Source organism: Brevundimonas sp. CEF1, assembly GCF_051353055.1.
Lineage (GTDB): Bacteria > Pseudomonadota > Alphaproteobacteria > Caulobacterales > Caulobacteraceae > Brevundimonas.
Map to the genome: position 1 here is coordinate 2,383,229 of NZ_CP195593.1, position 46,772 is coordinate 2,430,000.

The window sequence follows — 46,772 nt, forward strand, 5'->3', positions numbered from 1 at the left end:
TCGGACGACACGGTCGGCAAGGTGCTGGCCAAAGGCCGCAAGGCCGTCTCCATCCAGGCCGACCTGACCTCGATCGAACCGGTCGAGCGCGTCCTGGACGAGGCGACCGCCGCCCTCGGCCCCGTCGACATCCTGGTGAACAACGCCGGCATCATCCGCCGCGCCGACGCCGTGGACTTCTCGGAGCAGGACTGGGACGACGTCATGAACGTCAACCTCAAGGTCCTCTTCTTCCTCAGCCAGGCCACGGCCAAGCGGATGATCGCCGACCAACGCGGCGGAAAGATCATCAACACCGCCTCCATGCTGTCCTATCAGGGCGGCATCCGCGTGCCGTCCTACACCGCGTCGAAATCCGGCGTGGCGGGCCTGACCAAGCTGATGGCCAACGAGTGGGCCAAGCATGGCATCAACGCCAACGCCATCGCCCCCGGCTACTTCGCCACGGACAACACCCAGGCCCTGCAGGACGACCCGGTGCGCTCCAAGGAGATCCTGGGCCGCATCCCCGCTGGCCGCTGGGGCGACCCGTCGGACATCGGCGGCGCCGCCGTCTTCCTGGCCAGCCGCGCCAGCGACTATGTGCAGGGCATCACCCTGCCGGTCGACGGCGGCTGGCTGGCGCGCTGATCCCGCGCTAGCGTTCAAACCATGAGCCAAGACCAGCAAGCAGCAACCGGGCCTCAAGCCGCGAGCGACCGCGTCGCGAGCATAGGCCCCCAGAATGGCGGCAAGATTCTCTGCTTCGGCGAGATGCTGCTGCGGTTCAGTCCGAACCAGAACGAACTGCTGCTGCAGTCCCCTGCCCTGACCGCGCGTCCGGGCGGGGCAGAGGCCAATGTCGCTGTCGCCCTGGCCCGCTTCGGCGCGCCGGCGGCGATGGCCACGGTCCTGTCCGACAACGCCCTGGGTCAGGCCGCGCGCGACGAGGTGCGGCGCTACGGCGTGGACACCACGCCCATCGTCTTCGCCCCTGGCCGCATGGGTCTCTATTTCCTGACGCCGGGCGCGGTGCGCCGCCCCTCCGAAGTCCTCTACGACCGCACCGGTTCGGCCTTTGTCGAGCGCGTCGCCGACGCCTTCGACTGGGACGCCCTGCTCGACGGCTATGAGTGGCTGCACGTCTCGGGCGTCACCCCCGCCACCGGCCCCAACGGCTCGCGCGCCGCGGTGGAACTGGTCGAGGCCGCGGTCCGCAAGGGCGTCCGCATCAGCTACGACGGCAACTTCCGCGGCAAGCTGTGGGAACAATGGGCCGGCGATCCGCCCGCCACCCTCGGCAGGATGCTGGCCGGGGCCGAGGTCGCCTTCGCCGACGACCGCGACTTCGCCCTGGTGCTGAAGACCAGGTTCGACCACGCCGATCCCCATGTGCGACGCCGTCTGGCCGCCGCCGCCGCCTTTGACGCCTTCCCCCGCCTGCAACGCATCGCCTGCACCCTGCGCGTGCAGGAAAGCGTGGCGGATCAGGCCCTGTCGGCGGTCATGCTGACACGCGGCCCGAATGGCGAAGTGGTCGAAACCTGCGCCGAGGCCATCCATATGACCGGCGTGGTGGACCGGGTCGGCGGCGGCGACGCGTTTGCGTCCGGCGTCCTGTTCGGTCTGTGGAGCGGCTGGTCCGATCAGGAATCGCTCGACTTCGGACTGGCGGCGGCAGGCCTGAAACACTCGGTCCCCGGAGACTTCAACCTGTTCACCGCCGCCGAGGTGCGCGCGGCCATGGGCGACGGCGGGTTCGACATCCGCCGCTGACGGATTCGTGAAAACCGACGTCTTCCTGGTCGCAAACCGGCACTAGGAAACCGGTGTCAATCGTGATTAGCTTCGCTGAACTCAAGCAGCCGTCAGAGCTGCGAGGCGACGCATCCGAGGAAGACACCATGACGCTCATGAACCGCCGCGCCCTGCTGGCCGCCGGCGCCGCCGCGACCTTCACGGCCGCCTCCGCCCCAGCCCTGGCCAAGACGGTCATGCAGGCGGCGCCAGACCGCGCCGCCGTTCTGGCCGCGATGAAACGCGCCGCCCGGTTCATGACCGACGAGGCCGCGGTCGAGGGCGGCTATGTCTGGAACGTCCTGCCCGACTTCTCGCGCCGCTGGGGCGAACTGGAAGCCTCGCCGACCATGATCTGGGTCCAGCCGCCCGGCACGGCCACCGTCGGCCACCTCTATCTGGACGCCTACCACGCCACCGGCGACGAGCAGTTCTACGAGGCCGCCAAGTCCGCCACCGACGCCCTGGTGCGCGGCCAGCATCCGGCGGGCGGCTGGAACTACGTCATCGACACGGCGGGCGAAGAGGCGCTCAAGCGCTGGTACGCCACCTATGGCAAGAACGCCTGGCGGATGGAGGAATTCCACCGCTACTACGGCAATGCCACCTTCGACGACGCAGGCACGGCCGAGGCCTCGCAACTGCTGCTGCGGGTCTATCTGGAGAAGCGCGAGCGCCAGTATCGCGCCCCGCTGGACAAGGCGATCCAGTTCGTCCTCGACGCCCAGTACGCCAACGGCGGCTGGCCCCAGCGCTATCCCTTCGTCCAGAACGGCGGCGTCCACGGCCACGCGGACTACACCCCCTACATCACCTTCAACGACGATGTGGCCGGCGAGAACCTGGAGTTCCTGCTCTACGCCTATCAGGGTCTGGCGGTGAACGGTCGTGGCGACCCACGCCTGCTCGACGCCATCCATCGTGGCATGGACATCTATGTGAAGACCCAGCAGCCCATGCCGCAGCCGGCCTGGGGCCTACAGCACTTCCCGGACACGCTGAAGCCCGCCGGCGCCCGCACCATCGAGCCCCAGGCCTTCGCCACCCACACCACGGGCGCCAATATCAAGTCAATGTTGGGCTTCTATCGCCTGACCGGCGACCGCAAATACCTGGCCCGCCTGCCCGAGGCCCTGGACTGGCTGGATCAGGTCAAGACGCCGCAGAACCTGATCGCGCCGGGCCGCACCCATCCGACCTTCATCCTCGAAGGTTCGAACACCCCAGTCTATATCCACCGCAAGGGGTCCAACATCACCAACGGCCAGTATTACGCCGACACGAACCCCAACAATCTGATCGTCCACTACGGCTCGTTCCGCAACGTCGACACCGCCGCCCTGCGCCGCGAGTACGAGGAACTGGCCGCCCAGTCGCCCGAAGAGGTCAGCCGCAACTCGCCGCTGAAGGCCCGCGCGGGCACGCTGAAGCTGCCGAAGTATTTCACCCTTCAGGACGTGGACGTCTGGGACATGTCATCGGACGCGCGGCGGCTGGCCAGGCCCGCGCCGGGCCGCGCCGCCGAACTGGTCGCGGGGCTCAACGCGCGCGGCTATTGGCCCTCGCCCATGACCACGACGTCGAACCCCTATATCGGCGAGGCCCCGGCGGCGGTGACGGGCGGCGAGTATCAGACCACCCGCGTCGGCGACCTGTGGGACACCTCGCCCTACAACACCGACTATCCGGTCGAGTGCGTCTCGACCCAGGTCTTCATCCGCAACATGGGTGAACTGATCGAGACTCTGGAGGGCTGACGCCCGCCAAGCCTTCGAGGTCGGCGCCTAGAGATAGGCGCCGACCTGCCAGGGCACGAACTCGTTGTCGCCTATACCGAGCGCTTCGGATTTGGACCGCTCGCCCGACGCCACGGCCAGCATCCGCTCAAAGATGGCCTGCCCCACATCCTGCATCGACGTGCCGGTCAGCACCGGCGAGGCGTCGATGTCCATGTCCTCGTCCATCCAGCTGGCCAGTTTGGCGTTGGAGGCGACCTTGATCGACGGCGCGGGCTTGGCCCCGAAGACCGAGCCCCGCCCCGTGGTGAAGACGATCAGATTGGCGCCCGAAGCGATCTGGCCCGTCGCCGAGCAGGGGTCGTAGCCCGGGCTATCCATGAAGCTCAGCCCCTGGGTCTTCAGCGGCTCGGCATAGCCGATCACGTCGTTCAGCGGGGTCGAACCGGACTTGGCCACCGCGCCCAGAGACTTCTCAAGGATGGTGGTCAGGCCGCCCTTCAGATTGCCCGGCGATGGGTTGTTGTTCAGCTCCATGCCGTGCTTGTCGGCATAGGCCCGCCACCACTCCAGACGCGCGTTCAGCCGATCCGCCACCTCCGGCGACGCCGCACGGCGCAGCAGCAGGTGTTCCGCCCCCCAGATCTCGGGCGTCTCCGACAGCATGGCCGAGCCGCCGTGGGCGACCAGCAGGTCCACCGCCGCCCCCAGCGCCGGATTGGCCGTCACGCCCGACCACCCGTCCGACCCGCCGCATTGCAGACCCACCGTCAGGTGCGAGGCCGACACCGGCTGACGCTCAACCTTGGCGGCCTCGGCCACCAGCTCGCGCACCACCTCGATCCCCGCCTCGATGGCGCGGGCGGTGCCGCCGGCCTCCTGAATGGTCAGGGCGCGCAAGGTCGGCCCCGCTTCCAGCCCCTCATTAGCCAGCCAGGCCGGGATCTGATTGGCCTCGCAGCCCAGACCGACGATCAGGATGGAATGGAAGTTCGGATGCCGGGCGTATCCCGCCAGCGTTCGTTGCAGCAGGGTCGTGTCGCTGCTCAACGAAGACCCGCCGCAACCGCCCTGATGGGTAAAGGCCACCACCCCGTCCACGCCCTTGGGCAGACCGGCGTCGGGGAAGGCGTCGGCGATGCGCCGCGCCACCGTGGCCGAGCAGTTCACGCTGGTCAGGACGCCGATATAGTTCCGCGTGCCCACCCGACCGTCCGCGCGGACGATGCCGTTGAAGGTCGCGCCGGACAGGGCTTCGGGCGGGTGAACGTCCGCCCCCACCTCGGCCTCGCGCCCATCCTCGGCCATGGCCAGGTTGTGGACATGGACATGATCGCCGACCGCGATAGCCGCCTTGGCCCGGCCGATGACCTGGCCATAGCGGCGCACCAGCCCGCCCGCCTCCACCGCGCGCCGAGCGATCTTGTGCCCGGTGGCGATGTCGGCGCGCGCGGGCGCGTCCAGACCTTCCGGCGCCTCGCCGACGGCGATTTCGTCCAGGGCGATGGCCACATCGTCTGCGGGGTTCAGGGTCAGAACGCGGCTCATGATCTACTCCGTCACCCGGCGAGCGGCCTCGACCGCGCCGTTCTCTCTCAAGGACAGGAAAGCGCCGGTGACCGCCTCGACGAAGCGCCGGTCGTTCGCCAGCGACGCCGGGAAGACCGCCGACAGGGTCAGCAGGGCGCGGACCTCGGCCTCGTCATTCTCCGACGCCGCGATCAGCTCGGCTGTGCGCGTCGCCAGAGGGTCGTCGACCACCACGGTCTCACCGCTCTCGGTCACGCCCTCCTGCCAGCGCATCCAGGCGGCGACGCCCAGGGCCATGGCCTCGACCCCCTGCCCGGCCGCCAGCCGCTCCGCCATCCCGGCCAGCAGCCGCTGCGGCAGCTTCTGCGACCCGTCCATGGCGATCTGACGCGTTCGGTGCATCAGGGCCGAGTTGGAGAAGCGGGCCATCAGCTCGTCGCGATAGGCCGCCACATCCAGCCCCGGCGGCGGATTAAGCGTCGCCTGCGCCTCGTCCCACAGGGCCTCGATAAAGGCCCTGAACGCGGGCACAGCCACAGCCTCGTGCACATGCTCATAACCCGACAGAGCGCCCAGATAGGCTACCGCCGAATGGGCCCCGTTCAGCAGGCGCAGCTTGGCGTCCTCCCAAGGCTCCACCGCATCGGTCAACTGAACCCCGAAGGCCGCGAAGTCGGGCCGCTCGCCCGCGAACCAGTCCTGGATCACCCACTGGGTAAAGGGCTCGGCCTTGACCATGCCCTGATCCTCGACGCCGAGACGCGCGGTCAGGCGGGTGATGTCGTCAGGAATGGTCGCCGGCACGATCCGGTCGATCATGGTCTGGGGGAAGGCGCCCTCGGCCTCGATCCACTCGGCCAGGGACGGATCGATGCGGCGCGCCATGGCCAGCACCCCAGCCCGGATGCGCTGGCCGTTGAGCGGAAGGTTGTCGCAACTGATGACGGTAAAGGGCTTCTGCCCCGCCGCCTTCCTCGCCTGCAAGGCCGCCACAATATAGCCCGGCGCCGTGCGGGGCGCTGCGATGTCGGCCAGATCAGCGGCCACGTCAGGGTCGTCGAGCAAGAGGTCGCCCGTCGCCGGGTCGAGGCGATAGCCCTTCTCGGTGACCGTCAGGGTGACGATGTGGACCTCGGCCCCGGCCATGGCCGCCACCAGGGCGGCGGGGTCTTCCGGCCCCACCAGCACGCCACGACCCGCGCCGATCACCCGCAGATGCTCATTCGCCCCGTCGCGAACGACCAGGGTGTAGAGCCCGTCCTGCGGGTTCAGCTGGGCGCGCACGCCGGGCGACCTCAGCGAGGCCCCCAACACGCCCCAGCGCAGATCCCCGCTGGCCAGGGCGTCGTCGAACACCACCGCCTGGTGGGCGCGATGGAAGGCGCCGATGCCCAAATGAACCACGCCGGTCTTCACCTGAGCGCGGTCATAAGCTGGGCGGGCGACTTCGGCAGGCAGGCCCTTCAGGGCCGCATCATTGAGGCGGCTCACAGCTTGTAGGCCGCCTTGACCAGGCCATAGGTCAGGGCGTGGGCCAGTTCGTGGGCCTCGTCCTCTTCCATCCGGTGCTCGACCACCAGCTTGGCCAGGAAGCCGCAGTCCATCCGCCGCGCCACGTCGTGCCGCGCCGGGATCGACAGGAAGGCCCGCGTGTCGTCGTTGAAGCCCACGGTATTGTAGAAGCCCGCCGTCTCGGTCGCCTGTTCGCGGAAGCGACGCATGCCCTCGGGGCTGTCGTGGAACCACCAGCTCGGCCCCAGCTTCAGCGCCGGATAGTGGCCGGCCAGCGGGGCCAGTTCGCGGCTGTAGGAGGTCTCGTCCAGGGTAAACAGGATCAGGGTCAGGCGGGTGTCCGAACCGAAGCGGTCCAGCAGCGGCTTCAGCGCCCGGACATAGTCCGTCTGGGTCGGGATATCGCAGCCCTTGTCCCGACCGAAGCGGTTGAACACCGTGGCCGAGTGGTTGCGGAATGAACCCGGGTGCAACTGCATCACCAGGCCATCCTCGACCGACATGGCGGCCATCTCGGTCAGCATCTGGCCACGGAACAGCTCGGCGTCGACGGCGCTGGCCGGGGCGGTCGACACCCGCTTGAACAGGGCCTCGGCGTCGGACTTCGACAGGTCGGCGGTGAAGGCGGTCGGGTGGCCGTGGTCGGTCGAGGTGGCGCCCATTTCGATGAAGAAGGCCCGGCGGTCGCGCAGCGCCTGCAGATAGCCCTCCCACGACATCGTATCGCGGCCGGTCTGTTCGGCCAGAACCTTCAGATTGTCGCGGAAGCCTTCATAGTCCGGGTCCAGCACCGGGTCGGGACGATAGGCGGTCAGCACCCTGCCCTTCCAGCCCGAAGCCTTGATGACCTTGTGATGCTCCAGCGTATTGAGCGGGCTTTCGGTCGTGGTCAGCACCTCGATGTTGTAACGGTCGAACAGGGCGCGCGGCTTGAAGGCCTCGGTCTTCAGCGCCGCGTCGATGACGTCGTAGTAGTGGTCCGCCGTCTCGGCCGACAGACGGACATCGATGCCGAAGGCCTCGGCATAGACCCAGTCGTGCCACATGCGCGACGGCGTGCCCCGGAACAGGTGATAGTTCTCGGCGAAGCGGCGCCAGATCTTGCGCGGATCGGTTTCGACCGGCCCGCCGTCGGCGCGCGGCACCCCCAGGTCCTCCATCGCCATCCCCTGCGAATGCAGCATGCGGAAGACGTAGTGATCAGGCGTGATCAGCAACTCGGCCGGGTTGGCGAAGTTCTCATTGCCGGCGAACCAGCTGGGGTCCGTGTGGCCGTGCGGGCTGATGATCGGCAGCGCCTTCACCTCGGCATAGAGGCGACGCGCCACCGCTCGGGTATCGGCATCTGCCGGAAACAGGCGATCAGGATTCAGGCGAAGCGGCTGGGTCATGCAGGAACTCGAAGCAAGGAATCAGGCGGTCGGAAACAACAGTCGGACGCACGGCGATTCGACCGATGTAGCGGTCGCGGCTGTCAGCAGCGGCATGGTCGTCTCCCTGTTCGCCGACCATCTGCTGCGGTCGATCAGTTGGTTTTTCGCTGGCGCAGCCTCGGCCTGCGACATTGACGGAAACGGCGTTCGCCATTGTCTTGCCACACGCTGAAAACTGTGCGTAGCTTTATATGACACCGGTGGCACAGGCTGACAAACGCCAAATGACACCGGTTCCCGCGATCGCGGCGGCTGGAACGGGGACGCACGATCCCCGAAAGGCCTAACTGGGAGGAGGACACAGATGACCCAACACGCTACCCGTGCGCGTTATGCGCTGACCCTTGGCGCCTCGCTGGGCGCCCTCACCCTCGCCCTGGCGGCCGGCGCCGCCCAGGCTCAGGACGCCGAAGCCGCCTCCGAGCAGGAAGCCACCACCGTCGATGAGATTGTCGTCACCGGCTTCCGCGCCAGCCTGCAGAACGCCCTGAACATCAAGCGCCGCGAAGCCGGCGTGGTCGACGCCATCTCGGCCGAGGACATCGCCGACTTCCCCGACACCAACCTGGCCGAATCCATTCAGCGCATCCCCGGCGTGTCTATCGACCGCGACGCTGGCGAGGGTCGCTCGATCACCGTGCGCGGCCTGAGCTCGGAGTTCACCCGCACCCGCATCAACGGCATCGAGGCCCAGGCCACGACCGGCGCGACCGACTCCTCCGGCGGCGTGAACCGTGGGCGCGGCTTCGACTTCAACGTCTTCGCCTCAGAGCTGTTCAACAACATCACCGTTCGCAAGACCGCCTCGGCCGAGGTCGAGGAAGGTTCGCTGGGCGCGACGGTCGATCTGCGCACCGCGCGTCCATTCGACTATCCCGGCTTCACCGCCGTCGCCTCGGCGCAGGGCGGCTATAACGATCTGTCGGAGCAATGGAGCCCGCGCTTCGCCGGCCTGATCTCCAACACCTGGATGGACGGCAAGTTCGGCGCCCTGCTGTCGCTGGCCTACAGCGACAAGAGCTCGATCGAAGAAGGCTTCAGCTCCGTCCGCTGGGGCCCCGCCAGCGGCGACAACGGCTTCCAGAATCCCGACGCCCTGCCCGGCGGCAAGGATGCCGCCGGCGGCCTGTTCCACCCGCGCATCCCTCGCTATGGCCGACTGAGCCATGAACAGGAGCGCATCGGCGCGACCCTGTCGCTGCAATGGCGCCCGTCGGACGCGACCACGATCAGCCTGGACGGTCTCTATTCCAAGCTCGACTCTACCCGGAAAGAGAACTTCCTCGAAGCCTGGTCGCTGAGCCGCAACGCCAGCCAGGGCGGCAAGCCCCAGGTCGACATCGTCGAAGCCATCGCCGACCCCAACACCGGCGAACTGGTCTATCTGCGCCTCGACGACATGGACATGCGCACCGAGGAACGCTTCGACATCCTCAAGAGCGAGTTCACGCAATACACCCTGGAGGTCGAACACGACTTCTCGGACACCGTGCGCTTCCGCGGCGTGGCCGGTCGCTCCAAGTCCGAGTTCGGCAACCCGCTGCAGGTCAACGCCATCATCGACCACCAGAACGGCGACGGCTGGTCGATCGACTTCCGCGAAAACCGCGACCTGCCCAAGATCATCTATGGCTTCGACGTCACCGACGCGAACCAGTGGACCATTACAGGTCCGGCTCCCGGCGGCGTGGCCCCGCAGTCAGAACTGCGCATCCTGTCGAGCGAGCAATCCAACACCTACACCACCTTCGAGGGCGGTTTCGAATTCGACATCGACGACCGCATGACCTTCAAGGTCGGCGCCAGCTACAAGGAATATCAGTCCGAAGGCTCCGGCTACGCGCGCCAGACCAACGCCGCCCCCGCCATGCCGGCCGGGACGTCCATCGGCGACCTGACCTACCTGCTGGAAGGCTTCGGCAAGAACCTGGACCTGCCCTCGGGGTCGGCCACGGCCTGGATCTCGCCCAACCTCGACGCGATCATGAAGGCCTATGGCGCGGATTGCCTGTGCGACACGGGCGTGGCCGGCGGCGACTTCCGCCTGCTGGGCCTCGAGAACGGCTCGACCGCCCTGGGCAACTGGCGCGACGTGACCGAGAAGGACACGGGCCTGTGGGCGCAATTGGACTGGAACACCGAATGGGCCGGCATGCCGGTGCGCGGCAACTTCGGCGCGCGCTGGGTCAACACCGAGGTCGAGGCCGCGGGCTATTCCGCCCTGAACGGCGTGACCACGCGCGTCACCGGCGCCAACAACTATGACGACATCCTGCCCTCGCTGAACATCTCGGTCGAGCCGATCGAGAACGTCATGGTCCGCTTCGGCGCGGCCCGCGTCATGTCCCGCCCGCCGGTGACCAGCCTGGTGCCGACCCTGTCGCTGAGCGCGCCAAACGCCGCCAACCGCACGGCGTCGCTGGGCAACGTCAACCTGGACCCGTATCGCGCGGACACCTTCGATCTCTCGCTGGAATGGTATTTCGCCCCTGAGTCCCTGCTGTCCTTCGCCGTCTTCTACAAGGACATCTCGACCTATGTGCAGACGACCCAGCAAAAGATGACCTACGCCGAACTGACGGCGATGAACCCCGAAGCCTTCCCCGCCGCGCCCGACCGCCCGGCCGGCGACGAATATACCTTCAGCACGCCCACCAACACGCCGGGCGGCCCGTTAACGGGCTTCGAGATCAGCTACCAGCAGCCCTTCACCTTCCTTCCGGGCGCCTTCTCGAACCTGGGCGTGCAAGCCAACTTCACCCACGTCGAGTCCGAGATCGACTACTGCACGACGGCGGCCTGCAACGCCTATGTCACGGCCAATCTGGTGAACCTGTCGCCGGACGCCTGGAACGCCACGCTCTATTATGACGATGGTCGCTTCAACGCTCGCGTCTCGGCCGCCTATCGCGACACCTATTATCAGCAGGTTCCGGCGGCCAACGGCGGCACGCGCGGCATCGCCGTCACCGGCAAGACCGAGACGCTCAGCATCGACGCCTCGGCCTCATTCAACGTCACGGAAAAGCTGGCCCTGTCGATCGAAGGCATCAACCTGACCGACGAGGCCAATCGCCAGAACCACAGCGAACTCGATGGCGTGCGCGACAGCACCTACGTCTATCACCACACCGGCCGCCAGGTCTTCGTGGGCGCCCGCTACAAGTTCTGACACCCGACACATCGCGCTCCTGAGCGATGACTTCGGCGCCGGCGATCTGATCGCCGGCGCCTTTTTTTATGGAGCAAAGGAGATGCGGGGGCCTTAGCCGCCGTAGCCGCGTCCGCCGCCGCCGAAACCGCCGCGCGAGACGACCGTGGTGCGGCTCTGCACCCGACTGGGAGCCTGACGCGCCACGTCACCGTGTTCGCGGCCGTTGGTCAGGGTCTTGCCCGTGCGATAGTCGCGATAGGTGTAGCCGCCGCCGTAGCCGTTGGAATAGCGGCCGTCCCGGTCGCGATACAGCGGTCCGCCGCCGCGATAGCCGCCGCCGTTCAGCATCTGGCCGACGATGAAGCCCGTCAGCAACGGGGTGAAGAAGGAGCCGCCGCCGCTCTGATTGGGCTGGCACTGAGACGGCCCCCACTGGCCCTCGCATTCAGACTGGGTGGCGTAGCGCGGCGCCGTTTCAGCGGCGGCCTTCTGGGCGGCGGCCTGGGCCGCATCGCACTCGGCGTCCGAGATGTCGTTGGCGACGCGGCATTCCTCCAGCGAAGTATAGGCCTGAACCGGCTCGGGCTCGGGCGCGGCGACCTGAGGCGCGCCGCAGGCGGCCAGCGAGAAGCTGGCGGTGGCCATCAGGCTGCTGACATGCAGGACGCGCGAGCGCTTCAGCTTGCGCATGGTCTTGGTTTCGGGCGGCGTTTCCTTGGTCATCGCGGTCACGCCGTCATGCAGGCGGCGTTCAGCAGCCCGACGCAGATGGAGATGGCGGCCAGATAGACCGCCGCCGCGATCTCGCCCGCCTCGATGCGGACCACCAGGTTGCGAAACGCCAGGCGGCTGATGGTGACGAAGACCAGGATCTGGATGACACCGGCCAGCAGGGCCCAGGCGGCGAACTCCATCAGGCTGACGGTGTGCGACAGAGCCGAGGCCAGGGGTAGGACATAGCCGATCAGGGCGCCCCCCAGCGCAATGGCGGCGGCGGTGTTGCCTTCCCGGATCAGCGTATGCTCATGATAAGGCGTAACCCACTGGTAGATCAGCTTGAACGCCAGGGTGAAAACCCCGGCCATGGCGAAGGCGATCAGGAAGGCGATCGCCCCTTGCTGAAATCCGAACCAGTCAAACATCGTGCTTCTCCCCTGGCGCCGTCAGGCGCGGAACTCGGCCATTTCCAGCGGAATGCCGATCATGATTTCGTGCGTCGTCTCGCCGCCCTCAGGCTGCTGCTCCAGGGCGATCATCAGTTCGCGGCCGCCCGCCAGATCGCGGCCGTACAGCATGCAGGTCTGAAAGATCCTAGCATAGGGCGTGGTCGCCGCACGGTCGTCCCAGATGGTCTCCCACAGGGTCACGGGCGGCTGGATGGCGTCGCTTTCCGAGAACCAGAAGCGCGGATAGTCGGGCAGGTCCTCGGCCGCGCCATGAAACACCGGCGCCGACAGGCGGTCGCGCCAGATGCGGCGTTCGCGCTCATTCGGCGGATAGGCCGAGGTCCAGGGGATGAACAGGCTGAAGTCGTAGCTTTCCGACCCCGCCGCGTCATCGCTCATGGCCTGAAGCATGACATGGTCGTCAGTGTAGAAACGGTGGACGTATTGCCCGCCGTCCAGCGACACCAACCCTTGCGCGGTGATGTCCAGAACGTCGCGGTCCAGCGTGAAATGCGTCTCGTCGCCCAGCCGCCGCCAGGCCAGCGGGTCCAGCGCCACCGTGCGACCCACGGTGATGTTGCGCACCATCGCCAGTTGCGAGGCGGGCGCGGTCTTGTCCGACTGTCCGAAAAGCTTCTTGAACATGGGCGACTATCTAGGCCTGCCGCAGGCCGACTGCGAGCGAACAGAGGCGGTGCGACCGAATGATGCGGGTCATGGTCTGAAATTCAGTCCTGCATTGCCCGATGTCAAGCGTTCATGTTACGCGTTACATGAAACATGACCAAGCCCCCCGCCCCTCCCTCCGCCGCGACCGAACGCATCCGTGCGTGGCGACAGGCGCGCCGCGAGGCGGGCCTGGTCAAGCTGGAGCTCTGGGTGCCCGAGGCCGCACGTGATGACGTGAAGGCCGCCGTCCGCGCCATCCTCACCGATTCCACGCGCGGCCCCCATCTTGCCGGCCGTCACCTTGCCGGCGGAGCGCGCCGCCCCACTTCTGATCCCATCACTTCTGGAGACGACCACCACATGGACGCCGTGATCGAAACCCCCTGGACCGTGCCGGCCATCAAGACGGCGCTGGACGGCTCGCCTCTGGTCCGCGACGGCGAGATGACCCTGCGCGTACTGGAAGGCGCCGACCCGGTGCTGCTGGCGACCATGCACGAATACGGCGACCTGCCGGTCTATCTCAGCGTCGGCGGCGCCCAGATCGTCTGTTCGGTGCTGCTGTGGCCGGTGGCCGAACAGGCCGACCGCCACGCCTTCAACGAGTTCCTGCTGAAGGCCCAGCGCGTGGTGCCCCTGTCGAACTTCGCCATCACCAATGTCGGCGGCGAAGACGTCTATGAGCTGATGGGCGAGCTGTCGTGCAAGACGACGCTGCAAACCATCCTGATCGAGTTGCGCACCCTGGCGGAAAACGCCATCGACGCCACCGAACTGCGTGAAACCTTCGGCGCCGACGCCGCCTGATCCGGAAACCCGACCATGTCCATGCTCAGAAAACTCTCCGCCCTGTTCCGCGGCACAGCCCATGACGCGGCGCAAGGCGTCGTCGACGCCAATGCCCTGAAGATCCTCGATCAGGAAATCCGCGACGCCGACAACGCCCAGGGCAAGGCGCGCGACGACCTGGCCGGCCTGGTGGCGCGCCGCCGCATGGCCGAGAACGAAATGGCCAGCTTCCACGAGCAGATCGGCAAGTACGAGAACTCGGCTCGCTCGGCCCTGGGTCAGGGCAAGACCGATCTGGCGCGCGAAGTCGCCGTCCGCATCGCCGAACTGGAAGTCGAGATCTCGACCCGCGGCCCGCTGATCGAGGATATGAAGACAGCCGAAACGCGCCTGCGCACGGCCATCACTGCGACCGACCAGAAGATCGAGACGCTCCGTCGCGAGATCGACATCGTCAAGGTCAACGAGTCCGTCCAGCGCGCCCAGACCTCGGTCGCCCTGAACTCGGCCGGCGCCCAGTCGCGCATCGGCTCGGCCGCCGACAGCCTGCAACGCATCAAGCAACGCCAGGCCGTGCAGGAAGAAAAGCTGCGCGAGAACCAGGCCCTGGAAGACCGCCGCACCGGCGCCGATCTGGACGCCAAGCTGCGCGACGCCGGCATCCTGCCCGGTCACTCGTCCGCCGACGACGTCCTGGCCCGCCTGACCCAGAAGGACGTGACCATCGTCACCCCGCGCATTGGTCAAGCCACGCCCGACAAGGACCCGGCCTGATCCATGCAGCGTCTGCGCCTTGATCCTCGTCCCGACTGGGATGCTCAGGCCGACAGCCTGGGCTTCACCTGGCGTCACACCGGCGGCGAGCTCTATTGGGACGAAACCGCCGCCTACGCCTTCACCATGGCCGAGGTCGAGGACGGGATCGAAGCGCCGACCGAGGAACTGCACGCCATGTGCCTGGATCTGGTCGCCGAGGCGGTCCAGTCCGAGCGGTTGATGGAACAACTCGACATCCCCGAGCCCATGCGGGACTACGTGGCCGACAGCTGGAACCGGGGCGATCCGTCGCTCTACGGCCGCTTCGACTTCGCCTATGACGGCACGGGTCCGGCCAAGCTCTATGAGTACAACGCCGACACCCCGACCAGCATCTATGAGACAGCGGTCTTCCAGTGGCTGTGGCTGGAGGATCAGATCAAGGCCGGCGTCCTGCCCGCCGACGTCGACCAGTTCAACAGCCTGCACGAGAAGTTGGTCGACCGGTTCCGGGCCATCTTCCCCAACGGCGGCTTCGTGCATTTCAGCTCGGACGCCGACTTCGTCGAGGACCGCCAGACCGTGCGTTTCCTCGAGGACCTCGCCCAGCAGGCCGGGCTGGACCCGCAGTTCGTCGCCATCGACCAGATCGGCCTCAACGCCGACGGCCAGTTTGTCGACCACGAGAACTGGCTGATCCAGGCCATGTTCAAGCTCTATCCGTGGGAGCAGATGCTGCGCGACGACTACGCTGCACCGCTGCCGACAGCAGGCGTGACGGTGCTGGAACCGGCGTGGAAGAGCATCCTGTCCAACAAGGGCATCCTGCCCCTGTTGTGGGAACGCCACGCGGGACACCCCAACCTGCTCGAGGCCTATTTCGAGGATGATCCGGTCCATGCTGCGCTGGGCTCGTCCTACGTCCGCAAGCCCTTGTTTTCGCGCGAAGGCGCCAACGTCGAACTGGTCGAACAGGGCCGCAGCGCCGCCGAGGTCATCGACGGCGGCTATGGCGGCGGGCGTTGGATTCGTCAGGCCCTTTGCAACCCGCCTAGCTTTGACGGCAACCACGTCATCGTCGGTTCCTGGGTGGTCGGCGACGAGGCGGCGGGCATGAGCCTGCGCGAGGACGTCAGCCTGGTCACCCGCAACACCTCGCGCTTCCTGCCGCACTTCATCCGGGACTAGGGAGCGGGCGACGCGGCGGCCCCAACTGCGGCTGGTCAAAACAGGGAGCCTCATGGACGCGATCACTCTTGGCCCCCTGGTGCTATCAGGCGAGCGCTTCGCCCTCCTGGCGGGCGTCTTTGTCTTCCTGATCGGAACCGGTCTGCTGGCCAGCCGCGTCAGCCCCCGCTTCAACCTGTGGAGCACCGTCGTCGTTCTCGGCGGCTTGGCCGCCGCGCGCCTGGCCCACGTCATCGGCCATTGGACCTATTTCAACGACGACCCGCTGCGTGCCTTGGCCGTCTGGCAGGGCGGGTTCGACTGGCTCTGGCTCCTGCCCGTGGTCGCCTTGTCCCTGATCTTCCTGTTACAGACCCGGCGCGAGCGGGCCTGGGCGATTGCGCCGCTGGCCGCCGCCGCCCTGGCCTGGGCCACCGCGCATCATCTGGCCGCCGCCAGCGAGCCCCTGCCCCCGCCGCCCCTGACCTTGGCCGCGCTGGACGGGCCGCCGGTTGACCTGGCAACCAGCAACGGACGACCGACCGTGATCAACCTGTGGGCCACGTGGTGCGCCCCCTGCCGCCGCGAAATGCCCGCCCTAGCCCAGGCCGAGCGCGATCATCCCGAGGTGCGCTTCCTCCTGATCAATCAGGGCGAGGACTCCGACAAGGTGCGCGCCTTCCTCGGCAGCGAGAGCCTGAGCTTCAACCATCTGCTGCTAGACCCGACCATGGCGACGCAGCGCCACTATCGCACGGTCGGCATCCCCGTGACGCTGTTCCTTCACGCCGACGGGCGACTGGCCAAGGCCCACATGGGCGAGATCGCGCCCGAGCGGATCGCGGCGGAAATCGCCCGTCTGCGCTGAACGGCCCGCCTATGCACGCTCGATCCTGGTGTCCACGGGGCGATCCAGTTCGATGCCAGCCAGGTCATAGCCCCGGCGGAAGTCCATGATGTGCCGCTCCATCCAATCGCGCACGGCCTGAGCGTCCCTGGCGCGCATCGCCCGAACGATCTCCCGGTGCGCCTCCACCACACGCCCAGGCGATTGATCACCCGTCGCAGGATGGCTGAACAGTTTTTCGAGCGAGGGATAGAAGAGCAGGGAAACAGGTTCGCGCGACATCAGCAGCACCCGATTGCCCGTCGCCTCGGCGATCAGGGCGTGGAAGGCCACGTCCAGGGCGATGATTGATCGCCCCTCCGCCATCGCCGCCTCCATGGCTCGCAAATTGGCCTCCAGGCTCTCGATCAGGGCGTCATCGATGACCGGCGCCACCAGCTCTGCGGCGCAGACCTCCAGCCTCAAGGCGACCTCCCATAGCTCGCGAAACGTCACCCCCTGCATCAACAGGGCGCGCGACCCGCGCGGCGCCAGTTCCTCATGATGCGGCAGGGCCGCGTGCAGGCGGCGCCCTGCTTCGCGCCGGACCAACCCGCTCTGCTCCAGCGCCCGCATCCCCTCGCGCACGGTGTGTCGCGTGACGCCGAACTGCTCCGCCAGTTCGGTTTCGGTCGGGAGCGGCGCGCCGGTCGCGATCCGACCGCTCAGAATTTCTTCCTGCAGCGCCCGATGCACTGCCTCATAGGCGCGAGGGATCGTCAGACGCTTCAGTTGATTTGGCACCTAGACTCTCTTTGTCCAACAATCCAACAATAGGGTATCAGACGCCGCCGCTTCCACAAAACCCTGGCGAGAGTGTTCCGTGCCCATCCGCATCACACAGGACCATCCCGCCTCGAGAAATGTGATCGGGGCCCCAGCCGCGACGACGCCTTCGGAGACCTGAGCGCATGACCCACCCCCTGATCGTTCGTCGCGACCTCGACTTCATGCTGCACGACTGGCTGAAAATGGAGACCCTGTTCGCCACCCCCGCCTTCGCCGACCATAGCCGCGAAAGCGTCGACGCCGTGCTCGACCTGTCCGAAGCCCTCGCCGCCGACCTGTTCCTCCCCCACTACAAGGCGTCCGACGAGATCGAGCCCCGGCTCGAAAACGGGCAGGTCGTGACCCTACCGGCGATCAAGCCGGCGCTGGATCAATATGCCGAGCTCGGCCTGTTCGCCGCCGGCTTCAGCGAAGACCTGGGCGGTCTGGGCCTGCCCTTCCTGGCCAGCATGGCGTCCTTCTCCTTCTTCGCCGCCGCCAATATCGCCACCTCCGCCTATCCGATGCTGACCACGGCCAATGCGCGTCTCATCGCCACCTTCGGATCGGCGGCGCAGGTCGAGACCTTCGCCCTGCCTGAAATCGCCGGGCGCTGGTTCGGCACCATGTGCCTGTCGGAACCCCAGGCGGGATCGAACCTGGCCGATGTCCGCACCAAGGCCGTGGCTGACGGCGAAGACCATCTGGGGCCGCGCTATCGCCTGTCAGGCAACAAGATGTGGATCTCGGGCGGTGATCAGGACATCAGCGAGAACATCGTCCACCTGGTGCTGGCCAAGATCCCGCTCGCGGACGGCTCCCTGCCCAACGGCACGGGCGGCCTGTCGCTGTTCATCGTTCCCAAGATACTGCCCGACGGTCAGCGCAACGACGTCAGCGTCGCCGGCCTGAACCACAAGATGGGCTATCGCGGCGCCAGCAACTGCCTGTTGAACTTCGGCGAAGGTGAGGGCGCGATCGGCTGGCGCGTCGGCGAGGCAGGGCGCGGCCTGCAGCAAATGTTCCTGATGATGAACGAGGCGCGGATCGGCGTCGGCCTGGGCGCCGCCGCCCTGGGTTATCGCGGCTATCGTCATGCCCTGCGCTACGCCCAGGAGCGCATTCAGGGCCAAGGACCGGACGGCTGCGCGGTCGCCATCATCGAACATCCCGACGTGCGGCAGATGCTGCTGACGCAGAAAGCCTATGTCGAGGGCGCCCTCGCGCTGTGCCTCTATTGCGCGAAACTGGTCGACCAGCCCGAGGACGCGGACGCCGCCGCACTGCTGGGGCTGCTGACCCCGGTCGCCAAGACCTGGCCCTCCGAATTCGGCCTGGCGGCCAATGACATCGCCATCCAGATTCACGGCGGCTACGGCTACACTCGCGACTTCGACGTCGAGCAGTTGTACCGGGAGAACCGGCTCAATCCGATCCACGAAGGCACCACCGGCATCCAGGGGCTGGACCTCCTTGGCCGCAAAATTCTTCGCTCCGACGGCGTCGGCTTGGCTGTGCTGGAGCGGCGCATCGTGGAGACCTGCACCCGCGCCCGCGCCGCCCCGGACATGGCCATTCTCGCCGACACCCTGACCGACGCCTGGGCCGAGGTCCGACAGACCATCAACGCCGTCCAGGCCCTGCCCCCGGCCGGTCGTCTTAACCAGGCGACAGCCTTCCTGCGCGGCTTCGGCCATGTGGTCACGGCCTGGATCTGGCTCGATCAGGCGCTGGCCGCCCGCGCTGTCGGTTCCGACGCCTTCCTTGACGGCAAGGTCTTCGCTTGTCGCTTCTTCTACGAGTTCGAACTGCCCAAGGTCCGCCATTGGCTGACGACGGCGGCCTCGACCAGCGGCCTCAGCACCACCGTCGCCAACGACGGCTTCTAGGCGCAGGCAAACGCTGCAATCTCGCGATCCAGGCGCTACAGTCGGCCAAATCGCCAAACGGACCGCCTATGCCTGACAACGCCCCGATCCTGATTTCCCAGCCCGTCTGCGCGCCGCTGACGCCGGCAGCCCTGTTTCTGGTCCTGAACATCGCACCCGGCGAAGCGGCAGAAACGGCGGTGCGTGAACTGTGCGGCGACCTGTCGTCCCTGCTGCGCGGCGTCGCCTTCCGCGACCTGCAGGGTGAACTGAGCTGCGTCATGGGTTTCGGGTCCCAGGCCTGGGACCGACTGTTCGGCGCGCCTCGCCCCAGGGATCTGCATCCGTTCCGTGAGATCAACGGCGTTCATCGCGCCGTCTCGACGCCTGGCGACATCCTGCTGCACATCCGCGCCGCGCGTCCCGATCTGTGCTTCGAACTGGCCATGCACGTCATGGATCGCCTGGGTGACGCCGTGACCACAGAGGACGAGGTCCACGGCTTCAAATTCTTCGACAACCGCGACCTGTTGGGTTTCGTTGATGGGACGGAGAACCCCGCGCCCCAAGTCGCCGGCGCCGCCGCCCTGGTCGGCGACGAGGACCCTGATTTCATCGGCGGCAGCTACGCCATCGTCCAGAAATACCTGCACGACATGAAGGGCTGGAACGCCCAGCCGGTCGAACGCCAGGAAGCCGTCATCGGCCGCTTCAAACTGTCGGACATAGAGATGAGGGACGAGGACAAGGCTCCCTACGCCCACAACGTCCTGACCAACATCGACGACGAAAACGGCGAGCAACTGCAGATCGTGCGCGACAACATGCCCTTCGGCGAGGTCGGCAAGGGCGAGTTCGGCACCTATTTCATGGGCTATGCCCGTGAACCTGGCCGGATGGAGCGGATGCTGGAAAACATGTTCATCGGCTCGCCTCCGGGAAACTACGACCGGCTGCTGGACTTCAGCCGAGCCGTGACGGGGTCGTTGTTCTTCGTTCCGACCGTGAATTTTCTGGACGACGTCGAGGCCTGACGAACTGACCAGGCCGGCCTGGTCGCCTAGCCGGCCTGTTCCAGGGGCGCGGGCGAGTCGATCCGCGCCGCCGCCCCGGCGAGCGCGGCGAACAGTTCGCCGACCTCGATGGGCTTCTTCAGCACGCCATCCACGCCAGCGGCCCGATAGCGACGGACGTCTTCGGCGAAGACGTTCGCGGTCAGCATGAAGATCGGCATCTCACTGGAGCGGCCGCCCAGCGCACGACTGGCCCGCACCGCCGTCGCGCCATCCATACGCGGCATATTGGCGTCCATCAGGATCAGGTCGAAGGCGTTGACCTGAACGGCCTCGAGCGCCGCCAGACCGTCCTCGACCAGGGTCAGCTCCATGTCGAAGGGATCGAGCAGAACCTGCAGCACCTGTCGATTGGCGGCATTGTCCTCGGCCGCCAGAACCCGCAGGGGCCGGTCCATAGACGCTTCCAGAACCTCGACAGGATCGACATCCTCGACCGCCGTTCCCGCGTCGGCGGGGAACTCGAACCAAAAGCGGCAACGACCGTCAGGCGCCTCATCCTGGCCAATGGTTCCGCCCAGGCTGGCCATGTTGCCGGCGCAGATAGCCAGACCCAAGCCCGTGCCCCCGACCTGGCGGCCAGAATCCGTCTGCTCGAACGCTTCAAAAATTCGCGCGCGGTCTTCAGGAGAAACCCCCGGCCCCTGGTCGATGATCTCGACACGAACCTGATAGCGGTTGCGGGTTCGACGGGCGCTGACCACAAGCACCAGCTCGCCGCCCGCCGGCGAGAATTTCAGGGCGTTGGACAACAGGTTGACCAGGGTCTGCTCGACCTTGCCCTTGTCTGAAACCAGCGCGCAGTCTTCCGGCAGACCGCTGAGATCGACGATCAGATCCACGCCCATTTCCTTGGCGCGCGGCGTCCAGACGCGCCCGACGGCGTCCATGGCGCTGCGCAGGTCGAAGGCCCCCATATGGGCCGACATCTTGCCGGCCTCGATCTGGGCGAGATCCAGAACGGCGTTGAGCAGACGCAACAGCATTCCGCCGGATTCCCGCACCCCATCCACAAGGCCCTGCTGCTTTGACGAGAGCGGCGTGCGCGCCAGCCCCTCGGTCAGCCCCAGAACCGCATTCAGAGGTGTGCGGACCTCATGACTGGTCACGGCCAGGAAGGCGGACTTGGCGCGGTTGGCGGCCTCGGCGGCGACGCGCTGGGCCTCGGCCTCCTTGACCATCCGCTCCAGCTTGGCGTTACGCGCCCTGGCGTCGGCTTCCGCCCGGCTACGCTCGATCACCCGACCCAGTTGGACGCCGATCTGGGCCATGGTCCTGAGGATGGCCTCGTCCGGTTCGGCGACCTTGTGGGAAAAGAACTCCAGCACCGCCGCCACCTCACGGCCCACCATGACCGGAAAGGCGAAGGCCGCGCGCAAACCGCATCGCTCGGCGGCCTCGGCGCGAAGGAAGTTGTCGGCAGCTGTGACGTCGGAAATCCAGACAGGGGCTTTCTCGGCCATGACCTGGCCGGGCAAGCCGACGCCGGCGGTGAAGGTAATCGCCTCGGACAAGGCGCTGAACTCGGCGGCTTCGACGCCGTCCCTGGCCCACCACAGCCTGGTCGACTCCATGACGGCGCGACGTCCGCGTTTCCGGATGAAGGCGTGGCCGACGGGCCAACCGGTGAATCCGCAGACCTCCTGCAGAGCGGTCTTCAACGCCGCTTCAGGGGTCCTGGCCCAGATTGCAGGCCACCGCGATCGTTTCCAGAAGACGGAGGCGCTCGGCCCGCAAGAAGAGCTCGCGAGTGCTGCCCTCCACAATGGCCTCGGCGGCGCGGCGTGCAGCGCGCTCACGCTGCAGTCGGCGTTCCAGACGTTCCAGGTGGTCGTGCTCTAAGTCCAATCTACACCTCGTCAGGCTGCGAGCTGCGGCCAGTGGACATGGAAGATGCAGGCCGAGTCCCCTCGGTCGATGCATTGCGGGTGCTGTACGTCCAGGCGCTCGCCATAGTGAGCGCCCGCCCCCTCCAGGAAGCCCTGGCCCAAGGCGCACAATCGACGGGTCGAACGATAATCCAGCCTCAGGCTGCCGTTCGCTTCCTCACGGATATGGAAATGAGGGCACGACGCGCCGACGTAGATCTTGCGGACCTCGAAATGGATGATGTCGTTGACGCCCAGGACAAGGGTTCGCGCCGACACATGCTCTTCGAAGAAGTTTGGGAAGAGCCGGGCCAGATGCGACATCGCCTCCTTCCCGAACCAGCGCAGCACTTCGGCCGGCGACAGGTCGAACCGGGCCGCGGCCGCGTTCACCAAGGCCGTCATGTCATCGTCTGGATAGCTGCCGGCCGACGTATAGACGCCGTCAACCTGCGCCGCGTCTATCAGGTCGTCCCAGACATCATCTCCGTGGTGCTGACTGACCACGTCCTGCAACAGATTAAAGATGATGCCCTTCATAGTCCTACTCCAGCCAGAGGCTCCTCCGACCGGTAGGCTTCCACCCTTTGTAATATAGTTAACAAAACAACGTTCACGATCGAATTTCGGCGCGCTGACAGGGCTCAGAGTGTTAACGGCCTACTCCCGTTGACCGTCACCGTCGCGCCCAGGCGCTAGGTCGCCTTGACTCGAAAAGAAAAGGCGCGGACCGAAGTCCGCGCCTTGGTCGAGATCAGAAGAAGCCCAGCTTGTCCGGGCTGTAGCTAACCAGCAGGTTCTTGGTCTGCTGATAGTGATCCAGCATCATGCGATGGTTTTCGCGCCCGATGCCCGACTTCTTATAACCGCCAAAGGCCGCGTGGGCCGGATACTGGTGATAGCAGTTGGTCCAGACGCGGCCAGCCTGGATGGCCCGGCCCGCGCGATAGGCCGTGTTCATGTCGCGCGACCACACCCCCGCCCCCAGGCCGTATTCGGTGTCGTTGGCGATGGCGATGGCCTCTTCCAGGGTCTTGAAGGTGGTCACGGCCAGGACCGGGCCGAAGATCTCCTCCTGGAAGACGCGCATGTCGTTGGTGCCCTTGAACACGGTGGGCTTGACGTAATAGCCGCCCGCCAGATCGTCCTTCAGCACGCTTTGCTCGCCGCCGGTCAGGACCTCGGCGCCTTCGTCCTTGCCGATCTGCAGATAGGAGAGGATCTTCTTGAGCTGCTGGTCCGAGGCCTGGGCGCCGACCTGGGTAGCCGGGTCCAGCGGGTCGCCCTGTTTGATGGCCTCAACGCGGGCGATCGCCTTCTCGATGAAGGCCTCATAGATGTCTTCGTGGATCAGGGCGCGGCTGGGGCAGGTGCAGACCTCGCCCTGATTGAGCGCGAACATGGCGAAGCCTTCCAGCGCCTTGTCAAGGAAGGCGTCGTCGGCGTCCATCACGTCCTTGAAGAAGATGTTCGGCGACTTTCCGCCCAGTTCCAGCGTCACCGGAATGATGTTCTGAGTGGCGTATTCCATGATCTTCTGACCGACGGCGGTCGAGCCGGTGAAGGCGATCTTGGCGATGCGCGGATTGGTGGCCAGGGGCTCGCCGACCTCGATCCCCGTGCCCGAGACGATGTTCAGCACGCCCGGCGGCAGGATGTCCTGAATCAGCTCCATAAGCAGCAGGATGGAGGCCGGGGTCTGTTCTGCGGGCTTCAGCACGATGCAATTGCCCGCCGCCAGGGCCGGAGCGATCTTCCACGCCGCCATCAGGATGGGGAAGTTCCACGGAATGATCTGACCGACCACGCCCAGCGGCTCGTGGAAGTGATAGGCGACCGTGTCGTTGTCCAGTTCGGAAATGGTGCCTTCCTGGGCCCGGATGCAGCCCGCGAAATAGCGGAAGTGGTCGATAGCCAGCGGGATGTCGGCCGCAAGCGTTTCGCGCACCGGCTTGCCGTTGTCCCAGGTCTCGGCCTCGGCGATGGCCTGCAGGTTCTGCTCCATCCGATCGGCGACGCGGTTCAGGATCAGGGCGCGCTGGGCGACGCTGGTCTTGCCCCAGCTGTCCCTGGCGGCGTGAGCGGCGTCCAGCGCCAGCTCGACGTCGGCCGCGTCCGAGCGAGCGATCTCGCACAGGACGCGCCCGTTCACCGGGGAGGTGTTCTCGAAATAGCGGCCGTTGACCGGGGCGACCCACTGGCCGCCGATGAAGTTGTCGTAGCGCGCCTTGTATTTGGGAGTCACGGCGCGGATGAATTCGGGCTTGGTCACGAAAGGCCTCCTGCTGGTTTCCTCGGGCGCCGATTGTCCGGCGTCGTTTGAGACCAGTTTGGTCGGCAGGGGGCGCAGCGCCAGACGGCGGCGAAATGGTGCGCCGCAAACCTGTCGCAGGATTGCGACAGGTCAGTGCAGGTCGATCAGACCTAGGCGATGCAGCTTGCGGTGCAGGGTGGCGCGGCTGACGCCCAGGGCGCGAGCGGCGGCGGAAACATTGCCCCCGCTGCGGGCCAGGGCGCGACGCACGGCGCCCCGCTCGGCCTCCAGCAGGTCCGTCTCGACCCCGCCCGGCGTCAGCAGATCCGAGGCTGGAAGTTGAGCGGCGATGCGCTCGTCGGTGATGGCCAGCGACAAACGCGCCGCCCGCGTGGCCCCGATCACCAGATCGTGCCGGTCGACGGCCAGCAGGGCCGCCGCATTGCGCTCGCTGGCCCCGCCCGCCAGGACGATGCGGGCATCGGCGAAGGCTTGGCGGAAGGTCTGGGCCTCGATCGCCCGCGCCGCATCGGCCACGGCTGCCGAGATCAGCCCCAGGATAGCCTCGGTCGCGTCGGCCCGGCACGAGGAGACGTCCAGCGCCCCGGCCAAACGCCCCATGTGGTCGTGGATGGGATGGGTGATGCAGCTCAGGCCGGTGTTGCGGGCGTGGAAATGCTGTTCGCGGTGGATCGTCACGGCGCGATGCTCGGCCAGGGCCGTGCCGATGCCGTTGGTCCCTTCGACCGCCTCTGACCAGACGGCGCCGGGCCACAGGCCCCAGCGATGGAAGGTTTCGTCGTCGGCCACGGCCCCACGCCGCTCGACCGGCACCCCCTCGGCATTGGTCAGCAGGACGCAGCACCCCACGCCGCCGACCGCCAGGAACAGCCGGTCCAGCACGCCCTCAGCGGCGCGCGTCAGCGGCTCCATCGCCTGACGCGCCTCATGAAGCTGCTGCTCGGTGACGGTCTCGACCCGGCCATGCTCGACGGGATCGAGGCCATAAAGGGTCATCGACCGCCGCCATGACGCCGCCAGGGCCGAGCGCGCGCCCGCCCCCTCGTCCAGCGCCTGCCGGATCAGACTCCCGTGATCACCGCGCAACCGATCAGCCATGGCCGATCTCCCAGGGTTCGTCTCAGCTCAATCTTCCCTGTCGCTTCGCGGTACGTCAACGCATCCAGCCTTGCCGCAAGCAATGATTGACTTGATCGGCACATAAGGCCTGTTGCATCCACCCCCAACGCCTCGCGAATTAAGACGCCTATTCAGTAAGATAACCGAATCCCCACACTAACCAGACGCGGCGGACCATAGCCCGCGACACCGGTTCCGGTCTCCGAGACCTCGACCTCGGCGTCGAACAGGTTGTCGGCGGCCAGCCACAGGGAGGTCGTCGTGTTGACCCGCCAGTCGGCCCGAACATCCACCGTCACGGCGGAGTCTAGCATGCGGCTGTTCAGGTCGTCCTCGAACCGCTTGCTCTCATACTGGGCGCGCGCGGCCAGGGTCAGCCGCTCACTGGCGCGCCAGTCTATGCCCGCCGTGGCGCTCCAGATCGGGGCCTGGGCGGGACGCAGGCCGGTCAGTTGCGGGGCGGACGACCCGCCGTCGACGCGCGCGTCAGTGATGGAGACGGCCCCGGTCAGGTCCAGCCCGCCGCGCACGGTCTGACGCGCGCTGATCTCGACGCCCGTCGCCTCGATGGTTCCGGCGTTCTGGCGCTGGCGCAACACCCCGCCGGCGGGTACGAAGCCCGCGCGGGGAAAGGTCCCGGGGCCCTGGCCGATGGTGACGTTGACGATGGCGTCCTCGATCCGGTTCCAGAACAGGGTCGCGCTCAGGGCCGAGATCGGACCCTCAAAGGCCAGCCCGGCCTCGATCCCCTGCAGGGTCTCGGGAACCAGCCCCGCATTAGCCTCGGTCAGGTCGTTGCCGACGCGAAACGGTCGATGCAGTTCGTTCAGCGTGGCGGGCCGGAACCCGGAATAGGCCGCCACTCGCGCAGCCCAGCCGCCGCCGATCATGCGCCGCGCCGCCAGCCGCGCGCTGACCACCTCGCCCGAGCGTTCGGGATCGGTCTCGTCTAGCGTCGCCGCGCCCGTCGCCAGATCGCGCTCCAGCCGCCGTCCGTTCCGGTTCTTCCAGTTGTCCAGCCGCAGCCCGCTCGCGAACAGCCACGGCCCGGTCTCCCACGAGCCTTCGCCGTAAACCCCGGCCACCGCCGTCTCGCCCCCGGCGATGCGGTCGCGGGTGAAGGCGCCGCCCATGTAGCGGAACCGTTCGCGGGTCTCGCCCTCGTTGAAACGGGCGTCGGCGCCGACCTCCCATTCCAGCCGTCCGCCGCCGACTTGCCGCTCGGCCCGGCGCAGGGCGGCGTTCAGGCCCCAGCCCGTCGCGGGCGTCTCATACTGGTCGTTGGCGGGCGTGGTCGTCGTCCTGTCCGTCGCCACGGCGACCGAGGTGTTGGCCAGATCGCTTTTGCGCCGCCAAGCCTGCAGCCGCCAGCCGTAGTCGCCGTCGGACGGCCGTCGTGCGGCGGTGGCCGACAGCACATGGCCGCTGGCCGTGGCCCGCGCCCCGGCCAGACCCGAGCCGCGATCCTCCTCATAGGCCGCCGCCCGCAGCGACAGCGCCGCCTCGCCCAGCGGCAGGTCCGCGCGCAAGGCCGCGCTCTTCGCCTCCAGATCCAGCGGCGTGTCCGCCGCCCCGGCCGCCGCGCCGCGCACAGGAACGTAGCCGTCGCTGGTCTCATAGAGCACCGAACCCGTCAGCCGTGCCCGTCCTGCATCGACCCCGCCCGCCCCCGCCAGCCGCGCCCCGCCGCGCTCGGCGATGGAGGTGTCCAGCACCCCGCCGCGCTCCCGCTCTCGTAACTGGATCACCCCGGTCAGGGCCCCCGCGCCATAGGACCCGGCCCCGGCCCCGCGCACGATGTCGAGACTCTCGACGCTCTCGGTCGGCGTCTGGCTCCAGATCACCCAGCCGCCGAAGGGATCGTTCAGGGGCACGCCGTCCAGCGTCACCAGCGTCCGGCCCGCTCCTGACGGAGCGATGGCGCGCAAGGATATGCCCTGGGTCGTCGGATTGGCCGCCAGGCTGGAGGTCCGCCGGAACAGCGACACCGCCGGAACTGTCGCCAGGGCTTCATCCAGCCGCGTCGCGCTCGACAGCGGCTCCTCGCCCAGGCGGATCACGGAAAAGGCCGCCTCGCCCGCTGCGGGAGGCAGGCGGGCGGCGGTGACAAGAACGTCATCAACAGAGGTGGTCTGCGGCTGGAAATCTGTCACTCGAATTTCCCTGTCGAACGCCTGGCGGGGCGGCAGCGTCTCTGACAGATAGTCGATCATGGTCTTGATGTCGTCCGCCGAGGCGAGCAGCCTGCGGGCGACGAGTTGACGATCATGTCCGCCAATTTTTAGCCTCTCAGCGTCGCCCCGCCGTCGACGTAGAGGTCCGTCATGGTGATGTGGGCGGCGCGGTCGGACAGCAGGAAGACCACCGCCTCGGCGATGTCTTCGGACGTCGCCAGCTTCTGCAGCGGAATGCCCGCCTTGAACGTCTCGGGAGAGCCGGCGATGACCCGGGCGGCGCCGTCCTTATCGGCCCACATGCCGGTCTGCATCGGCGTCAGGGTCGAGCCGGGGGCGACGATGTTGCAGCGGACGCCCTTAGGCCCCAGTTCCAACCCCAGACAGCGGGTGAACATGGTCGCCGCCGCCTTGGACGCGGCATAGGCCGCCATCGCATGGCGCGGCACGCCCGCCGCGTTGGAGCTGACGGTGACAAAGGCGCCCTTGCCTCTTTCGCCCATCCGACGCGAAACCTCGCGGCCCAGATGGAAGACCCCGTCCGCATTGACCGCGAAGACGCGGCGCCATTCAGCGTCGGAGGTCTGATCCACCGTCACATTGGACAGGACGCCCGCGACGCTGGCCACGAAGTCGATCGGGCCTTCCTCGGCCTCGATACGCTCAAACAGGGCCTCGACCGCCGCGCCGTCGGACACGTCCAGCGGCTCGACGCGCACGCCGTTCAGGAAGGCCAGCCCCGACAGGGCGGTGGACGGAAGGTCGCTCGCCACCACGCGCGCCCCCTCCTCGACCAGCAGGCGCACCACGGCGGCGCCGATGCCGCCGCCCGCGCCCGTGACCAGGGCCAGGCGGCCGGACAGTCCGCTGTCTCTCATCGTGTCATATCCTCTGTGGCGGTCATGCGGGCGTCGAGCGCAGGGGCGATCAGGGCCGTCGCCGCCGGGCCGGTCAGTTGCGGGTGCAGGAAGGGAACCTCGACCACGTCCAGATCGGCGACGTAAGGGCGCCACAGGCCAGGCGTCAGGTCGCGCTCCTTATGATCCAGCGCCGCGCGGACGTGGGTGGTGCGGCCGCCGAAGGCCTTGTGATGGTGCTCACGCACCAGACGGTTGGTGTCCAGCACCACGCGGATCACCCCGTCCAGAGCGGCCTCTGGCAGGCTGCCCAGCGCGCTGTCGCCCGCCTTCAGGAAGGCGAGGATGGCCTCGCGGCTGCGCAGTTCGGGATACTGGGTCGGGTCATATCCGGCGATGGCCAGAAGGGCGCGCATGGCATCGACGGGGTTCGGTTCCGGCTCGGCGCGCCAGCACTCAGCCGGATAGGAGTCCAGCATGGCCATCAGGCCGACCTTGACCCCGCGCCGCTCCAGCTCGACCGCCGCCGCCTGAGCGATAATGCCGCCGACGGACCAGCCTGCGATATGCACCGGTCCCGGCGAGCCGAGCTCCAGAATATGATCGACATAGACCGACGCCAACGCGTCGATCCCGTCCGGCAGGGCGTTCTGCGGGTCCAGTGCGGGCGACTGAACGCCCCACACCGTGCGGCGCGGCGACAGGGCGCGCGCCAGGGTGCGATAGCCCCACGATAGCCCTCCCGCCGGGTGGATCAGGAACAGCGGCGGCAGGGCCGGATCGCCCTCGGCCAGACGGATCAGCACGCCCAGCCCATTGTCGAAGTCCAGCGCCTCGGCGTCGATCAGGGCGGCCAGTTCCGCCACGCGCGGCCGGTCGAACAGGGCGCCCAGCCCCGGATCGCGCCCCAGCCGCTCGCGGATCAGCATCATCAGATGCACCGCCAGCAGGGAGTCCCCGCCCAGCGTAAAGAAGTCGTCGTCGGCGCCCGCAGGTTCGGCCCTGCCCAGCGTCTCGGCGAACAGTTCGGCGATGATTTTCTCGGTCGGCGTCTCGGCCGCCCGGCCCGCTGCGGCCTCGAACACCGGGGCGGGCAGCGCCTTGCGGTCCAGCTTGCCGTTGGAGGTCGTCGGCAGGGCGTCCAGCGCCACGATGACGGCCGGCGCCATGTAGTCGGGCAGGCGCGCGGCCAACTTGGCCTTCAGGGCTGCGAGGTCATACCCCTCGGCCGGAACCAGATAGACGACCAGACGGCGCTCGCCGGGGCGGTCCTCGCGGGCCAGCACCACCGTCTCGCGCGCCAGACCGCTGGCGATGACGGCGGCTTCGATCTCGCCCAGTTCGATGCGCAGGCCGCGGATCTTCACCTGATGGTCGCTGCGGCCCAGATAGACGACCGCCCCATCCGCCCGCCTGCGCGCCACGTCGCCGGTGCGATACAGGCGCTGGCCCGGATGGTGCGGGTCGGGGATGAAGCGGTCCTCGGTCAGGTCGAGCCGGTTCAGATAGCCGCGCGCCAGTTGGACGCCGCCCAGATGCAGATGGCCGCCCATGCCGGGCGCCACGGGGCGCAGCCGCTCGTCCAGAATGACCAGTCGCGTGTTCCAAACCGGCCAGCCGATCGGCATGGGGCGGGACGTATCGTCCGGCCCGGCGGCCCAATAGCTGACGTCCACCGCCGCCTCGGTCGGGCCGTAGAGGTTGTGCAGTTCGGCCTTCACCGTCTGATGGAAACGGTCACGCAATTCGGCGGGCAGTTCCTCGCCGCTGCAGAAGACGTGGGCGACCGCGATGCCCTTGGCCGCCGGATCGGCCAGAAAGGCCGACAGCATGGAGGGGACGAAGTGCAGGTCGGTGATCGCATGACGACGGATCAACCCGGCGATGGCCACCGGATCGCGATGGACGCCGGGCGGGGCCACGACCAGTTCGCCGCCCGAGATCAGGGCGAGGAAGAACTCCCACACCGAGACGTCGAAGGTGGCGGGCGTCTTCTGCAGGATGCGGGTCTGGGCGCCGATGCCGTACTCGGCCTGCATCCACAACAGGCGGTTGACGATGGCCCGATGCTCGACCAGCACCCCCTTGGGATCACCGGTCGAGCCCGAGGTGTAGATGACATAGGCGGCGTCTTCGCCCGTCTGGGCGACGATAGGCGCGGCCCCATCCAGCGGCCAGTCGGCCGGCGCCAGCAGGGCCTCGCCAAATGCGCCGCCGATGTCCTCATGGGCCAGCACGACGGTCGGGCCGGCGGCGCGGACGATGGCGGCGATGCGCTCGGCGGGATGCTCCAGGTCAAGCGGCAGATAGGCGCCGCCCGCGCGTAAGGCGGCGACCAGGGCGATCACCAGTTCCAGCGAACGCGGCAGGGCCACGGCGACCAGGCTCTCGCGTCCCACGCCGCGTGCCGCCAGCATCGAGGCCAGCGCGGCCGTGCGGCGGTCCAGCTCGCCATAGGTCAGGGTCCGCTCGCCGAAGGTCAGCGCCGGGGCGTCCGGCGTCGCCTGCATCGCCACCTCCAGCAGGGCGGTCAGCGTCGTGTCGGGAACCGGGTGGGCGGTGGCGTTGAAGGCTTCGAGTTCGCGCGCGGCCTCGCTCGGCGTGGCGATGGGAACTTCGCCCAGCGTTTCGGCGTCGAGGGCGTTCGTCAGGAAGGCGGCCAGACGCTCTGCGTGGGCGGAGGCTTCCTCCAACGTGTAGAGGTCGGGGTTGGCGTCGACCTCCAGCGTCAGGGCCGGGGCGGCGTCGCCGCGGAAGGTGAAGCTGATGTCGTCCACCGGGCCAGTGCCCAACACCTTCAGCATCGTGTCCAGCCCCGCAAAGCGCGGCGGCAGATCGAACGGCAGGACGTTGACCAGCGGCCCATACAGGCGCCGCGCCCCGCCGATCAGGCCGAGATCACGCCGCAACTGCTCGCTGCGGTAACGGCCGTGGCGGCGGGTCTTGATCAGGGCCTTGGAGGCCAGGATCAGTTGCTCGTCCAAGCGACTGGATTCCGTCTCGACCAGCGAGTTCCACATCTACCGCGTGACAGACCTGGTGCTGCCGCTCAACGGCGAGGGAACGCCGACGTGAGTACGTCGCGCACCTCATCAGACAGCCTGCCTGTCGTCGGTCTTTTAGCCCTCGCTGCGGCCGGGTTCCTGACTATCCTCACCGAGGCCCTGCCCGCCGGTCTTCTGCCGGACATCAGCGCCGGCTTGGGCATTTCTGAAAGCATGGCAGGACAGCTCATCACCGCCTACGCCGCAGGCTCACTGGCGGCGGCCATTCCACTGACGGCCGCCACGCGCAGTTGGCGGCGCCGCCCCCTGTTGTTGATGGCCGTCGGCGGCTTCCTTTTCGCAAACGCCGTCACAGCCCTGTCCCACAGCTACGTGCTGACATTGGGCGCGCGCTTTGTCGCCGGCGTCTTTGCCGGTCTCGTCTGGGCTCTGCTCGCCGGCTACGCCAGCCGCATGGCGCCCAAACACCTCAAGGGCCGCGCCATCGCCCTGGCCATGGTCGGCACGCCGCTAGCCCTGTCGATCGGCATACCCGCCGGCACGATGGTCAGCGGCCTGATCGGCTGGCGATCCGTCTTTCTGATGATGAGCGGCCTGAGCCTGCTGCTGATCGCATGGATCGCATGGCGGGTTCCCGACTTCGATGGCGAGACTTCGGCCCGGAGAACTCCGCTGCTGAGAGTGCTGCAAATCCCCGGCCTGAAACCCGTGCTCGCCGCGACCTTCGGCTTCGTGCTCGCGCACAATATTCTCTACACCTACATCGCGCCCATCTTGCGCCAGGCGGACCTGATCGCGCGCGTGGACGCCGTCCTGTTGCTGTTCGGCGTCGCCGCCCTTGCGGGCATATGGATCGTGGGCGTCTGGATCGACAGGCAGCTCAAGGTCCTGGCCCTGACGAGTACAGGCCTGTTTCTCTTTGCGGCCCTCGTACTGGCGGCGTTCGGACAGACCGCCGGCATGGTGCTGCCGGCGATCGCCGTCTGGGGGCTCGCCTTTGGCGGCGCAGCCTCGCTCTTCCAGACCGCATCGGCGCGCGTTGCGGGGCGCGACACAGATCTGGCCCAATCGATGATCGTCACTGTCTGGAACCTCGCCATCGCTGGCGGCGGCCTCCTTGGTGGTGCGATCATCCGGTTCGGGAGCGCCGATGATCTGTCCTGGGGTGCCGTCCTGCTGCTCGCACTCACCGGTTGCGTGGTCTTTCTGAATCGGAAGGTGGGTTTCGCCTAAAAGCACATTCGATTGAGTCCCGGATGCGCCAAAAGCGGACATCCCGCCATCGCCGGAAACCAGTCATTTGAACGATGGCGTGAAGGGAGGGGAATCGAACGCGCACGGTGAACTGATGTGTGCGCAATCACCGTCCGCGGTCCTAGGACGGCGGACGGGCCCCGCTCCTGCCCGGGAGACTTGACTGGGCAGGACACTCCAGCAACCCTCGATTGAGGGGGATCAGCCATGCTTGCTGTCTATGCCGACCATTTCAACAATCAGCTCGCGGGCCTGGAGCGGGACCCGGGACCGCTCGGGTTTGTTGTTCAGCAGGTTCCCCACCACTGGCGGCCGGACGCGCGCGTCTTCCTCATCGCAAACCTCATGCACATGGTCGTGAATCCAATCCTCGCGGTTCGGGGACCTGCCCCCGACGGCCTGCTTCCGCTTCTGGCCGAGGACATCGCCGCCATCCGCGCCCTCTCGGAGGCGATCGCGAGCCAGCGGGACCGCGACTACGTATCCGCCACCTCCGTGGCGATCGCGCTGGGCCAGCTCGCGCCGAACCTCGCGACGACGGCTCTGCAGGTGTGGGGCCCGGAAGAACCCAATCCTGCCCCACAGACAGCATGAACCCTACGCCTCCGGGAAAAGCGGGTAATCCCACCAGCGGTGCTAAGGCGCCTGAACGCCAGCTGTCCGGGGCACTCATGGCTGGCGCCTTCGCACTGATGTGTGTTGCGCTCGCCTCCATCCCTCCGGCGTTTCCGAGCCTCACGCCATTGGGTCGTGGGCTTGCAGGCGGCCTCAGCCTGCTCGCGGTCACCGCCTACCTGGTAAGCGTGGGTTTCGGCGGTCGAGGTTGGGTCGGCAGGGCCAAGGCCGGAAGCGGCAACCCGTTCAACCTCCAGGCTCTCGCGGGCCTGGCCGGCTTCCTCCTGCACGCGGCAGCGCTGGCGGCCATGGGCCTGAACGGTGCCGATGATACCACCCGACTCCGCGTGGCAGAGCTTGAGAGACGGCTGACCTTGGTGACGTCGGACCTTCGGCTCACCCGGGAGGCGCTCGCGGACGTCCGACGGCAGACACCCGCCGAGGTTCGAGTCACCTGCTCACCTGCAGCAACGCCCGAACCGTGCGTGGTAAAGTAGTCTCACCAGGGGAAGTCCCGCAGGAGAGGTACAATGCCCGCTGCACCTGTCGTCCCCCGACCGCTGCATGCAGCACGTCTGCGGTACAGGAGTAAGTTTTGCCAGATTCGCTGTTAGACTCCCGGGGCTACTTCTGGCCGGCCGGGCTAACCGTTCCGGACGGGCACTTCGCACATCCCGCAAGCGTTACGGGACGGCTGAAGATCAACAACTCCGGACGTATCGGCCTCGATCTGGACGGGCATCTTCCAGGCGATGAGCCCGGGGCCCTCCTCTCGCGTGTTTTCCGACGCGGCCAGGTCGAGGGCGCCATTGCCGGGGTCCTGATCGGTACGGATGAGCGCGTGTGGCTTGGTGACCTTGTCGCCAACGGCGCCAACGCGCACGCGAACGGGCCATCGACCGAAGCCTACCTCCCGCATCTGGCCCTCATCAGCACCGATCCTGTCTTTGACGACCGGCGTCACCGGTTCCGACAGATCGAATTTCCGCTTGACGGCCTTGAGGGCTGGCTGGGCCTGTCGGACCTGAAGGCCGACCGGACACCAAGGGGAGTCCGTGCGAGTTACGTCAAACCCAAGACGCAGCAATGGCGTCTCCAGAGCGATGTGCTTGAGCTGCAGCGCTGGCTGGATGGGATCCTGCCGGCGACCGGCAGGCCGAGCATAGTGTGGCGCGAACGCGCCCTTCTCAGGCTGGTCCGGAAACAGCCGGTGACGGTCGAAGAGGCTGTCGAGCTCGCCCAGAAGGTCGAGGATTTCCTCATACTGCTCACCGACAGCAACCGCGGGCTGGACTTCCCCCGCCTGAGGTTGAAAGCCAAGGGCTCCCCCGTTAGGCTCTACTATCCCAGGATGGGTCGTGGCGCGGAGCCCGTGTCCTGGCACCGGTCATGGGCGATGTTTCCCGCCTGCGAGAGCAGTTTCGGCGCCATGTTCGGAAAATGGCTGGCCCTCCATGACCAGATGGGCCCAGGCGTCCATCTCTATCTCGGCAATCGCCGTGGGCACCCGATGTACCCGGAGCACCGCTTCGCCAGCCTTGTCTGGGGCCTCGAGGCCCTGCACCGGGCATCCTACCCGAATTCTCCAAATCCCCGGCTGGCCGCCAAGGTCCAGCGCATCCTGTCCAGTATCGCACTCGAGAAGGATCGCGTCTGGGCTGAGAGGATGCTGCCGTCCGACGATGAGCCCAGTCTTGCGAGCCGGCTCCGCGAAATCCTGGCGACCTTACCGCTCAACTTAGAAGCCAGCGAACTTCGGGCGTTCGCCGAACGCTGCGCCGGCCGTCGCAACGACATCTCGCACTTCGGCGGGAGAAGGAGCCCTGAAGATGGCGACGCCTTTGACGCGGACATCCAAACCCTGAGTCCGGCTCTTGCCCTTCTGTACCACGCGCTTCTTCTGAAGCTGACCGGATTGCCGGATCACTTGGTCCGACGTCAGTTCCACGGGGGCACAAACGACTACCAGTCACGCCGCACGCTAGGCGCCGCTGGCCTGAACCTTCCTGACGCCGCGGCCTAGGCCCCGCCGCAAAGCGCCAGTAGCGGTCCTTGGCTTCGCGGCCGAAACCCGACACTGGGCGCCACCTGTGTCTCAGAGCGGAAAAGCCTTTCGGAGGCTGGCCGTCAGCCCCTCATCCGGTCCCAGAAGCGGTTTCGGCGGCGACGCTTCGGTCAAACCCAGTATGTTCGCCGCTGCATACATCAGCCGAAGGCTGCCGTGGGCGCGGAACAAATCCCACAGGTCGGCGAAGACAGCTTCGCATCGGTCCGCTTCTTCGCGATCGCCCCTGATGGCTGCCGCGGCGAGCGCGGCGGCCGGTTCGGGAAACAGCCCGCCGGCCACGCTGTACCAGCAGTCGGCACCCGCCAGCAGCGCCGCCTTGCAGCCCCAGTCGCCGCTGTAGCCGATGGACAAGCCCGGCGCCGCCTGCCGGAAGGACGCCAGGTCGGCCGCGATGTCGCCCGACGCCGGCAGCGGCAGTTTGATCGCTGCCACGGTCGGGATCGCCACCAGACGCGCGACCAGCTCCGGTCTGAAGGTGAAGTTGGTCGTGCCGGGATTGCTGTAGATGCATAGCCGCAGGTCCGTGGCGGAAGCGACGGCGAGGAAGTGCTGAAAGACCTCCTCCTCCGTCAACGGCGTATAGCTGACCGGAGCCAGGAGCAGGCCGGACGCGCCCTCTGCCGCCGCATCGCGCGCCAGGGCCTGGGCCTCGTCGGTCCGCATGGCGCCGACGCCAACGATGATCGGGATTGAGGCGACGGCTTCAACAGCCGCCGCCACGGCGCGTCGCCGTTGGTCGCGGCTCAGGAATATATAGGTCCCGGTGCTGCCGAGCAGGCCTATGGAATCGGCGCCGCCCGCCTCGATGCGCCGGGCCAACCGCTGCAGGTCAGGCGCAATGACCTCGCCTTCGGGCGTCATCGGGGTGATGGGAAAGGCTGAAAGGCCCGAAAACAGCGCCATGCTTCTGCTCCAGAATATCGCCCCAGTGAGGCCCGACGCAGCGGTCGGCTCAAATCAGGCTTGGCTTCAGTCTGTGACGGACGGTCGGTCAGTCCGCGCGTTGAAGGAGAAAACTGCTCGCCTGCAGCGACGGACTGAGACGCTTCAACCCAGCGATCAGGTCGTCGCCCGCCTGCAGCAGAGCGGGTATCGGCATGGGGTCCAGGCGCTCAAGGATGAACCACATGGCGGTGCTGTCGTCGGTGATCCGCGTCCGTACCCCCTGCCGCCAGTTCCATCGCCGGCAGGTCGCACCGTGATCATCGCGCCAGATGACCTCGCCGGGATCAATCATCTCGGTCTTCGGTTCGCCGTTCTGGGCCGTGTCGAAGGCCTCGCCGCCCTGGGCGACGACCAGCCTGGGCGTCCCGGCGTAGGCGTCCGCGTCCTCGCCGCCGATCGGAAGGGCGTAACGAAGGCTGATCGCATTGTAGAGATCGACGACGGCGTTCACCGGCGGCAGGGTCCCATCCCGCTGCGCCCGCTTACGCAAGGCCTCGACGGAGCATGGCGTCCGCTGCGGCTTGGCGCCGAAGGCGCAGTAGGCGTCCCGCCAGGCGTCCAGGTGCGCCTCAGCCCACTCTGGCTCCTGCGCCTCACACGCTAGCTGCAACTGTTCTGCGCCATACGGATCGCTCGGCCCATTGCGCGCACCAGTGACAAGGATGCTGAGCGCCGCGAAGTCCGGGCGCAGGGCGTAGATTTCCGGGGTGATAACGGGCGGATTCATGGTGACCTCGATGTTCTGAAATGGCGTCAGGCGAAGACGCCGCGCACCAGGACCACGGCGATGACGGTCATCATCAGGCCCGTGACGACATCCAGCACGCGCCAGGCGAGCGGGCGTGCGAAGAGCGGCGCCAGAAAACGCGCGCCAAAGCCGATGGACGCGAACCAGACAGCGGCGAAGGTCGAGGCTCCGATGATGAAAAACAGGCGCTGGCTCTCGGGCAGGCTGGACCCGACGGCCCCCATCAACATGACGGTGTCGATCTAGACATGCGGGTTCAGCAGGGTGAAGGCGGCGGTGGCCGCCAGCGCCGCCCCGAGCGACAGACCTGCGCCGTCCTGAACGACCAGAGCCTCCGAGCGCATTGCCCGCCGAAAGGCCCCTACGGCGTACCAGGTCAGGAAGGCGGCACCGCCGAGGCTCAACGCCGCCGATAGACCGGGAACCGCCGCCAGCAACCGGCCTAAACCATTCACGCCGGCGATGACGAGAACGGAATCCGCCACGGCGCAGAACAGGACGACCGGCAGGACATATTCGCGCCGCAGCCCCTGCCGCAGCACGAACATGTTCTGGGCGCCGATGGAGACGATCAGGCTGGCCGACAGTGCGAAACCCTTCGCCAGGGGCGGAAGAATGGAAACGATCATGGGGTGCTGATCGCATGGCGCGAGATCGTAGCCGAACTAATCCTGCTTATGTTAGATTAGCCATCCTAATGTTAGACTATCCCGCCCTCGCGGCCCTTGCCGCCGTCATCCGCACCGGCTCCTTCGATGCGGCCGCCGAAGCCCTGTCGGTCACGCCCTCGGCCGTGTCCCAGCGCGTGAAAGGATTGGAGGAGCGGTTAGGTCTGCCCTTGGTCATTCGCGCGACGCCGTGCCGACCGACCGAGGCAGGGGCGCGGCTGGCGGCCCACTTCGATCAGGTGGCTCTTCTGGAGCACGACATGATGGCGGGCGATCCCGTCTGGGCCGCCGCGTTCGGCGGCGCGCGCCCGACCTTGAAGATCGCCCTCAACGCCGACAGCCTCGGCACCTGGTTCCCGGCCGCGGCCGCCCGCTTCGCCGCCGCCCAGCCGAACACCCTGTCCCTAGTGCTCGACGACGAGGCCGACACCGCAGAGCGCCTGCGCGCAGGCGAGGTGATCGCCGCCGTGACCACGGCGGGAAAGGCCGTCGCAGGATGCCGCACCCTGCCGCTGGGGTCGCTTCGCTACGTGGCCGCCGCGACGCCGGATTATCGCGATCGCTATTTCCCGAGCAGCGTGACGGCGGCGCGGCTGACGGAGGCGCCGGTGCTCCGCTTCAGCCCCCGTGATCGGCTGCAACTCCAGTGGACTGAAAAAGTCGTTGGAAGTCCGGTCGAAGGGCCGACCCACTGGGTGCCGTCCACCCAGGGGTTTCTGGATTTCACTCTGGCGGGCGTCGCCTGGTCCCTGACGCCGGAACGCCTAGCCGCTCCGCTGATCGCGTCAGGCCGCCTGGTCGATCTTGCCCCCGGCATCATCGTCGACGTGCCACTTTTCTGGCAGCACCTACGCATCACCACACGCCTGATCGAAGACCTGACCAGGGCGGTTCGCGCTGGGGCGGCCGACTGGCTGCAAACCGCCTGACGGCAACGCGCCAGCAGTGGACATTGGGATGGTCGCGAAAAGCGGACATCTCAGCAGTCTAGAAGTAGTCCGCCCGTATGCCCGCGACCGATGTGCACAAGTGGCCGGACACGACGCCCACCATTTCATCGATTCTCTAGCTGGATAGCAAACACGTCCGCCTCATCGCGAACCACCCTCGCGGCAACAAAGTCACGGGCTGGAGAGACGGCAAGACTATGCTGCAGGCCGAAGGTCCCCAGCGACTGCACATCACGAACCGCCCCGGACCATGAGGTGAGGCTTAGAACCACCTCCCCGCCGAGCGCGGGTGTCAAATGGTAGACGCCGCTGCTTGTCGGGGCCCAGGCCGTCTCTGGGTTGATGCGGATCAGGGGGGATGATGGAACGGTTCCTGTCGCTTCAAGACGCCAGAGTCGGTCGTCTTCCTGCTTCACTGCGTAGAGGCCCCCGGCGCCAGCGCTCTTGACGGTTCGGACGCCAGTGCTGTGCGGAACGGCGGTGACCCCGCCGCGAGCGTCGATCCGTTCGACCCGCCAGCCGCCTTCCCGGAGGGTGGGAACGACGATGCCGCCGTTTTCGTCCCAGGCCAGTTCGCCGCGCGCCGCGCCGTCCGAGGTGACCTTCCTAAGGCCGGAGCCGTCGGCCTTGATCACATAGACGTCGGTGCGGCGTTCGCGCGCGGCGACGAAGGCGATGCTCTGACCGTCAGGCGACCAACGGGGTGAGAACACAAAGCTGGCCGCCAGGTCAGTCAGTTGCGTGGGCGCGCCCTGGCTACGCTTGATCCAGACTTCTGATCCGCCGTTCTGATCCGAAATGAAGGTCAGTTGGCCCGTCCGGGAGAGGTCCGGGTCCCAGTCGCTGATATTGCCGCCTGTAAGCGGAACAGGCGCAGCGCCGGCTCGCCAAGCGAACAGATTCGATCGGACGTCGCCGACTTCGACAGCCAGCAGACCGTGGCCGTCAGCGGACATGCGCCCGAATGAGAGTAGGCCCAAGCTCAGGCGAGCGGGCCGGGATGGCCGTTCGACGTTTACCGACCACAGGCCGAAGTCGCCTGCCCGGTTGCTGGAGAACAGAAGGGTTCGGTCATCCGCCGCGAAGGCATAGCCCAAGGCCTTCCAGCCGTCGCGGGTGAGAGCTCGCTGTCCTGCGCCCGAAACCTTGGCGATGTAGAGATCGTCCCCCCCAAGTGAGGATGTGCGCCTGAAGGCTATGCGGTCGCCACCGTGCGTGACGACGGGGTCGGTGTCGCCAAGGCTGGTGGACGGCGGCGCGGTGACGTCGCGCATGAGGCCCGTGTCGGGGGCAAGGGCGCGGATGCGGCGCACGGCCCCGCGCGAGGGCCGATCGGACAGGAGGATTTCGCCGTCCCGCGCCCAAGCCAGGCGCGTAAATGCCTCAACCGCGCAGCGTCCCACAACCCGCGCCTCTCCCTGAGGAACCGGCGCGACCAGAATCTCGCACGGTGCGCCCGGCACGCGGCGGACGAAGGCGATGCGCCGGCCGTCGGGCGACCAGACGGGGGCGAGTTCATCTTCTGGGGTGTCGGTGAGTTGGACGGGCGTGCCGTCAGCGACTCCGCGCAGAAAGATGTCCCTCTGCATCCCGTATCCGCCACCGCCGGCATAGGCGAAGAGACGTCCGTCCGGCGAAAGCGCGGGGTGCGTCTCAACGCCGGGTTCGGACGTGAGGGGCCGCAGAGCCTCGGCTGCAAGCGCACTAGGCTGCCTCATCAACAGAAACGCGCCAATGCCGAGGGCGGCGACCGCCGTCACGGCCCCGCCCAATAGAAGCGGTCGTAGAGACCGCCATGCGTTGCGCCGCGATTGATTTAGAGGAGGCGACGCGACCGCCTGCGTTTGCACCGACGCGGGAACAATGTGCAGGCGATAGCCCACCCTGGGAATGGTGCCGATCTCCACAGTTGGATCGCGCTGGAAAACCTTCCGCAGCTTGACGATACACCGGATGAGGGCGTCCTCGCCGACAATGCGTCCATTCCAGCAGAGCCGAGATAGCTCTTCCCGGCTGAGCGGGTCGCCGCGCTGGCGGTTTAGCGCGACCAGGACCTGCATCACGCGAGGCTCCAACTTGCAGCTTCCGTCGGGCCAGATCACCTCCAATGACGCAGGACGAACCATCCCCGTTCCCAACGGGAATGGCGGTTCGGACGCCAGGTTGATCGGCCTGCGCAACAGAGTGGCCAGGTCATTCATCGGAAAATCATCGGCCCAAGATCGGGCCCCCACCCTCGCATCCAGAACAGCAGTCTCGTCTATCGCCGGTGATATTGATAGCCACCTGGATGAGACCGCCAATGCGCCCCTTGGACACCCGCCTGTTCCTTCTGACCATGTTGCCGCTGGCCTTCGCCGCCCCTGCGATTGCCCAGGAAAGCGCCACGCGAAGGGCGATCGACGCTTTTGGAGAACGCATCGGTCTTGAACAGGTGGGCCTCTACGGCGAAGGCAATGTGCGCGGCTTCGACCTTCAGAGTTCCGGCACCTATCGGATCGAGGGCAGCTACTTCGCGCGCCATTCCTCCATCAGCGACGCGGCGCTGGGCGGGGTCAGCGTTCGGGTCGGCGCCAGCGGCGCCCGTCTGGACTATCCCTCGCCGTCCGGCGCCGTGGACTATCGGTTGCGGGACACCACGGGGCCGTCGAACTGGCGGGTCACGACGGGTCTGCGCGAATATGAGTCCTTCGTCATTGACGCCTCTCGCTTGTGGGTCAGCGAGGACGGCGTCCTGGGGTTGAGCGCCAATGTGATCGCGAGACCGGATGCGGAATGGGCTCTAGGCACGGAGGGATCGGTCTATGAGCTGGGTGTCGTCGGCCGCTACGAGCCGTCCGAGGCCGTGCGGATTCGGACGGTGCTGAGCGTGGCGCGGCGGCTCTACAACGGCGACTACGGCATCGTCCTCAACGGCGCGACCCTGCCGAAACCGCCGCTGCAACGTCAGAACTTCTCCCCCAACTGGGCCAAGCTCGACGCTCGAGATATCACGGCCGGCGCCATCCTAGATGGGGGATCAGGCGACCTGGCCTGGGTCGTATCGGCTTTCCGCGCCTCCTTCGTGCCTGAGCGCTCGGACTACACCCTGTTGCAGGTCGGGGAGAACGGGATCGGGACCGCGACCATGTTCCGCACGCCAGAGCGGGACTTCATGTCGGATTCGTTGGAAGCCAAGCTGTTCCGAACCGTCTCGACCGGGGCGCTGACGCACAGGTTCGGCGCGGCGGCGCGCTGGCGTGGCACGGACGCCGCCACGGTCGGCGGCGCACCCGTCGAACTTGGGCCGGTCGACCTTTCACGTCGTCCTGGATACGGTGACCCCGTAGAGACCTTCGACGACGGTCGGCGGGTGCAGGACCGGGTCGATCAAGCGACCTTGAGCTTGATGTACGATCTGGCTGTGAGCGAGTGGCTGACCCTGCGGATGGGGGCGCATCGTTCGCGCTACGAAAAGACCGTGACCGCTTTGGATGGAACACATGCCGGGCGTCGGGAGGAGCGTTGGCTCTACAATGCCTCGGCGAGTTGGCGGGTCGCGCCACGCACGACCCTGTTCGCCAGCTGGGTCACGGGCCTGGAAGAAAGTGGGGTCGCGCCGGCGCGGGCGGGAAATCGGAACGAAATCCTGCCACCCGTCGAGGCCGAGCAGAAGGAGGTCGGTGTGCGCGTGGGCCTGGGTGAGCGGATGAACCTGACCGGGGCGGCGTTCGAACTGTCGAAACCGACCACCGGGTTTCGCGCCGACGGCTCGTTTGGTCATGTCGGCCAGGTGACGCATCGGGGGATCGAAGGGTCTCTTGCCGGTCAGCTTCGTCCGGGGACCAGCATGGTTCTAGGCGGCTTCTGGCTGGACGCTGAGGTCGAGGGCGAACTGGTCCGGACTGCGGTGATCGGCTCGACGCCCGCCGGCGTGTCGGAGTTCCGTGCCTTGGCCAGCCTTGAACAGGAGTTGGGCTTCGCGCCCGGATGGTCGGTAGACGCCTATGTCACCTATGATGCCGAACGGTGGGTCGATGCTAGGAACACTGTCAAGGCACCGGGGCAACCTTGGGTGAATCTGGGCGTCCGCCGTCGCTGGCGCGTGGCTGACACGGACCTGCTCATGCGGGTGGTGGTGTCGAATGTCTTCAACCGCACTGGCTGGTGGGCGAGCGCCAACGAACAGATATGGCCCGCTGCTCCCCGCGCATTCCGGGCGACGCTCACGGCGACGTTCTAGTCGGAGATCAGGGCCATCACTGCCCTGATCAGCGGAACGCCTTGGAGCGCCTCCAGCCTGGCCATGACGGTTGGCGGCGCTTTCGATTGAACTGTCGTTTGAAAAACGACGTTGTAGTTCTCTGAACGGGTCTACCGTAACGCCGGTCGAACAAAGCCAGCCGGGGAGGTCAATCAGCGTGAGGCTCAAAGCGATGGCCCATTCCGGACCATCTGGAAGGGCCAATAGCTTTTGGAGCCATGCCGCTGGATCCCGAAAACGTCGATGGATCGCGAAATGACATCCTCCGTAAATGGTGATTGCTCGTTCGATGTCGGCGTAGTTTTCCGAATGACGACCAAGACGAGATGATCCGCCGCACAGGTCACAGCAGGAGGCGAGCGACAGGAGGCCACATCGTCGGAGCCAAGCGCTTAGCTGCCACGCTGTCACCCGCTGCGCCCCAGTGAATCCGTTGGAGGGGCCAAGGAGGGGGCATCGCCAAGCTGGTGGCTCATACCCAGCGAGTAGGTTCTCCGCTGCGTTTATGGGCCTGACTGGCGCATGGCCAAGCGGACATTCAGGCGTGGCAACCATCCAGCCCCAAAGCGGGCTTTCCGATCGGCCGCTATGAGTCAAAAGGCGGCATTCCAATAGTTGGCCACATACGGCCTCGGCCAGCCCTGCTGACCATATTCTCATCGGCGCCGACACCTCGAACAGGAAGCTCGCTAGCCGTCATCTGCGGGCGAGACGTCCTCCGCCGCTTCGGCGGGCTAGTCACGCGGATGATGACCTCATAGGTCCTCGCTCTGGCATACGCAGGACCACACATCCTCAAGCGTCGCCTGAACGGATCTGACGTGACCCCCTGAAACTCCTCCAGGAATAGCTAGAGTCCGCCCTAACGAAGGACGGACAGAATGAAGCGATCAAGGTTCACGGAAGAGCAGATCATCGGGATCCTGCGGGAGCAGGAAGCCGGAGTGACGACGGCGGAGGTGTGTAGGCGTCACGGGGTCAGCTCGGCGACCTTTTACAAATGGAAGGCCAAGTTCGGCGGGCTCGACGTGTCGGAGGCTCGGCGGCTGAAGACGCTTGAAGACGAGAACGCCCGGCTCAAGCGAATGTTGGCGGACGCGATGCTGGACAACGTGGCCCTGAAGGACCTGCTGGGAAAAAAGTGGTGACGCCCGCCGGCTGGCGCGAGGCGGCTGGTCATCTGCAAGCCGCCTACGAGATGAGCGAAAGGCGGGCGTGCCGTGTTCTGGGCGTCGATCGGACGAGCGTGCGCTATCAGGCGACGCGCCCGGACGACGGCGCCCTGCGCGACCGGCTGAGGGCCCTCGCCCAGGAGCGTCGCCGGTTCGGCTACCGCCGCCTGCACGTCCTGCTGCGGCGCGAGGGCCATGCGGTCAACAAGAAGCGGGTTCAGCGGATCTATCGTGAGGAACGGCTGACGGTGCGCCGGCGCGGCGGGCGGAAGCGAGCAATGGGCACGCGGAGACCGCTGGACCTGCCGCTGGTGGCCAACCAGCGCTGGTCGCTGGACTTCGTCTCTGACCAGATGACGGACGGGCGGCGCTTCCGCATCCTGACGGTGATCGACAACTGCACCCGCGAGTGCCTGGCGTTGGTGGCCGACACCTCGCTGTCGGGCGCTCGGGTGGTGCGAGAGTTGGACGCCGTCATCCGGCAGCGGGGCCGACCCGACACCATCGTCAGCGACAACGGCACGGAATACACCTCGAACGCCGTCCTGGCGTGGGCCGACGACACCGGCGTCGGCTGGCATTACATCGCGCCGGGCAAGCCCCAGCAGAACGGCTTCAATGAGAGCTTCAACGGGCGCCTGCGTGACGAGCTGCTGAACGAGACGCTGTTTCGATCCCTGCCGCACGCGCGCGCGGTGCTCGAGGCCTGGCGGCGTGACTACAACGAACGGCGACCGCACTCGAAGCTCGGCTGGCTGACGCCGCAGGCCTACGCGCAAGCCCTTGCTGGAAACGCCGGGCGGCCTGCTGCGCTGGTTGACGGCTGCGCAGGCCGCCCTATTGCCAACCCAACCAATCTCTACCCAGATCAACCTCGGACTCTTGTTATGGCTGGATGAGAAACGGGGGTCACGTCACAGCGACAGTGACGCGGCCGCCGAAGCTCGGGATCTGGTGCGCCAGTTGATCGAGACTGTGGTGGTGACGCCGCTGCCTGAACGGGGCCAGTATGAGCTGACCGTGAAAGGACAAATCGCCGCCCTGGTGAACCAGGACGGCGATTGTACTACTGTAGTGGGTGCGGGAGCAGGATTTGAACCTGCGACCTTCAGGTTATGAGCCTGACGAGCTACCGGGCTGCTCCATCCCGCGGCAAGGCGGTGTGTGAGGGAAGAAGGGTTCGAAGACAGTCTTTTGGACGGCTTGTTCTTGTGTATCTGGTAGACCCCGCGGCGACCTACTCTCCCGCGCCTTGAGACGAAGTACCATTGGCTCTGGAGGGCTTAACGACCGAGTTCGGAATGGGATCGGGTGTGGAACCTCCGACATAGCCACGGGGTCAACCAGACACACAAGAAGAAGAAGACATCGTCGCGATTGTATTATCGGCAAGTAGAACCGAATGAGTTTTGCTGAGAAACGATCAAGCCGATCGGATTATTAGTACCAGTAAGCTTCACACGTCACCGCGCTTCCACACCTGGCCTATCAACGTGGTAGTCTTCCACGATCCTCAGCGAAGCCTTGTTTTGAGGTTAGTTTCCCGCTTAGATGCTTTCAGCGGTTATCTATTCCATACTTAGCTACCCTGCTGCACGGCTGGCGCCATGACAGGTCCACCAGAGGTATGTCCATCCCGGTCCTCTCGTACTAGGGACAGATCCTCTCAAGCTTCGAACACCCACGGCAGATAGGGACCAAACTGTCTCACGACGTTCTGAACCCAGCTCACGTACCACTTTAAATGGCGAACAGCCATACCCTTGGGACCTGCTCCAGCCCCAGGATGTGATGAGCCGACATCGAGGTGCCAAACTTTGCCGTCGATATGGACTCTTGGGCAAAATCAGCCTGTTATCCCTAGAGTACCTTTTATCCGTTGAGCGATGGCCCTTCCACTCGGGACCACCGGATCACTATGGCCGACTTTCGTCTCTGCTCGACTTGTCAGTCTCGCAGTCAGGCGGGCTTATGCCATTGCACTCGACGACCGATTTCCGACCGGTCTGAGCCCACCATCGCGCGCCTCCGTTACACTTTAGGAGGCGACCGCCCCAGTCAAACTACCCACCACGCCATGTCCCGGGACCGGATAACGGTCCTCGGTTAGACGTCAACGACAGTAAGGGTGGTATTTCAAGGATGGCTCCACCAGAGCTGGCGCCCCGGTTTCATAGCCTCCCACCTATCCTACACATACGGTCGCTAACGCCAAGGCGAAGCTATAGTAAAGGTTCATAGGGTCTTTCCGTCTGACCGCGGGAACCCCGCATCTTCACGGGGAATTCAATTTCACTGAGCCTGTGCTGGAGACAGTGGGGAAGTCGTTACGCCATTCGTGCAGGTCGGAACTTACCCGACAAGGAATTTCGCTACCTTAGGACCGTTATAGTTACGGCCGCCGTTTACCTGGGCTTCAGTTCGGAGCTTTCACTCCTCCCTTTAACCTTCAGGCACCGGGCAGGCGTCAGACCCTATACGTCGCATTGCTGCTTCGCAGAGCCCTGTGTTTTTGCTAAACAGTCGCT

General features: G+C 66.6%; 35 protein-coding genes, 1 tRNA gene, 2 rRNA genes and 1 pseudogene (2 of these 39 running past the window's edge). 18 read left to right on the forward strand and 21 right to left on the reverse strand.

Features of this window, described 5'->3' with window-relative positions; all coding sequences use genetic code 11:
- The 3 genes from kduD to ACR9FL_RS12190 all read left to right on the forward strand — a co-directional run.
- On the forward strand, window positions 1-630 hold the 3' portion of the coding sequence (gene kduD, locus ACR9FL_RS12180) for a 2-dehydro-3-deoxy-D-gluconate 5-dehydrogenase KduD (RefSeq protein WP_296172956.1). It extends 129 nt beyond the left edge of the window; the window shows 630 of its 759 coding nt (coding positions 130-759); its start codon lies beyond the left edge, outside the window; it ends in the stop codon at window positions 628-630.
- A 21-nt stretch (window positions 631-651) separates the two neighbouring features.
- The gene (locus ACR9FL_RS12185; RefSeq protein WP_436355778.1) at window positions 652-1,755 is read left to right on the forward strand and encodes a PfkB family carbohydrate kinase; all 1,104 of its coding nucleotides are present in this window, start codon (window positions 652-654) and stop codon (window positions 1,753-1,755) included.
- Between the two features lie 128 nt (window positions 1,756-1,883).
- On the forward strand, window positions 1,884-3,533 hold the full coding sequence (locus tag ACR9FL_RS12190) for a pectate lyase (RefSeq protein WP_436355779.1): 1,650 nt from the start codon (window positions 1,884-1,886) through the stop codon (window positions 3,531-3,533).
- Window positions 3,534-3,560: 27 nt separating this feature from the next.
- Here ACR9FL_RS12190 and ACR9FL_RS12195 read toward each other — a convergent pair whose 3' ends face one another.
- The 3 genes from ACR9FL_RS12195 to uxaC are packed head-to-tail and all read right to left on the reverse strand — an operon-like array spanning window position 3,561 to window position 7,945.
- On the reverse strand, window positions 3,561-5,060 hold the full coding sequence (locus ACR9FL_RS12195; protein ID WP_436355780.1) for a UxaA family hydrolase: 1,500 nt from the start codon (window positions 5,058-5,060) through the stop codon (window positions 3,561-3,563).
- A 3-nt stretch (window positions 5,061-5,063) separates the two neighbouring features.
- Window positions 5,064-6,533, reverse strand: a complete 1,470-nt coding sequence (locus ACR9FL_RS12200; protein ID WP_436355782.1) for a mannitol dehydrogenase family protein — start codon at window positions 6,531-6,533, stop codon at window positions 5,064-5,066.
- Window positions 6,530-7,945, reverse strand: coding sequence for a glucuronate isomerase (gene uxaC, locus ACR9FL_RS12205; protein WP_436355783.1), 1,416 nt, complete (start codon window positions 7,943-7,945; stop codon window positions 6,530-6,532). The genes ACR9FL_RS12200 and uxaC overlap by 4 nt, the downstream gene beginning before the upstream one ends.
- Here uxaC and ACR9FL_RS12210 point away from each other — a divergent pair.
- Together ACR9FL_RS12210 and ACR9FL_RS12215 are read left to right on the forward strand one after the other, a co-directional pair.
- On the forward strand, window positions 7,944-8,159 hold the full coding sequence (locus tag ACR9FL_RS12210; protein WP_296172945.1) for a hypothetical protein: 216 nt from the start codon (window positions 7,944-7,946) through the stop codon (window positions 8,157-8,159). The two genes, uxaC and ACR9FL_RS12210, sit on opposite strands and share 2 nt — an antisense overlap.
- Window positions 8,160-8,291: 132 nt before the next feature.
- Window positions 8,292-11,159, forward strand: coding sequence for a TonB-dependent receptor (locus tag ACR9FL_RS12215; protein WP_436355784.1), 2,868 nt, complete (start codon window positions 8,292-8,294; stop codon window positions 11,157-11,159).
- Between the two features lie 93 nt (window positions 11,160-11,252).
- Here the strand turns inward: ACR9FL_RS12215 and ACR9FL_RS12220 are convergent, their stop codons facing one another.
- From ACR9FL_RS12220 to ACR9FL_RS12230, 3 genes are read right to left on the reverse strand one after another with little or no spacing between them, the layout of a single operon-like run.
- Window positions 11,253-11,864: a DUF1190 domain-containing protein gene (locus ACR9FL_RS12220; protein WP_436358156.1), complete on the reverse strand. Its 612-nt coding sequence runs from the start codon at window positions 11,862-11,864 to the stop codon at window positions 11,253-11,255.
- Window positions 11,865-11,869: 5 nt separating this feature from the next.
- A complete protein-coding gene (locus tag ACR9FL_RS12225; RefSeq protein WP_296172939.1) occupies window positions 11,870-12,283 on the reverse strand; it encodes a DUF350 domain-containing protein in 414 nt (137 codons plus the stop codon).
- A gap of 21 nt (window positions 12,284-12,304) precedes the next feature.
- On the reverse strand, window positions 12,305-12,952 hold the full coding sequence (locus ACR9FL_RS12230) for a YjfK family protein (protein ID WP_436355785.1): 648 nt from the start codon (window positions 12,950-12,952) through the stop codon (window positions 12,305-12,307).
- A 135-nt stretch (window positions 12,953-13,087) separates the two neighbouring features.
- On the opposite strand from ACR9FL_RS12230, the gene ACR9FL_RS12235 reads away from it, so the two are divergent.
- The 4 genes from ACR9FL_RS12235 to ACR9FL_RS12250 are packed head-to-tail and all read left to right on the forward strand — an operon-like array spanning window position 13,088 to window position 16,556.
- Entirely contained in the window at window positions 13,088-13,783 is a 696-nt protein-coding gene (locus ACR9FL_RS12235) for a YjfI family protein (protein ID WP_296172934.1), read from the forward strand.
- A gap of 15 nt (window positions 13,784-13,798) precedes the next feature.
- Window positions 13,799-14,539: a PspA/IM30 family protein gene (locus ACR9FL_RS12240; RefSeq protein ID WP_436355786.1), complete on the forward strand. Its 741-nt coding sequence runs from the start codon at window positions 13,799-13,801 to the stop codon at window positions 14,537-14,539.
- Window positions 14,540-14,542: 3 nt separating this feature from the next.
- Entirely contained in the window at window positions 14,543-15,709 is a 1,167-nt protein-coding gene (locus ACR9FL_RS12245; protein WP_436355787.1) for a glutathionylspermidine synthase family protein, read from the forward strand.
- A gap of 52 nt (window positions 15,710-15,761) precedes the next feature.
- Window positions 15,762-16,556, forward strand: a complete 795-nt coding sequence (locus ACR9FL_RS12250; RefSeq protein ID WP_436355788.1) for a redoxin family protein — start codon at window positions 15,762-15,764, stop codon at window positions 16,554-16,556.
- A gap of 9 nt (window positions 16,557-16,565) precedes the next feature.
- Here the strand turns inward: ACR9FL_RS12250 and ACR9FL_RS12255 are convergent, their stop codons facing one another.
- The gene (locus ACR9FL_RS12255; protein WP_296172928.1) at window positions 16,566-17,318 is read right to left on the reverse strand and encodes a FadR/GntR family transcriptional regulator; all 753 of its coding nucleotides are present in this window, start codon (window positions 17,316-17,318) and stop codon (window positions 16,566-16,568) included.
- A 167-nt stretch (window positions 17,319-17,485) separates the two neighbouring features.
- Here ACR9FL_RS12255 and ACR9FL_RS12260 point away from each other — a divergent pair, with 167 nt between their 5' ends.
- A complete protein-coding gene (locus ACR9FL_RS12260; RefSeq protein WP_436355789.1) occupies window positions 17,486-19,231 on the forward strand; it encodes an acyl-CoA dehydrogenase in 1,746 nt (581 codons plus the stop codon).
- A 68-nt stretch (window positions 19,232-19,299) separates the two neighbouring features.
- Window positions 19,300-20,244, forward strand: a complete 945-nt coding sequence (locus ACR9FL_RS12265) for a Dyp-type peroxidase (RefSeq protein WP_296172924.1) — start codon at window positions 19,300-19,302, stop codon at window positions 20,242-20,244.
- A gap of 26 nt (window positions 20,245-20,270) precedes the next feature.
- Here ACR9FL_RS12265 and ACR9FL_RS12270 read toward each other — a convergent pair whose 3' ends face one another.
- The 7 genes from ACR9FL_RS12270 to ACR9FL_RS12300 all read right to left on the reverse strand — a co-directional run bounded on the left by ACR9FL_RS12270 (window position 20,271) and on the right by ACR9FL_RS12300 (window position 31,596).
- Window positions 20,271-22,082, reverse strand: a complete 1,812-nt coding sequence (locus tag ACR9FL_RS12270) for an ATP-binding protein (RefSeq protein ID WP_436355790.1) — start codon at window positions 22,080-22,082, stop codon at window positions 20,271-20,273.
- A gap of 60 nt (window positions 22,083-22,142) precedes the next feature.
- A complete protein-coding gene (locus ACR9FL_RS12275) occupies window positions 22,143-22,691 on the reverse strand; it encodes a heme NO-binding domain-containing protein (RefSeq protein WP_296172920.1) in 549 nt (182 codons plus the stop codon).
- Between the two features lie 214 nt (window positions 22,692-22,905).
- The gene (gene exaC, locus ACR9FL_RS12280; protein ID WP_436355792.1) at window positions 22,906-24,423 is read right to left on the reverse strand and encodes an acetaldehyde dehydrogenase ExaC; all 1,518 of its coding nucleotides are present in this window, start codon (window positions 24,421-24,423) and stop codon (window positions 22,906-22,908) included.
- Between the two features lie 132 nt (window positions 24,424-24,555).
- Entirely contained in the window at window positions 24,556-25,524 is a 969-nt protein-coding gene (locus ACR9FL_RS12285; protein WP_296172916.1) for a GAF domain-containing protein, read from the reverse strand.
- 152 nt (window positions 25,525-25,676) lie between these two features.
- Window positions 25,677-27,698 (reverse strand): TonB-dependent receptor, encoded by a 2,022-nt coding sequence (locus ACR9FL_RS12290; RefSeq protein WP_436355793.1) that lies wholly within the window; start codon window positions 27,696-27,698, stop codon window positions 25,677-25,679.
- Window positions 27,699-27,826: 128 nt separating this feature from the next.
- Window positions 27,827-28,597, reverse strand: coding sequence for a 2,3-dihydro-2,3-dihydroxybenzoate dehydrogenase (locus tag ACR9FL_RS12295; RefSeq protein WP_436355794.1), 771 nt, complete (start codon window positions 28,595-28,597; stop codon window positions 27,827-27,829).
- A complete protein-coding gene (locus ACR9FL_RS12300) occupies window positions 28,594-31,596 on the reverse strand; it encodes an amino acid adenylation domain-containing protein (protein ID WP_436355795.1) in 3,003 nt (1,000 codons plus the stop codon). Before ACR9FL_RS12300 ends, ACR9FL_RS12295 begins: the two co-directional genes overlap by 4 nt.
- 51 nt (window positions 31,597-31,647) lie before the next feature.
- Here ACR9FL_RS12300 and ACR9FL_RS12305 point away from each other — a divergent pair, with 51 nt between their 5' ends.
- From ACR9FL_RS12305 to ACR9FL_RS12320, 4 genes are all read left to right on the forward strand, one after another.
- Window positions 31,648-32,814, forward strand: coding sequence for an MFS transporter (locus ACR9FL_RS12305; protein ID WP_436355796.1), 1,167 nt, complete (start codon window positions 31,648-31,650; stop codon window positions 32,812-32,814).
- A 228-nt stretch (window positions 32,815-33,042) separates the two neighbouring features.
- Entirely contained in the window at window positions 33,043-33,429 is a 387-nt protein-coding gene (locus tag ACR9FL_RS12310; RefSeq protein WP_436355798.1) for a hypothetical protein, read from the forward strand.
- 77 nt (window positions 33,430-33,506) lie between these two features.
- The gene (locus ACR9FL_RS12315) at window positions 33,507-33,947 is read left to right on the forward strand and encodes a hypothetical protein (RefSeq protein ID WP_436355799.1); all 441 of its coding nucleotides are present in this window, start codon (window positions 33,507-33,509) and stop codon (window positions 33,945-33,947) included.
- Between the two features lie 98 nt (window positions 33,948-34,045).
- Window positions 34,046-35,473: a HEPN domain-containing protein gene (locus ACR9FL_RS12320; RefSeq protein ID WP_436355800.1), complete on the forward strand. Its 1,428-nt coding sequence runs from the start codon at window positions 34,046-34,048 to the stop codon at window positions 35,471-35,473.
- Window positions 35,474-35,545: 72 nt separating this feature from the next.
- Here the strand turns inward: ACR9FL_RS12320 and ACR9FL_RS12325 are convergent, their stop codons facing one another.
- From ACR9FL_RS12325 to ACR9FL_RS12335, 3 genes and pseudogenes are all read right to left on the reverse strand, one after another.
- Window positions 35,546-36,421 (reverse strand): dihydrodipicolinate synthase family protein, encoded by an 876-nt coding sequence (locus tag ACR9FL_RS12325; RefSeq protein ID WP_436355801.1) that lies wholly within the window; start codon window positions 36,419-36,421, stop codon window positions 35,546-35,548.
- A gap of 88 nt (window positions 36,422-36,509) precedes the next feature.
- Window positions 36,510-37,190, reverse strand: a complete 681-nt coding sequence (locus ACR9FL_RS12330; RefSeq protein ID WP_436355803.1) for a B3/B4 domain-containing protein — start codon at window positions 37,188-37,190, stop codon at window positions 36,510-36,512.
- A gap of 26 nt (window positions 37,191-37,216) precedes the next feature.
- Window positions 37,217-37,840 (reverse strand): annotated as a pseudogene (locus tag ACR9FL_RS12335) (LysE/ArgO family amino acid transporter).
- Window positions 37,841-37,908: 68 nt separating this feature from the next.
- On the opposite strand from ACR9FL_RS12335, the gene ACR9FL_RS12340 reads away from it, so the two are divergent.
- Window positions 37,909-38,808, forward strand: coding sequence for a LysR family transcriptional regulator ArgP (locus tag ACR9FL_RS12340; RefSeq protein WP_436355804.1), 900 nt, complete (start codon window positions 37,909-37,911; stop codon window positions 38,806-38,808).
- Window positions 38,809-38,933: 125 nt separating this feature from the next.
- Here the strand turns inward: ACR9FL_RS12340 and ACR9FL_RS12345 are convergent, their stop codons facing one another.
- Window positions 38,934-41,030 (reverse strand): winged helix-turn-helix domain-containing protein, encoded by a 2,097-nt coding sequence (locus ACR9FL_RS12345; protein WP_436355806.1) that lies wholly within the window; start codon window positions 41,028-41,030, stop codon window positions 38,934-38,936.
- 101 nt (window positions 41,031-41,131) lie between these two features.
- Here ACR9FL_RS12345 and ACR9FL_RS12350 point away from each other — a divergent pair, with 101 nt between their 5' ends.
- Both ACR9FL_RS12350 and ACR9FL_RS12355 read left to right on the forward strand, forming a co-directional pair.
- Window positions 41,132-43,051: a TonB-dependent receptor domain-containing protein gene (locus ACR9FL_RS12350; RefSeq protein WP_436355807.1), complete on the forward strand. Its 1,920-nt coding sequence runs from the start codon at window positions 41,132-41,134 to the stop codon at window positions 43,049-43,051.
- A 902-nt stretch (window positions 43,052-43,953) separates the two neighbouring features.
- Window positions 43,954-45,143 (forward strand): IS3 family transposase gene (locus ACR9FL_RS12355; protein WP_134581407.1). Its coding sequence is split into 2 segments (ribosomal slippage): window positions 43,954-44,206 and window positions 44,206-45,143, totalling 1,191 coding nucleotides; the frame shifts between segments, so codons are not numbered across the junction.
- A gap of 176 nt (window positions 45,144-45,319) precedes the next feature.
- Here the strand turns inward: ACR9FL_RS12355 and ACR9FL_RS12360 are convergent.
- The 3 genes from ACR9FL_RS12360 to ACR9FL_RS12370 all read right to left on the reverse strand — a co-directional run.
- Window positions 45,320-45,396: transfer RNA gene (locus ACR9FL_RS12360), tRNA-Met, on the reverse strand.
- A 72-nt stretch (window positions 45,397-45,468) separates the two neighbouring features.
- Window positions 45,469-45,583 (reverse strand): 5S ribosomal RNA (gene rrf / locus ACR9FL_RS12365).
- A gap of 80 nt (window positions 45,584-45,663) precedes the next feature.
- Window positions 45,664-46,772, reverse strand: a 23S ribosomal RNA gene (locus ACR9FL_RS12370) (it continues 1,671 nt past the right edge of the window).

What these genes read in the sequence shown, in the direction of transcription:
- ACR9FL_RS12185 (WP_436355778.1), top strand. Translation starts at nt 652, where the DNA reads ATGAGCCAAGACCAGCAAGCAGCAACCGGGCCTCAAGCCGCGAGCGAC.
- ACR9FL_RS12190 (WP_436355779.1), top strand. Translation starts at nt 1,884, where the DNA reads ATGACGCTCATGAACCGCCGCGCCCTGCTGGCCGCCGGCGCCGCCGCG.
- ACR9FL_RS12195 (WP_436355780.1), bottom strand. Translation starts at nt 5,060, where the DNA reads ATGAGCCGCGTTCTGACCCTGAACCCCGCAGACGATGTGGCCATCGCC.
- ACR9FL_RS12210 (WP_296172945.1), top strand. Translation starts at nt 7,944, where the DNA reads ATGCAGGAACTCGAAGCAAGGAATCAGGCGGTCGGAAACAACAGTCGG.
- uxaC (WP_436355783.1), bottom strand. Translation starts at nt 7,945, where the DNA reads ATGACCCAGCCGCTTCGCCTGAATCCTGATCGCCTGTTTCCGGCAGAT.
- ACR9FL_RS12215 (WP_436355784.1), top strand. Translation starts at nt 8,292, where the DNA reads ATGACCCAACACGCTACCCGTGCGCGTTATGCGCTGACCCTTGGCGCC.
- ACR9FL_RS12220 (WP_436358156.1), bottom strand. Translation starts at nt 11,864, where the DNA reads ATGACCAAGGAAACGCCGCCCGAAACCAAGACCATGCGCAAGCTGAAG.
- ACR9FL_RS12225 (WP_296172939.1), bottom strand. Translation starts at nt 12,283, where the DNA reads ATGTTTGACTGGTTCGGATTTCAGCAAGGGGCGATCGCCTTCCTGATC.
- ACR9FL_RS12230 (WP_436355785.1), bottom strand. Translation starts at nt 12,952, where the DNA reads ATGTTCAAGAAGCTTTTCGGACAGTCGGACAAGACCGCGCCCGCCTCG.
- ACR9FL_RS12235 (WP_296172934.1), top strand. Translation starts at nt 13,088, where the DNA reads ATGACCAAGCCCCCCGCCCCTCCCTCCGCCGCGACCGAACGCATCCGT.
- ACR9FL_RS12240 (WP_436355786.1), top strand. Translation starts at nt 13,799, where the DNA reads ATGTCCATGCTCAGAAAACTCTCCGCCCTGTTCCGCGGCACAGCCCAT.
- ACR9FL_RS12245 (WP_436355787.1), top strand. Translation starts at nt 14,543, where the DNA reads ATGCAGCGTCTGCGCCTTGATCCTCGTCCCGACTGGGATGCTCAGGCC.
- ACR9FL_RS12250 (WP_436355788.1), top strand. Translation starts at nt 15,762, where the DNA reads ATGGACGCGATCACTCTTGGCCCCCTGGTGCTATCAGGCGAGCGCTTC.
- ACR9FL_RS12260 (WP_436355789.1), top strand. Translation starts at nt 17,486, where the DNA reads ATGACCCACCCCCTGATCGTTCGTCGCGACCTCGACTTCATGCTGCAC.
- ACR9FL_RS12265 (WP_296172924.1), top strand. Translation starts at nt 19,300, where the DNA reads ATGCCTGACAACGCCCCGATCCTGATTTCCCAGCCCGTCTGCGCGCCG.
- ACR9FL_RS12275 (WP_296172920.1), bottom strand. Translation starts at nt 22,691, where the DNA reads ATGAAGGGCATCATCTTTAATCTGTTGCAGGACGTGGTCAGTCAGCAC.
- ACR9FL_RS12285 (WP_296172916.1), bottom strand. Translation starts at nt 25,524, where the DNA reads ATGGCTGATCGGTTGCGCGGTGATCACGGGAGTCTGATCCGGCAGGCG.
- ACR9FL_RS12295 (WP_436355794.1), bottom strand. Translation starts at nt 28,597, where the DNA reads ATGAGAGACAGCGGACTGTCCGGCCGCCTGGCCCTGGTCACGGGCGCG.
- ACR9FL_RS12300 (WP_436355795.1), bottom strand. Translation starts at nt 31,596, where the DNA reads ATGTGGAACTCGCTGGTCGAGACGGAATCCAGTCGCTTGGACGAGCAA.
- ACR9FL_RS12310 (WP_436355798.1), top strand. Translation starts at nt 33,043, where the DNA reads ATGCTTGCTGTCTATGCCGACCATTTCAACAATCAGCTCGCGGGCCTG.
- ACR9FL_RS12315 (WP_436355799.1), top strand. Translation starts at nt 33,507, where the DNA reads ATGGCTGGCGCCTTCGCACTGATGTGTGTTGCGCTCGCCTCCATCCCT.
- ACR9FL_RS12325 (WP_436355801.1), bottom strand. Translation starts at nt 36,421, where the DNA reads ATGGCGCTGTTTTCGGGCCTTTCAGCCTTTCCCATCACCCCGATGACG.
- ACR9FL_RS12330 (WP_436355803.1), bottom strand. Translation starts at nt 37,190, where the DNA reads ATGAATCCGCCCGTTATCACCCCGGAAATCTACGCCCTGCGCCCGGAC.
- ACR9FL_RS12340 (WP_436355804.1), top strand. Translation starts at nt 37,909, where the DNA reads ATGTTAGACTATCCCGCCCTCGCGGCCCTTGCCGCCGTCATCCGCACC.
- ACR9FL_RS12345 (WP_436355806.1), bottom strand. Translation starts at nt 41,030, where the DNA reads ATGAATGACCTGGCCACTCTGTTGCGCAGGCCGATCAACCTGGCGTCC.
- ACR9FL_RS12350 (WP_436355807.1), top strand. Translation starts at nt 41,132, where the DNA reads ATGCGCCCCTTGGACACCCGCCTGTTCCTTCTGACCATGTTGCCGCTG.